Here is a 57,671-nt window from a genome sequence, read left to right as displayed (position 1 = left end):
ATGGTTCGCCTTTACGCTGCGGAATCACTACCGGTACGATCTCTTCGTTAAACAACCCGTTAGCCATGGCCGCCGCCGTTTTCTGCTGACTGCGCAGGGCAAACAGATCCTGATCTTCACGGGAGATATTGAACTCTTCGGCGACGTTCTCCGCAGTTTCGGGCATGCTATCCACACCATATTCCGCCTTCATCTTCTTATTGATAAAGCGCCAGCCGATGGTGGTGTCATACAGACCATTAGGCGTGCGGCTGAAAGCAGTCTCCGCTTTACCCATCACAAAGGGTGCGCGGGACATCGATTCACAGCCACCGGCAATCATCAGCTCAGTCTCTCCCGCTTTAATTGCACGCGCCGCCATACCGATAGCGTCCATACCTGAGCCACACAAGCGGTTGATGGTAGTGCCAGGCACATCCGTCGGCATCCCGGCAAGCAGTGCCGACATACGCGCAACGTTACGGTTATCCTCACCGGCCTGGTTGGCGTTGCCGTAGATAATGTCATCTACCTGGGTCCAGTCCACCTGTGGGTTACGATCCATCAGCGCCTTTATAGGCACCGCACCCAGATCGTCGGCCCGAACAGCGGAAAGTCCACCACCGTAACGTCCAAAAGGCGTACGGATAGCGTCGCAGATATAGGCATCGGTCATGTTTTATCCTCATTTATTTTTTTCTGGATATACCCGTCTGTACAGCAAGCAGATGAAAAATCCCCGCTGTGTCACAACAGTTATTACCGTCTCGATTTAATATTACATAATTATAATCAATTGACAACTTTTATGTATCACTTTCAGATCATAAATCCGTTAACCATCCTCATTACTATTATATAAACGAGTTTAATAGAGCTTATTAATGAAACTTAATTTCCTCAACTTAAGCCAAGAATGTATCAATGATACTCAGAGTATAGACTGCGGCGGCGATAGACAGCTGTTTTCTATTCAGGGGTTTCGCTATTGATGCCAACCGTTAAAAAGATCTGAAAACGGCGCCAGCCGTACTACACTGTGAATTAGGCGATATCGGGGATCAGTCGATGAACATAATCACCAGCCAGCAGTTGTTAGAGAATCATCCACTAAGTGCTTTTACCGATGCATCGGTATTTGGCGCGTTGCCTGAGCCTGCAATTCTCTGGCTACTAAAAAATGGGGTCATCCGGGAGTTTAAGCCGGGCGAGGAACTGTTCAGCCCGGGCCTGCCCGGCAACAGTTTTCATGTCATTCTGGCGGGTTCAGTCGATTACTATAAATATCATGAAGGTCACTATGCTTATATCCGCAAGCACAAAGCCGGTGAACAGATCGGCTTTGTCAGCATGATTGCACTGCATGACCGGGTGGGAAGAGCCTCAGCGTGTGAAGCAAGCACTACACTGGAGATCAGCTCAGCGGTGTACCACGACTTTCACCTTAGCCACCCGCTTGAGTTCGGTATTCTGATGATGAACCTTGCCCGGGAGATGGCCCGAACACTGCGAAATACGAACAATATTCTGGTAAAAAAAGTCACTGAACGGTGAAACCGCCACTCTAAATAGCAGGATGGTGACCACTCAGATAAGCCCAGAGGCGATCACCCGATGAGAAACGCCACCACTCCTAACGGCAGTTAACAAAGCCTGCCCTACCGAGAACCTCTCCCAGCAAACAACGATTTCTGATCGTTACCTCACTGATTTCTGCGGCATGAGTCAGACAAAGATCCGAAGCAGATCCACTGCTGCCTCGGTTTATATGGAGGAGTTCAAGGCGGCAATAGGCCTCTACAGATGCAGAGGCATGCCCCACAAACAGCGGTGTAAACACTATAGGTTCAGGACTCTCTGCGGGCACTGCAACTCATCTTGCGCATCGATATCAACAAGAGGCTCTCGGCACTCCCGAACAGGGACAACCAGCATAGGAAAGGTGGATGGGTTAGTTGGTGCAGCAGACGCTCCGTTACCACAGCAGCGCTGCCAGAGCCTTCAGAAAACCACCAGCTAAAGGATATCGGTTAAAACGGAGAAATGTGCAACCAGGCAGGCTGCACATATAGATAAGGCGTTAGATATTGATCAGCTGGCAGCAATCGGCGTGATATTGACTGCATGTATTCCTACCTCTTTTGGTGAGGCCTCAAACCGGACGGACTGACCGGTTTTCAGGCTCTTATAGCCTTCAGAAATAATGGCCGAATAGTGCACAAACAGATCCTCTTCAAAGTCGGGAGAGACGATAAAGCCAAACCCCTTCGCATTGTTAAACCACTTTACTGTTCCCGTATACATTCAGCGCTCCTTATTCTTAATCAGTAACTGCTAGTCGTCAGAATCTTGCAACGTCCATATTGATCTAACTACTCTGAGGCTATTTTCAGAAATCTGAGCAAACGGGTATATAAGAAAAAATCCTATAATTGACAAACAATGCGGATAAAAGCGTCCCAGATCAAAAAAAAAAGCAGGCGGATGCCTGCTTTAGTTGAGTATGCGACCGGTTAAGCCCGATCCATATCTCCGAAGATATCACGCTTTAAACGCTGCCGTTCAAGACGGTCTTCAATATCTCTGCGACGACTATGTGACTTACGACCCAGTTCTTCAGGCAGATCGTCATCTGCCTCGTCCCCATAATAGTCAGAGTCAAAATCTACTGCTCGGATCGGGCGCGCACGACGCTTGCTGCCTTTATAACTATCGAACTCTTCATCCCAGTCATCCTGGTCATCTGAATAGTTATTGACACGATTCCTGTTACTCATAATGCTTCTCTTTAATACCTCAAGGGCTTTTATGATGTTACGCACAATGATGCGTTTCACCTGACCGAACGCCTGAAACTAAGCATGCAGCAACACGGCGTCTGACCATAAAAATATTTGATCAGTTCTTTAACATACTGTTTAAAGTACAATTGGATTATTATCACAGTTTCAAAACCTGTAAAATGATCCTTTTTTATTATTTCGATTAAAAAAACTAATCGAACTGACTAACCGAACGTACAAACTGAGCTTTTGTTTCACACTATGGAAATCGGACTACTACGCACTTTTATCGAAGTCACCCGTACCCGTCATTTTGGTAAGGCGGCTCAGAATCTCTACCTGACACAGTCGGCGGTGAGCTTTCGGATCAGGCATCTGGAGGAGCTGGTTGGCGTTCCGCTGTTTACCCGACAGCGCAATAATATTCTGCTGACAACCGCGGGTGAACGGCTGATACCCCATGCGGAAAACATCATTAAAAACTGGCAAATGGCACTGCAGGATGTAGCGATCTCCGTAGAACAGGATCTACAGCTGGTATTAGGAGGAATAACCAATCTATGGGGAACCTTTCTGCAATCCACGCTGCCAAAGCTGGCTGAAAGCTTTCCCAATATGGCGATCCGAACCGAGATCAATAATCATCTGGAGCTCACCCGCTCGCTCCTCACCGGCACTCTGGATCTTGCCATCCTACTCGACCCTCCGAGTTTAAAAGAGCTGAGCCAGCAAGAGATTGGCCAGATTGAACTGGTGCTGGTCAGCAGTCATCCGAAGCTGACATCGGATCAGGTTCAGGATCATGAGTTCATCTTTGTTGACTGGGGAATGGCTTTCAATCTGCGAATCAATAAACTCTTCAAAAGACCACTGACACCGATTCTGCATACCGAACAGAGCCAGATCGCCCTGGAATTTGTACTCAGCCATGGGGGCTCGGCGTTCCTGCCGCTGGTGTTAGCCGGCCCCTATCTGGAGTCAGGAAAACTGCACCGGGTTAGCAATATAAAACCGGTAAAACGCACAGTTTATGCCGTCTATGTGAAAGAGTCTGAACGTTACCCTCAGTTACAACCGATTATCCAGAAGTTGTGTGACTATGAACTTAAACCTGAGATGACACTCTGACACGGCGTTTCTGTAGTCAGAAAAGTGTTTTCCCACTGCGGTTACCGGCGATATCACCGACAACCGGAGAGCGATTCAACTATCCACCAAAATAGACAGCGCCTCTTTAATTTCCGGCTGCATCACCTGTGCATTATCCTGCAACTCGGTAACGGCAACGGCAAACTGGGTACGGATAACATCGTTCTGATCGACAAGCCAGGCAAGTGCTGCCTGACTACATTGCTGGGGCGTCCAACTGTGTTTCAGTGGAACACCAGACCCTTGAAGAAAAGCAAAAAAATCATTCTGATCCTTCAAAATAGAAATCATATGCGCCTGCTCCTGCAACACTTTCGGTTGCTTTATTATTATGCTGCCCCTCAGAGGTATCGCTATGAGAGACAAAAACCAGCATATAGCTGGCCCTTAGTTATACCTTAGTTGTATACCATCACTCCTCATTGATCAACATTTTAAATACAAAAATCTGATGATCGCTGCTGATGCCCCATATGACGCACCAACAGTGATCATAATAGGGTTATCTGACTACGGAAAACGTTACCTGCTGCCATACACCCTGCTCATCGACCAGACGCAACCGGTGCTCACCTTCAGCTAATGTCACCGCCAGTTCATGAAACGTCCGGGTAGTGCCCAGATAGTGCTTATCCAGGTGCCAGTACAGTCTGGCGGCATCTTTCTTTGCACTGGCCCGCAATACCACTTCGCCCCGCTGTCCATTCAGATATTTCGGCAAACTGATCAGCTGTCCCGCTCCGGGATAGGTGATCTCAAAATCTCCTTTTAACACCCGACGATCCGGTAAACAGACCGGATCAAAGTCAGGTACCGGCGTATAATCCGGGTGTGAAATGCGATAGTAGACAGCCTGTGAAGGCGGCAACTGAAAAAAGGTCTTGCTGATAACCTCACCCGCAGCATCGCAATCCCGACTGGTACGCAACCCTGAGACCCGATCCACCGCGACCTGAAAATGATGAGGGCTGACCTTTTCAAAGCGTGCCGCAAGCGGAATCAACAGTGTCTGCCTGGGACAATCGAACTTAGGCAGGAAGCCATTATCCCGACACACCTGTATCGACCTAAGCGCAGCATCGGGCGTCTCCGGCCAGCCCCCCGCAGCGATAATATTGAGTGTATCAAACAGTAGCGGCGCCGCAGCACTCGTGCCGGTCAGCAGTGGCCGCCCCTCGCCGTTGGCATTGCCAGTCCAGACCCCGACAGTCACATCCCGGGTAGTGCCGATAGCCCAGCCATCCCGTAAGCCATAACTGGTACCGGTTTTCCAGGCAACTTTGGCAGACCCGGCAAACAATCGATGCATCTTGTGTAAACCCGGACGCGTTACATCAGACAGAGCCTCCAGCGTCAGCCAGGCGGCTCCCTGACTGAGAGGCAACTGTCCTCCGTCCGCCGGCACAGCCTGACCATACTTTAAAGACTGTTGGACAATCGATTGGGCACTCTGCGCCTGGCGGCTCAGATTAGCATAGGCCGCCGTCAAATCGACCAGACTTACCTCTGCGCCCCCCAGAATCAGAGAGAGGCCATACTCTTCTGGCGTGCGGAACAGATGGCTGAAACCCATCTGTTTTAACTGCTCATAGAATGCCTGATAGCTGTACTGATCCAGCATCCGCACTGAGGGAATATTTAGCGAAGCGGTCAGCGCTTTACGTGCAGAAACGGCCCCCCGGTAAGATTCATCGTAGTTAGTCGGCTGATAGCTGCCATAGGCGGTTGGAATATCAGGAATCAGCATCAATGGGGTAATATCACCGCTGTCCAGCATTGAGGCATACAGAAAGGGTTTCAAGGTGCTGCCGGAAGAGCGCGGCTGACTGGCGATATCCACATAGGGCGCAAACTCTGGCCGCTGACTGAAGGGGGTATTACCAAAATAGGCCTTCACCTGCAGGGTGGCATTATCCACCACGATTAGCGCCAGATTATTAATCCCAAGCGCACCGAGTCGCTGACTATGCTGTTGCAGTATAAACTCAATTTTCTCGGTCAGACGACGGTCAATCTCTGTGTGAAACACCGCCTGATCGGGATATTCCTGGCTCAGCCGGTCAAGCAGATGTCCGGCCAGGGCTGGCCACGGTTTTGGTCTATCGGGGATCGGTTCCAACAGTGACAGCCGGTAGTCCTGCTCATTCAGAACACCGTTCTGCCATAATTTATGCAGCAGAAAATCCCGTTTATGACGCAGCTGTTCCCGGCTACGGGAGAGATGCATCACCGAAGGGCTGTTGGGCAGCACCGCTAACAGCGCAGACTCTGCCCAGCTAAGCTCGTTTAAACGGCGACCAAAATAACGCCAGGCCGCTGCTTCAATGCCCACCGTATTCCCACCCATCGGCGCATTCGCCGCATACAGAGCAAGAATCTCCCGCTTTGACAGCTGCATCTCCAGACGCAGTGCCAGGTGCAGCTCCTGTAATTTCTGCCACCAGGTACGGGCACGATTGCCATCCACTATCCGCGCCAGTTGCATCGTAATCGTGCTGCCACCACTGACAATTCGCCCGGCGGTCAGGTTAAGGTAAAACGCCCGTACAATCGCCAGAGGATCAACCCCCGGGTGAGACATAAAGCGCTTATCTTCATACTGAATCAACGAGGTCGTGTAGGCCTCTGGCAGCGCCGATACCGCCTGAAACCGCCACTGTTGATCCGTCGCGATCCGGGCACTGAGCAACTGGCCGTTCTGATCCAGCAATAAACGAGACAGCGGCTTGCTGAACAGCGGATCGGGTAACGGCCACCATAGAGACAGGCCGAAAACCGTTACCAGTACCGCAACCGCTAAGATCCAGCGTCTATTTATCAGCCGCGATAACCGCAACACTCTGACCTTTCACCTGGGCTTTCAGATTATCGTTGTACATTGCATAAGCGGACGCCGCCGGTAGATAGAAATGACCGACAAACGAAGCATTCATCGGTATTGACAGCGTCTTCGCTTCGCCAGCTTTAAGCCCCATATAGGCGCTCACCCGATCATCCCGGATATCCACATAATCCAGCTGACAAGCCGCCTCAGAGCAGACCTCGCGCTCATTGTCGATCTGCCAGCCACTGGCAGCCCAAAAATTCAGCGCTATATTACTGATCTCATGCTGAGTGATATTACTCAGCCGAATCTGAGCGGTGATATTAGCGCCCTGAGGTAAACGATCAACAGCAACCGTTTTGCCTTCGCTGTTTGCATAACTCACCTCAAGGGCCAGTCCCTGGGCATATTCAAGCTCAGAACCCGGCTCGGCGACACCACTCTGCGTCAACGTTAACCACACCGGCTGAACCCCGGCATTACTGACGTTAACCGCTGTTGCAGTATCGTCACTTAACAGATCCACCTCACTCACCTGCGGAGTCACCTCCAGAGTCTGCTGACTGCCCTGCTGCATAACAACCACCTCTGAGTTGCCATTATCGGAACCACCGATGGACTGCTGAGCCTGTTGATAACGGGCTAACGCCACCAGCGCAAAGGCGGTGGACTGGGTACTGTGCCAGCGGTCCTCCGCCAGCTGCCCGGCAATACTTTCTGCCAGTTCAGTAGCGCTCACCGGATCGGCCAGTTTGGCATAGAGCATCAGGAACAGAGCGTTATCCCGCAGCACTGAGCCAAAGCTGGAGGAGTTGGTATCGTACTGATCAACCGCTGTCAGACCACCAGATATCAGCGACCGGGCAACATCATCCTGACCGGCATAAAGGTAGGCCAGTGACAGCAATGCCACACTGGCGCTGTCATCCACCTGCAACGCTTTCAGCCGGTACATCGCCGACCAGTTCGGTTTGCCATACAGGCTCAGGGTAAACAGCCGGTAAGCCTGGGCTTTCACCTTTTCTGAATCGCTGCTATCAACCGCAAAGTTGGACTGCAGATACTGATAGGAGAGCCACTGCTGCATCAGACTCTCCGGCACTTCATAACCGGCCTGCCGCGCCAATAACAGAAAGTGACCGGCGTAGTTTGTGCCCCAGGCATTACTCTGCGCCTGACCCGGCCAGTAAGCAAAACCACCATCCAGCGTTTGGAATGACTGCAGCCGGTTGATTCCCGCAGAAATATTATGTTGGATCTGCGCCTGTTTTTTCGTGTCCAGCTGACTCAGCTGATCCAGATAGAGCTGCGGGAAAACTGACGAGGTAGTCTGTTCAATACAGCCGTGCGGATAGCGCACCAGATAATCCATACGTGATTTCAGGCTGACCGGTTTAAACAGACTCAGCGCCAGCGATGCCTGGTTGCTGCCAGTAATTCCGAAAGGCTCCAGCTGGAGGTTCTCGGAGGACTCTCCCGCCACAAGATAGGAGGTTGTCCGCGTCGTCCGTTCATTCGGGGCATTGATATCCAGATAAACCGTCTGGCTGTTCTGGGCATCAGCGGACGCCAGCTCGATGGTAAATTCCACTTTGCCAGTTATATTCCCGGTCTGAATCGCAAAACTGGCCATGGCGGAAGAGTATGGCGGCAAAGTCAGTTGCTGCGTTGTTTGCGCAACCTGCACCCGGGTGTCATCCACCTGTAAACTAATCTGCACAGGGGCAGGTTCAGCGGTGTTGTTAAACAGCTCTACCGGCACCTGGGCCTGCTCGTTAGTACGCATCACCCGTGGCAGGGTTGGAAATACCGAGATATCATCCCGTACCACCACTTCCTGCTCCGCCTTTCCGTACGCACTGCCATCTTCGGCCACCAGCATCACCCGCACCGCCCCGAGATACATCGGCAGGGTTACAGGGTGACTCCGCTTCTCACCGGCAGCCAATTTAAAGCTGCCAATAAACTGCACCAACGGGGGAAAGCGACGGTTCTTCTTGCCTTTTTCATCATCGGACTGAGCATCACTGCCGCCCACCGGCAACAGGCCGTGCAGCTCACCACTGTAAGCACCGACGACATCTTTATAGAGATCCCAGGTTTTCACCTGCAACGCCTGGCGCTGATAAAAGTACTTAAACGGGTCTGGCGCGCTGTAGTTGGTCAGCCCCAGCAACCCTTCATCCACCAGTGCCAGCGTATAGGCCATTGGACGGCCCTCGGATTCAGAGACCTGAATATCGAAGCTGGCGCGGGAGTTAACCTGCTCTACCGTCGAAATCTGCGGATGGAGATGTTTCTGCGGATCTTCAACCTGCAGCGGGATAATCCCCATCAAGCGCATCGGCCGGTCATTTTCACGGCTGGCGTGGGGCTGCAGATAGGTTACGCTAAGATAGATATTCGGGGCCATCTCAGGGGTGATCGCGATCTCAATCTGCTGTTTCAGCCTTTTTTTCTGTGCATCCTGCTCAACCCAGAACTGTTGCAACACCCGGGTAGCGGACTCAACGGTCACCAGCGCCCGGCCCTCTTTCAGTTCCGGCAGCGTCACTGTTGCGGTTTCCCCAACCTGATAGGTCCCCTTATCGCTGAACAGTGTCAGACGGTCTACATTATCGCCCTGGGACTCCTGCTGGCGTCCCGCCCAGCCGGGCCAGTCGATATAAACCACTTTACCGCTGCAATGAGTCTCTTCTCCGGCGATACAGGCACGCACCAGATAGCGCCCCCATTCGGGATAATTGACCCGCAACGGCCATTCCGCCATACCATTCTCATCGGTGACCGCCTCACCACTGGCAATCACTCTGCTGTGCTGAGCGTCGGTGTAACGCGCCAGAGATTCAGTGCTCTTCTCATACCACCACTTCCACTCAAGCTTATAAACGCTGATCTCCAGATTGGTATTGCTCACCGGCTGACCAGCTTTATCCAGCACCACCAGACGGGTTTTATGATCCTCATCGGTCAGCAGCATCCCCCGGGCAGCATCCCCTTTCGGTAGCTGCAGCCCAAGATAACGATCATAATAATCAAACGGCCGGGAGAAACTGTTGCTGCTGAACTGTCCGCTCTCTTCGAACACCCGGTTGGTAAAGAGCGCTTTGAGCATCCCCGGCGGAGGGGTTTTACTGTCAATCAGCAGACCAAACGCGGTATCGCCCTGCTTATCCAGGGTCCCTTCAAACAGGTTTATTTTACTGGCCCGGTAGTCCCGGGCCGGATCATCAAAGGTGTATTCCGGGAACTTACCGGCAAACTGAGTTTTCACCGGCACCAACATCACCGATACATCCGCTTTCAAGCCACTGGCAGGCGCACCATGCAGCCATTGAGAGTGCAATCCAACCGCTTGTTCAACCCCATTTTGCAAACGGGCATCCTCAGCCAGATCCAGTTCGACTTTCAGACGGTTAGGCACCACGGTTTCAATCCGCAAGGGGTGGTGAAAATCCTGTCCGCCAACCCGAACCACTGCTTCCCAGTTACCAGTCGGCGCATTCATCGGCGTTGTCAGCGTAAAGGTGTACAGATTACCCACCGGGTGATTGCTGTAGATCGACTCAATCAGTTGTCCGGAAGGGTTAAACAGCTCAACAACCACCGGATGTTCATCCGGCAGCTCATTGAGCTTATCCTGCAGAATAAAGGTCAGATAGATATTATCACCGGGGCGCCAGATATCCCGTTCGCCATAGATAAAACCGTCGATATTGCTTTGCAGATGGGTGCCGCCGATATCAAACTGACTGGTGGTCAACGCACTGACCTCATTCAATTTGAGGTAACCCACCTGCCCCCCGGCAGCGGCCTGAAGATAAAACGCTTTACCGCTGAGTTTGACATCGACAAAACCACGTTTATCCGTCTTACCCTGGCCCACCGACTGCCCCTGAAAGTTGAATATTTCAACCTCGGTGTTAGCGACAGGCTCAGACGTTTTCAGGTTGGTGATAATGACATGCGCAATATCCGCATCGGGTGCCTGTTTCACAACGATACCAATATTGGAGCGCAACAGATTTTTTGCCGCGCGGACATCGGCGGTGTATTCATAATAACTGTCGCTACAGGCGCTCAGATTGTTAGAACCACCGGAGGACTGGTTGTAATAGTTCCATGAGCTGTCGCCATCAATATGCTGCAGCTGATCGGCATTAGCAGGTAGTTTTCGCTCCGGCAGGGCCACCGCATTCTCTGCATCACTGCAGGGTAACAGCGAGTCACCCCGATCCAGCGACAGGGTAAGGCGGATCAGACTACCGGTTTTCTTGTTCATCAACTCGGTGATATCCAGACGGTAGTCCTGCCAGCTGCGCAGACCGCCCTCATCCAGAGGGATCGACTTTTGCCAGATAAAGCGCCCTACCTTCTCCAGGGACTGATCACCTTCCAGGCGATTTTCCTGCAGAAACTGCCCCACATTGTCGGCAAAGACTTCAAATGCAGTGACGGTTACCGATTTGGCGCTAACCGCCTGAAACGGCAGTTCGATCCGAGCACCATCGGGCAGAATCATCCCCTGGCCAGTAAAACGAACCGCTGGTTTCATCGGCGCAATACTAAAGGTTTTATGCTGGCTGGCAGTCAGCCCGACACCACAATGGTCCTGCAGCTCTTTATGAATGGTCAGCTGCAAGCTCTCTGCATTAGAGTTGTTCAGTCCCAGACGCAGCTTATTCCCTTCCACCTGATAGCGGGTAAAACGGTACTGACTGGAGATCAGATGTTTCAACGCCTGATCTTTATTAAGATTGCGGTTAAACACCAGCTCAAGCACACCACCGCCGTTCTCGATAATACCACCGGAAAGCAACTCCAGCGGGCTGTTATCATCGCCCGCAGAGCCGGGGACTGTGAACACCTGTTGCCCCGCTGATCCAACGCCAGCATGACTGTTCCAGCTGACCGTCAGTGCCTGACCACAGCTGTCAGGGCGGGCTATATTGCTGATTACCAATTCGGGTAAGGCCCTGTCTCCGGTGCCTTCTGCGACATCAGGCATTAACACCGAAACCACAGCTGCTCTGTCGGATACGCGGATTCGCTGGGCAATCTCCGTGCTTTTTAGCCCGGCAGCACCACTTACACGGGCATGGATGGAAACAGTGTTGGCGGTGTCATCGCGAACCACCGGCCGCCCCTGTTTAAGATCGGTCCAGTTAAGACTCAGAGGGGTTTCTAAAATTTCAGCGTCTGCCGCGGAGGAAGCAGGCGTATCAATGACAGTGGGAGCGGCGATGCCGGTAGTGTCAGGCTGCGCATCTGCAACATCGTTTAAACTATCCGAAGCAACAACTGCCGGTTCCAGCGAAAGACTCTCGGCGGCCGCCTCAGCAGAGCTACTCTCAGCAATGCCATTCTCAGCAGCTGCGTTCTCAACAATACCCTTCTCGACAGAGTCATTCTCAGCAGCACTACTCTCAGCATCGCCATTCTCAGCAGAGCCCTCCCCGACAGAGTCATTCGCTGTTGCAGCGGTCTCAGTCGATGCGGTGGTAGCAGGCGCGGAATCATCACTACACCCGGACAGGTTTAGCAATAATAGCAGGATAACAAAAGTCCGAAGCAGTAAAGCAGAAAACGGAAAGGCCCTTAACATATATAAATCCCTTTATAGAATGGACGCCGAAAGATTGAATTGTGCTGTAGAGAAAGAATTATACCAATGCTTTATGTCACTATTAAATAACATAAGCGTCTGCCTCCGAGACCAGCGTATTCTGTAATCTACAGAATACGCATCTCCGCCGACATTACCCATGCGATCCTTAATCGCCCCTGAAGCGACTACAGCAGTGGCTCGTTGCTCATACCCTTCACCCACCCCATGCAACAACTTTCTTACAAAGCGGTTAACTAAAACACTTACTATCAAAACAATAAAGAGGGCTGTTGCGAGCTACGAGTAAGTCACGATCTGTGTGACGTTCGAGCCACGAACAACGGCGGGTAACGCTTACTTCTTACGACTCTTCGCCGCCGGTTTCGCCGCTCCGGCCTGATTGCGAATAATCTTCGTCTGCCCGGCTTTATTGGTGCGTGGGCGATGAATCTTTTTACCCAGCTGTTTACGCAGATTATCTCGGCTACCCACTTCATAACCCGGCATATAGATCCGCTGGATACGGCTGCCAATCAGACGCTCGATATCGTCCAGGGAGCGTTCCTCCTCCCGGCTGACAAATGAGATCGCCTTACCTTTAGCACCCGCACGACCCGTACGGCCGATACGGTGAACGTAATCCTCCGCCAGATAGGGCAGATTGAAGTTTACTACCAGTTCGAGCCCCTGAATATCTAACCCCCGGGCCGCCACTTCAGTCGCCACCAGCACCTGAATTTTACCCGCTTTGAAATCAGCAATCGCACGACGGCGAGACCCCTGCGATTTATCCCCATGACAGATCGCCGCCGAGATGCCATCGATCTTCAGGTCAACCATCAGCGAATCCGCCTGGGCTTTGGTACTGGTAAAAACCAGCACCTGAAACCACTGGTGTTTATCGATCAGTTCTGCAAACAGGTCAGCCTTGCGCTTCTCCTCTACTGGATAAACCACATGCTCGACGGTGTCCGCGGTAGCATTCAGCTTAGCCACCCGAACCGTTTCGTAGGGCGTCATCAACTGTTTGGCAACTTCATTTACCCGAGGGGAGATAGTGGCCGAAAACATCAGCGTCTGGCGTCTTTTAGACGCCTGCTGCAGCAATGTGCTGACATCAGCAATAAAGCCCATATCCAGCATCCGGTCCGCTTCATCCAGCACCACAAATTCAGCTTTTGCCAGGCTGACATTACACTGCACCACATGCTCCAACAGCCGCCCCGGAGTAGAGATCAGAATATCAACACCCGCTTTCAGCTTTTTCTGCTGACCATCCATATTCGCACCGCCGTATAGCGCGAGAACCTTAAGAGGTAAAAACTGAGCATAGCGCTTGATGGTTTCAGCCAGCTGCTCTGCCAGTTCGCGGGTCGGTGTCAGAATCAGTGCCCGAGGGCAACCGGACTCGGTCGGATGCGGCCGGTCATGCATCTGTTGCAGAATAGGCAGTGCGAATGCAGCGGTCTTACCGGTGCCGGTCTGTGCATTCGCCAACAGGTTTTTACCCCGGCGGGCGGGCACAATCGCCTGCTCCTGCACCGGAGTCATCTGGCTATAACCACAGGCATCCAGAGCCTGCTGAATCTCAGGTGCCAGATCTAATGCTGAAAACTTCATGATAAATCCTCTGAGCCTGGCTCTTGTTAAGCCAATTTAATGGGCGCATATGATAAAGGAATTTGAACAATTAAGTGAAACTCATTACAGATCATGTGCAGAATAACGCCGTCAGATGTTCACCGTCTCCATAATTGCCTGCAAACCGGGCTTGTTGGCAAAGATCTCTGCCTCGGTTAAGCCCACCATCTCATAGGGCAGCACCAGCCACTGATCGGTGATATGAGTATAGAAATCCGGGACTCTTTGAGTCCGGTTGTTGGCCGGTTTAAACCAGGGCACCGCAACTTTCACATCCAGCGGCATATTACGTTTAGCCCGCTGGGACAGCTGGGTGATAACCGCATCGATGCTTTTTCCCGAGCCATAAACATCATCCACAATCAGCAGTTTGTCATCACGATTCAGGTTTTCCAGCAGATAGCGCAGGCCATGGGCTTTAATATTTCCCTCGCCTTCAATCATCGACTGATAACCGGGCAACCCCCGATAGGATGTACGGATGGAGATATGGTCAGTTTTCACCCCCAGGTACTGCAGGCACTCCTGTACATAGATGCCAACGGTGCTGCCGCCCCGCCAGATGCCCACAATAAAATCGGGGCGATAACCGCTTTCAAAGATCTGTGCACCTAAGCGGAACGAGTCACAGATCAGCGCCTCTTCAGTAATAAAATGTTTTTCCATAATGCTCACCTTCCCACAGGGGAATTGTCACTATCATTGGCGGATCAGCCCGCGTCAGGAATCAGATGACCGATAATATTAAACAGCTCCGGACGGTGCCGTTTTATCTCGTCGACGGTCAATCCTTCAAGCGAGTGCGGATACTTCAGCCAGGCCTCTGTTTCATGCAGATAATATTCAGGGTCGACCCCGGTTTTATTCCGTGTCGGCTTGAAGTAAGGCACCGCGATACGAATATCTTCCGGTGTATTCAGGCGGCATTTCAGCTTCAACTCTTCAATAACCGCCTGGATTGTCAGCCCGGTATCGTAGACATCATCGACAATCAGCAGACTGTCGCTGGCCTGGATGTTCTTGATCAGATAATCCATGCCATGAATCCGCACCGATTTAGAGCGACCATCGATGCCATCACTATAAGATGAGGTGCGGATCGCAATATGGTCGCTCTGGATGCCGTAATAAGCGAGAAACTCCTGCACCGCGACGCCAATGGGGGTGCCTCCCCGCCAGATAGCGATAATATAGGTGGGCCGGAAACCATCATTAATAATTTTTGCCCCTAGGCGGAAAGAGTCTTCCAGCAGCGTCTGGGCATCGAGATATGTTTTTTCCATCGTTTCATACTCTGTCGATAACGCCTGCCATCATAACAATCGGGCGACGATTTCTGTATCAGAATTTGAACAGAGCGGTATATTTCAGCGCCTGCATTAGACCATCATCGCTGTGATTTACGGCACCTTTTCGAGTGAGCGCTTGATTACAGGCGTTGAAGGAAGACAGGACAGCACCCAGACACTCAACACAAAAGGGGCGGTCAGGGGCATAACGTCAAATAGTTGCAGTAAACGGGTGAGCAATACTGCCAACAGCACGCCGCAGACAACGGTCAGCGGTCGAAAATTACCGCGACTGAGCAATGCGAGGACCAGCAACACAACGTTATAGCTGTAAATTCCCAACGCTATCTGCGGTATAGGAAAAGCCAGCAACATCGACACCACCAGGCTCAGAATGACAGCAAACACCACGACCAGTGCAGCAACCCTGGAGACGATCAACAGACCGGCCAGCAACAGTGCTCCGCTGACACCGCTGTTAAGAAACATCACCTGGCCGATACCCGATAAAACTGATCGAAACAGATTTATCTCCATAGCTGACGCGCCAGTGATCGCAGAAACATCAGCTATGCCTGAGCCAGCCAGATGCTGTGAGCCGAAAAGCAGCCAGAACAGCCACACCGACAGGATAAACGGCAAGGTATAGAGGGGATAGTTCAGCCCTTTTAAGCAGTGACCAATGATCGTTGCCAGCAACGTCGCCATCATCGTCAGCATCAACACCAGCGGCCCGCTCAACGGCCATAAATAACTCATAGCCAAACCCACCAGCGCACCATTAAAACCATACAGCCCTTGCTCCAGCTGGGCATACTGACCACTCGACCGGCGCAACAACATCAGGCTAAAGAGTTGATTAACAACGCATCCAAGGATTGCCGCGACCGCCATCACCGGTGAGTAAACAACCACTGCAATGAGCAATAACACGCCGGTGAGGCGATTATTCTGCAGCATAATCTGGCTGAAACTGCTTAATACGCCACGCAGGAAAGGGCCACGCCACAGCAGGCCCGGCCACGAACAAGCATCATTGGACACCATAAGGAGACTCTCAAAGATAAACGCTCAGACGAACGCGAACAACAAAAAATAGGGGGGCGCCAGACCATCGCTAAGGATCTGCCGCATGCCGAAGGGGAGAGGCAACAGCAGATCCTTAGGCTGGATAATGACTAAGCGCCAGGAAGCGCCTCAATACTGAGCAATGTCAGTATTCAGAGCTTTCAGAAATGCCATTTCAGCAGCAGTGCCGGGTTACGCTCGTCGACACCATCAATACCAAACTTATTGGTCCAGTAGGCGTACTCCACACCCACGTATACGGGTGCTTTGGTACCGATCAGCTTGCCAGCATTCCATTTCAGTTGTGAAGTGAAGTTCATCTCAGAAGCTTTATCCGACTCTGAGGTGGTCCAGTCGATAAACCCATCGTAAAGGAACTCTGCGTCACTTAGCGCAAACGGCAGCCCCCAGGTGAGTGTCAGCTGGGTATCATTGGATGACTTATCGTTATTAGCGCGGTACAGGTTGGCATTAACGTACTGAAATCCCGGCACATCCAGACTGACACCCACTCCGGCAAGAAAGTTATCAAACCCCTCCCCGCTCTCCCAGGTGCCCGCCAGCAACACATCCTTCACCGGGCCAAACGACAGATCACTACCCGTCAGACTGGAAAGACTTAACCGGGGTGACAACTCCATATAGTTTTCACTGTCTCCGTTAGCCGATTGCAACCGATCGAGGAAGAAGAAGTTATCTCCCCAGCTATGACCACTGGCATGCTCAACCGTCACCACCTGGCGGTCAGGATCGCCCACCTCGTAGTCACTGCCATTCAGATAAGTGAGGCTAAACGAGCTCCACAACATCTCGGCAGAAGCCGACATAGAAAGTGTTGAGAGCATCGTTCCGGCAACTACGCTGACAAACGTTGGTGCTATTTTCATCTTAGGTTTCCTTATTGTTATATTTTCAGTTTTTCTGACGCACTTTTTTAAACGTGATTTTTTAAACGTGGCTTTTTAAACATGCGTATCCCTGCCGACCATTTCTGGTCAGCATGACAGGGAGGTTACGCAGGGTAGTAAAGGGTTATGCCCGCTACAGATGATGCAGCGGACAGCATCAGACCGGGTAGCTGATCAGCTGGCGGCCAGTTTTCTTGCCAGCGCTTTCTGGCGCTGGATTAATTGAGCGATATCGTAATCGACAATGGCCGCATCAATCACCCGCCACTGGCCAGCCACCATCACCCGGTCGGCCTGATGGGCTCCGCAGAGCACCAGCGCCGCCAGCGGGTCTCCGGCTCCGGCAAAGCGCAGCTCATCCAGTTTGAACAGGGCGATATCGGCCTGCTGCCCCACTTTAAGTGATCCCAGATCATCCCGGCCAAGGCAGCGGGCAGAACCCTCGGTTGCCCAGGACAGCACCTTCTGGTGAGTAATCTCAGCAGCATCATATTTGAGGCGGCCCAGCAAAAATGCCTGACGTACCTCCTGAATCATATTGGAACCATCATTGGAGGCAGAGCCATCCACCCCCAGACCGACCGGACTGCCCGCACGTTCAAGATCCAGTGTCGGACACAGGCCCGATGCCAGCAGCATATTGGACGATGGGCAGTGGCAGATACCGGTGCCCGCAGCGCCCAGACGACGTATCTCATCATCATTAAAGTGAATACCGTGAGCCAGCCACACCCGATCAGTCAGCCAGCCGACTTTTTCCAGATAGTCCAGCGGCCGCAGACCAAACATTTTGATACAGAACGCGGTTTCATCATGGGTTTCCGCCAGATGGGTATGCAGACGCACATCATATTTCTGTGCCAGCTCAGCACTGGCCCGCATCAGGCTTTCACTGACCGAAAACGGTGAACAGGGTGCCAGGGCAACCCGGCTCATCGCGCCCGCCTCTGGCTGATGGTATCTGCTGATCAGACGCTCGCTGTCATCCAGAATAGTCTCTTCATCCTGCACGGTTGACTGCGGCGGCAAACCACCATCCTCCTCCCCCAGACTCATCGAACCACGGGTCAGATGCACCCTGACACCCAGTTTTTCAGCCTGCGCCATCTGAATATCGATAGCGTTCTCCAGCCCCCGGGGAAACAGGTAGTGATGATCACTGGCGGTAGTACATCCGGACAGCAACAACTCTGCCAGCGCCACCTGAGTCGACACTTCAATCATCTCCTCTCCCAGCTTAGCCCATACGGGATAGAGGCTTTTCAGCCAGCTGAACAGGGATTTATTCAGCGCCTGGGGAAACGCCCGGGTGAGGGTCTGATAAAAGTGGTGATGACTGTTAATCAGTCCCGGCAACAGCACATGTTCACGGGCGTCAAACACCTCATCCACAGGCTGAACCGGTGATGCGCCACTGGCCAGCACTTCAACAATCAGCTGCCCCTCGATGACCACCCCACCAGCAGATTCACTGTCCAGTGTTGCCAGAGGGTTCTTAATCCAGATTCGCCGGGAACTCTTCAATGTCTTCACTCCGTAAGCCAACTCATTCATTAACACGACGGGCAGTCACTACCCATTTACATTTGCACAAAGAGAGGGGTTTTGCCCCTGTGGCGTATTAGTGTCTACCACATTCTCGCTGGCACTTTCCTCAACACTCTCTGCATCTATCTCTTTAGCCTCTTCGCCATCCATATTCTGCGGTAGGATGAGGTTAAGGATAATGGCCGCCAGAGCACCTATGGTCAGCGGCGAACCGATAATATTTTTCAGGGCGACGGGCATAGCAGACAACACCTCAGGTACTGATGCCACCCCCAGCCCCAGACCGATAGAGATCGCGGTAATCAGCATGTTACGACGATTCAGCCCCGCCTGAGCAATAATCTTAACCCCCGCCATCGCCACGGTACCAAACATAATAAGAGTGGCACCACCGAGTACCGGTTTTGGCATCTGCTGCAATACTCCGCCGATCACCGGAAACAATCCCAGTAACACCAGAATACCGGCAATAAACAGCGCCACATGGCGACTGGCAACACCGGTCAGCTGAATCACCCCGTTATTCTGGCTGAAAGTAGTCATCGGCAGACTGTTCAGGGATGAGGCGATCGCCGAATTACAGCCATCCGCCAACACACCGGCTTTAATACGCTTAACGTATACGGGCCCGGACACCGGCTGGTTTGACACCATACTGTTTGCTGTAAGGTCTCCGGTGGTTTCCAGCGCGGTAATCAGATAGATAATAGCGATGGGGAGAAACGCCGCAAAATCGAAGCTGAAGCCATATTTAAACGGTACCGGGATCGCGATCAGCGCCACCTCATTCAAACCGCTGAAATCTACTTTACCCATCGACCAGGCAACAAGAAAGCCAAATGTCAGACCGATTATCACAGCGCTCAAACGCAACATCTGCACCTGAAAACGGTTAAAAATAACGATAGTAATCAGCACAACGCCTGCCAGTACCAGATTTGCCGGCGCCCCCAGATCCTTGGCACCGAAACCTCCAGCGATATCGGTCATCGACACCTTGATCAGTGACAGGCCGATCAGGGTAATAATAGTGCCGGTCACCACCGGGGTAATAATCCGTTTCAGCTTATCGATAAACCGGCTGAGAAATATCTCTACAAACGCGCCGAAAAAACAGACCCCGAAAATGGTTGCAAGGATATCCTCCGGACTGCCCCCTTTACCTTTGACGATAAAACCCGCTGCCAGGATTGAACTGAGGAAGGCGAAGCTGGTGCCCTGCACACAGAGCAGGCCCGACCCCACCGGCCCGATGCGACGTGCCTGAATAAAGGTGCCAATGCCGGAGACGATCAACGCCATGCTGACCAGATAGGGCACCTCACTCCCCAGCCCCAGAACACCTCCGACTATCAGCGTCGGGGTGATAATGCCAATAAAGCTTGCCAGTACATGTTGCAACGCCGCAAAGGTTGATACGGCAACCCCCGGCTTATCTTCCAAGCCGAAGATCAGATGAATTTTAGAACTCTGATTTGCCATTGTGACATACCTATTTATTGTTATTGGTCTCCGCAGCAAATGTTAGCCACAGAAGTTTCACAAGCGATCAGCCAGACTGATTGGCTAACGAGTTATAAAAGTAATCCAGACCAGATACATTGTCTACAAAAAACACACCGCTTTGTATCCACATTATGAAACACAGGCTCAGCTACGACAGCTATTTTAATGGCGACTTGTACCAAAACAACGCAATATACTCCACTATTTCAGCTCTGCCACTGAGGAGCTGTCAGCACTCATCGCCAGACCGTTTAAGAACCTGGAAAGCGAAAAACGGAGTAGCAAAGAATAGAGAGATACAAAGAAAGAGACGCAACAAATAATGTATACAATAAATACAAAATAAAGTTATACAAAATAAAAACAATCTTGTATCCAGACAATCAATCCAATCAGAGAGAATAAAACAGAATAATCTCTGGCAAATAGATCGTTTTGCAGATAAATATAGTAACTAAACTGATCGTTTTTCCGGCAATCCACCCAGGCATAAGTTGACTTAAGAGTCAGGTTTTAATTTAATGATTAAAAATCGAACTAAACTCCAGTACAAAATTACATAAAAAGGAGGTTCACCTTGATCAGCTTCTTACTCAATAAAGAGCTGCGGGTTGAGCACCAGCTTAATCCGAATATGACGGTTCTTAACTACCTGCGCTCCGAACTCGGCAAGACGGGCACCAAAGAGGGATGTGCATCAGGTGACTGCGGTGCCTGTACTGTGGTACTGGGTGAACTGGATGGCGACCGAATCCGTTACCGCAGCATCAACTCCTGCCTGACCTTTGTTGCCGCCCTGAACGGCAAGCAACTGATCACCGTTGAAGACCTCAAACAGGGAGACGCCCTGCACCCGGCACAACAGGCGATGGTCGATTGCCATGGCAGCCAGTGTGGTTTCTGTACGCCGGGTATCGTGATGTCGATGTTCGCACTGGGTAAGAATATTACCCACCCGGATAAGGAGCAGATCAATGAAGCGCTGGCGGGCAACCTCTGCCGTTGCACCGGCTACCGGCCGATTGTTGAAGCCGCTGAAAAGATGTATGACGATCTCACCCCCGACAGCTTCACAGCAGAGCAGGATGCAACGATAGCCAGATTGCGGGAGATACAACCCCGGCAGCAAGCCGAACTGAGTGATGGCACCAGGCGATCCTTTAACCCAACCACGGTTGCAGAGCTAGCCAGTCTGTTAGAACAATACCCCGCCGCCCGCCTGCTGGCCGGTGGCACCGATCTGGCGCTGGAAGTCACGCAGTTTCACCGGGCCATAGAGACACTGATCTATATCGGTGATATCGCCGAACTTAAACAGATCCGCGTGACCGATGAACAGATCGAACTGGGCGCCAGCGCCTCCCTGAGTAGTTGCTACCACACCCTGAATAACGACTACCCCGACTTTGGTGCCCTGCTGCACCGCTTTGCCTCACTGCAGATCCGCAACCAGGGAACTCTGGGGGGCAATATCGGCAACGCCTCCCCAATCGGCGATTCCCCCCCCGTGCTGATCGCACTGGATGCACAACTGGTGTTGCGCAAAGGCAATCAGAGTCGCACCATCGATTTGCAGGACTACTTTATCGACTACAAAGTCACCGACCAGCAGCCCGGCGAGTTTATCGAGAAGGTAATTGTGCCCCGGGCGGCAAACAACGGTGAGTTTCGCAGTTATAAAATCTCCAAACGGATCGACGACGATATCTCCGCCGTACTCGGCTGCTTTAACCTGAAGATCAGCAACGGCATTATCGAATCCGCCCGCATCGCCTTTGGTGGTATGGCGGCGATTCCCAAACGCGCCAGCCTCTGCGAACAGGCTTTAACAGGCGCTCCCTGGACGATGGCAACCATTGAGCAGGCCAAAACAGCACTGCAACAGGATTTCAGTCCGATCTCAGATTTCCGCGCCTCGAAGGAGTATCGCATGCAGGTCGCTGGCAACATGCTGACCCGCTACTTTGTTGAGATCGAATCCCCAGAAGTTGAAACACGGGTAACTGCATATGTCTGATCATAAGAAAAAAGCCAGCTATGAAGAGATGCTGGCACTGACGCAACAGGATTTGAAAACCGGTGTTGGCCGCAGCGTTAAGCACGAGAGCGCCGCTAAACAGGTCAGCGGTGAAGCGATCTACATCGATGACCGGCTGGAGTTTCCTAACCAACTGCACGTCTATGCGCGGATGGCTGACAAAGCCCATGCCCGGATCACCCGTATCGACACCCGCCCCTGTTACGACTTTCCCGGCGTTGCCATTGCGATCACCGCTGAGGATATCCCTGGCATTAAGGATATCGGTGCATTGAAACCCGGTGATCCGCTGCTGGTTGAAGATCTGGTTGAATATTTCGGTCAGCCGGTACTGGCAGTCGCAGCTAATAATCATGAAACCGCGCGGATGGCGGCGATGGCAGCCATCGTTGAGTATGAAGAGCTGGAACCGGTGCTCTCGGTCGAACAGGCCTTGAACAACAACCACTTTGTCAGTGAGCCGCACACCCACAAACGGGGTGACTCGGTGGCGGCACTGGCCTCGGCAAAACACCGTATCTCCGGCAGCGTGCATATCGGTGGTCAGGAACATTTCTATCTGGAAACCCAGATAGCCTCGGTTGTCCCTACCGAAGATGGCGGCATGATTGTTTACTCATCAACCCAGAACCCCACCGAAGTACAGAAACTGGTAGCCGAAGTACTGGATATCCCGTTTAACAAAGTGCAGATCGATATGCGCCGTATGGGCGGCGGTTTTGGTGGTAAAGAGACGCAGGCGGCGGGGCCTGCCTGCATCGCAGCGGTGGTGGCCAGACTGACCGGGCGTCCGGCCAAAATGCGCCTGCCACGGATGGAAGATATGATGATGACCGGTAAACGGCATCCGTTCTTCAATCAGTATGAAGTAGGTTATGACGACAACGGCAGAATAACTGGCTGTGAGATGAAGCTGGCGGGCAACTGCGGCAACTCCCCTGACCTGTCAGACTCCATTGTTGACCGGGCGATGTTCCACAGTGATAACGGATACTACCTGGGTGATGCCACTATCACCGGCTATCGTTGTAAAACCAACACCGCCTCGAACACCGCCTATCGTGGTTTTGGCGGCCCACAAGGGCTGATCATGCCAGAGATTATTCTCGATGAGATCGCCCGTAATCTGGGCAAAGATCCACTGGAGGTGCGTAAACACAACCTCTATGGCGAAGCGGGACGCGACACCACCCACTACTTCCAGAAAGTGGAAGACAACGTGCTGCCGGAGATGCTCGAAGAGCTTGAGCAGAGCAGTGATTATCAGCAACGCCGCCGCGAGATCAAAGCCTACAACGCCAGCAGTCCTATCCTGAAAAAAGGTCTGGCGCTGACCCCGGTCAAATTTGGTATCTCCTTCACCGCCACCTTCCTTAACCAGGCGGGAGCGCTGATCCATATCTACACCGACGGCAGCATCCACCTTAATCACGGTGGCACCGAGATGGGCCAGGGGCTGAATACCAAGGTGGCGCAGATCGTCGCGGAAGAGTTCCAGGTGGATTTTGATACCATCCAGATCACCTCAACCAACACGGAAAAAGTGCCCAACACCTCACCGACAGCCGCCTCCTCCGGCGCGGACCTGAACGGTAAGGCGGCCCAGAACGCGGCCCGCACCATCAAGCAGCGGCTGATTGAGTTTGCGGTAAGCCATTTCAAAGTGACCGCAGAGGATGTTGAGTTCCGTAACAACCATGTGCTGATCCGTGATCAGCTGATGCCCTTTGCTGACTTTATTCAGCTGGCCTATTTTAATCAGATCTCACTCTCCAGCACCGGTTTCTACCGCACACCGAAGATCTTCTATGATCGGGAAAAAGCCAAAGGCCGCCCTTTCTACTACTTTGCCTATGGCGCTGCCTGCAGTGAAGTGGTGATCGATACTCTGACCGGCGAATATAAGATCCTGCGGGTTGATATCCTGCACGATGTTGGTGCCTCACTGAACCCGGCTATCGATATTGGTCAGGTAGAGGGCGCCTTTGTGCAGGGTGCTGGCTGGGTGACAACTGAGGAACTGGTGTGGAACGATCAGGGACGACTGATGACCTCCGGCCCCGCCGGTTACAAGATCCCCGCCGTCACCGATATGCCGATCGACTTCCGCGTTCGCCTGGTGGAAAACCGTAAAAACAGAGAGGACACCGTATTCCACTCCAAAGCGGTGGGTGAACCGCCCTTTATGCTGGGCATCTCGGTGTTCTGTGCCATCAAAGACGCCATCGCCAGCATTGGCGATTATCGCAGCAGCCCGGCGCTGGATGCGCCAGCAACACCGGAGCGGGTGCTCTGGGCGGTTCGCGAACAGCAGATCGCCGGGGCAAAATGAGCCTTTCGCTAACGTACACTGCAGGAGACGTGTTATGAACACTGCATGGATCAGAGCGCTAAGCCGGATTGAAGCCGATGCCACCCCGGCGGTTATCATTACCGTAGTGGAGGAGCGTGGCTCGACACCACGTAACGCTGGTGCCAAGATGGTGGTCAGTCAGGAGCAACAGTTTGACACCATCGGCGGTGGCCATCTGGAATATAAGGCGATCAAAATTGCCCGGCAATTGCTTGCAGAGCAGCAGACTCAGCCCCGACTGGAACGCTTCTCTCTCGGCGCCAGTCTGGGGCAGTGTTGCGGCGGCGCCACCACCCTGCTGTTTGAACCGATGCACACTGCCAGCGTCAGAATCACCCTGTTCGGCGCCGGTCATGTTGGCCGGGCGCTGATCCCGATACTCGCCAGCCTGCCCTGCAAAATTCGCTGGATCGATAGCCGTGAAGATGAGTTCCCGGAATACATCCCGGAAGGGGTAGAAAAGGTGGTCAACGAGTTCCCGGTGGATGAGGTGGATAAACAGCCTGCTGGCAGTTACTTTATCGTCATGACCCACAACCACCAGCTGGATCAGGAACTCAGCGAAGCGATACTGAAGCGCAATGATTTCAGCTACTTCGGCCTGATCGGCTCACTCACCAAGCGCAATAAATTTATCCACCGGCTGCAGGCAAAAGGCTTCAGCAGCGAGCAGATCGAACGGATGACCTGCCCCATGGGCATTGCAGCGGTAAAAGGCAAACTGCCTGCCGAGATCGCCGTATCGGTCGCAGGGGAAGTAATCTCGCACTATAACGCTGACTTTAATGCCGAGCGAAAGACCACATCGACCAGCGCCACAGCAACCTCCGTGGTTGATCGTCTGGCGATCTGATCCGTGTTACCAACAGATTAATAAAGTACAACTGAGAACCCGCATGACAAAGAACACTGCAACCGCTTACCGTGCTGCCATTCTGGACAGCCTGGGCGACCCCGCCGAAATCGGTATAGCCAACAGCATCCGCTATTTTGAAGATGGTCTGATGCTGGTTGAAAACGGTCAGATCAGCGCACTGGGCGAAGCATCAGAGCTGCTGACACAGCTGCCACAGGGTTGTGAAGTGAAACACTACCCGGATTCACTCATCGTCCCGGGGTTTATCGACACCCATATCCACTACCCGCAAACCGGTATGATCGCCTCCTATGGCGAGCAGCTGCTGGACTGGCTGGAAAACTACACCTTCCCGGCTGAACAACAGTTTTCTGATCGTCAGCATGCCGACGAGGTGGCGGACATATTCCTCACCGAACTGCTGCGCAACGGCACCACCACCGCGCTGGTGTTCGGCACCGTTCATCCCGCATCGGTAGATGCCTTCTTCAGCCAGGCAGAACAGCGTAACCTGCGTATGATCGCCGGTAAGGTGATGATGGATCGCAACGCCCCCGAAGCGCTCACCGACACGCCGCGCAGCAGCTATGAAGAGAGCAAAGTGCTGATTGAACGCTGGCACGGTAAAGGCCGCCTGCACTATGCCGTCACACCACGCTTTGCCCCGACCAGTTCGCCGGAGCAACTGGATCTGGCCGGGCAGTTACTCAAGGAGTATGACGGTCTCTACATGCACACTCATCTGTCAGAGAACAAAAACGAGATCGCCTGGGTTAAGGAACTTTTTCCACAACAGAATGGCTATCTGGATGTCTATGATTACCATCAGCTACTGGGAGAGCGTTCGGTGTTTGCCCACGGCGTGCATCTGTGTGATGAAGAGTGCGCCCGCCTGAGTACAACCGGTTCTGCGATAGCCTTCTGCCCCACCTCTAACCTGTTCCTCGGCAGCGGCCTGTTTAACCTGCCCCAGGCAGAGCAGCACAAGGTTAAAGTGGGACTTGGCACCGATGTCGGCGCCGGCACCAGTTTCTCGATGCTGCAAACCCTCAATGAAGCTTACAAGGTGATGCAGTTACAAGGCGTCAAGCTCCACCCCTATAAGTCGTTCTACCTCGCCACGCTGGGAGGCGCACGGGCGCTGCATCTGGAGCATCAGATCGGCAACCTGGAACCGGGTAGCGAAGCTGACTTTGTGGTGCTGGACTACCACGCTACACCACTGCTGAGTTATCGCATGGCACAGACCACATCGATTGAAGAACGGCTGTTTGTGATGATGACTCTGGGGGATGACCGGATGGTGAAACACACCTTCGCCATGGGAGAGCAAGTGCATAGCCGCAACTAAACCCTGCAGCTTACCCACAAAAAAAGGCTAATCCGTCATAGATCAGCCTTTTTTACATCTGAATGTTTAGCCGAGCGGAGTTTAAATCCTGCTCTTAATAATGGTAGTTCAGCTTTTAACTCTGTGCTCTCTGTGCTCTCTGTGTTCTCTGTAGTTAAGTCATCTGTCATTTTTTACCACAGAGTGCACAGAGATTTAGAGATAAACCATTATCTCGAATTCCGGACATTCGAGAAGATAGCCTTCAGATCATCAGTAGCAATCTCATCATCCAGGCTCAGTTTCTCTTCGATATGATCCAGATGATGCATCATCAGACTCACCGCTTTAGGTTTATCTTTGTCTGCAATGGCATCGATCAGTTCAAAATGCTCATCATAGGAGCAGTGCGATTTAGCGCCACTTTCATACTGGGCAATAATCAGCGAGCAGAGCGATACCAGACTGCGCTGAAAGCTCAGCAGCGGCGGATTTTTAGCCATCTCGGCCAGCAAGAGATGGAACTCACCGGACAGACGAATACCCGCCCCCCGGTCACCACGATCAAAGCAGGCTTTTTCATCCCGCACCATCTGCCTCAGCTGCTCTACCTGCTTCTTCTGGGCATTCTCACACACCAGCTCAGTCACCGCCTTTTCAACCACCCTGCGGGCGAACACGATCTGTCGTGCCTCCTCAATGGTTGGACAGGCAACCACAGCGCCCCGGTTTGGTCGGAGCACAACAACCTGCTCATACCCCAGGCGAGACAATGCGCGACGGATAATAGTACGACTAACACCAAAGATTTCGCCCAGTGATTCCTCATTCAGCTTGGTTCCCGGGGAGAGACGTTGCTCGAGTATCGCGTCAAAAATATGTGCATAGACGATATCATCCTGGGTCTTTTTACCGTCCCGCCTGGTATCACCTTTTTTAATCTCAGATATCTGACTCATAAAGCCTCATTAACACCGGTTTACCGGCCAAAAGCCGATGGTAAAAAAACCATAACTTTTTGATTAACAACATGATTCAATAATACACAAAAGCTCGAATTTTGTACACATAACCAATCTCAGAAATACCCACAGCACCCTAGCAGGCAAGCCCTGAATTAACGCTCAACTTTCCAGAAAAACCGCCACGTCAAACCGCCCGAAAAACCGGGCCGATCAGCGCTATTAAAGTTGTGCACTGTGCCAAACTGATTGGCCCATTCCATATACCAAAACCAGCAAGAAACAAAAAACCTGACTTTTGAGTTGACTTTTTTGTATACAATTATAGTATAAATAACACACAATGCTTATTCAGGACGCGCTATATTTCCAGGGAATGAAACACAACAATCCGGTAGCCAGATAATCCAGCTGCAGCCTCAAGAAAAATAAAATGGGTAACACCCGAATCAGGAGTTAGAGTTGTGGAAAACATACAACTAGATAAAGCCACGATGGATTCGCCATCGTCCCCCGACAACCAAACCCTTCTAGACCGCTTTTTCAAACTCAGCAAACATAAAACCGATGTCCGGACAGAGATGATCGCAGGCCTGACCACCTTCGTGACTATGTCCTATATTATGTTTCTTAACCCGATCATCATGTCCAAAACAGGCATGCCATTTGATGGCCTGTTTCTCGCTACCTGTATTGGTGCAGCCATCGCCACCATCTTTATGGGACTGTATGCCAACTGGCCCATCGGCCTGGCACCGGGTATGGGCCTGAACGCCTTCTTTACCTTCACGGTGGTACTGGAGATGAACTACAGCTGGCAGATCGCCCTGGGGGCGGTGTTCCTTTCCGGCGTACTGTTTGTACTGATGAGTGTTACCCGTTTACGTGAATGGATGCTGGAAAGCATTCCGCTCAGCCTGCGCCTGGCGATGACAGCTGGTGTCGGACTGTTTCTCGGCTTTATCGGTCTGCGCTTTACCGGCCTGATCGTACCCAACCCTGACAATGTGGTTGCACTCGCCGACCTGACTCACTTCGGCTTTGGTCCCTTCGGCCCGGAAGCCCCCGCACTGGGACTACTGAGCTTCCTGCTGATTAGCTTTCTCAGCTATCGCCGGGTGTTTGGCTCGGTCATCATCGGCATCGCCATCACCACCGCCATCGCCTTCCTGATGTCCGCGGTTCTACCCCATGAGTTTTTCAGCGTCACCTCAGACAGAGCACCCGCATCTGGCTTTATGGCCTGGCCAGAGAACGGTCTGATCGCGATACCTAACTTCAGTGATCTGGCACCGGTCTTTATGCAGCTGGATATTTTAGGCGCCCTCGATGTCGCGTTGATTCCGGTGATTATCACCTTCCTGTTTGTCAATATTTTCGATACGGCAGGCACCCTGATGGGCGTTGCCCAGCGCGCTCACCTGCAGGATGAAAACGGCAAGATTGAGGGCCTGGATAAGTCGCTTAAGGCTGACTCGATCTCCTCGGTTATCGGGACTGCATTTGGCTGCCCTCCGGTTACCTCCTATGTTGAATCCGCTGCAGGTGTTGCCGCCGGTGGCCGTACCGGTCTGACCGCCGTAGTGATCGGTATTCTCTTCCTGCTGGGCCTGTTCCTGCTACCCCTGGCGCAGATGCTGCCCGGCTTTGCGGTGGATGGTGCACTGATCTATGTGGCGATGCTGATGATGGGCTCTCTGGCCGCGATCGACTGGGACGATCTGACCGAGTATGCCCCAGCGCTGATGACCACCATTATGATGCCGCTGACCTTCTCAATCGCCAACGGCATCGCCGTCGGCTTTGTTACCTACACCTTTATGAAAGTCTCAACGGGCAAAGCCGCAAGTATCTCCAACGGCGTATGGGCACTCACAGCAATCTTCGTTGCAAAATTTATCTTCCTGCCCTAATGTTGGTTAGCCTTTAATCAGCCTTCCCTTATGGGAGGGCATTTTTGTTTTAGACCTGACACTTGAAAAAGAGTATTTGAGAAAAAGATGTCCTTAGAAACCTGGCTACTATTCTGTTCTGCCGCCCTGCTGGTCATTCTGATCCCCGGCCCCCTGTCGCTGTTAATGATCGCCAACAGCCTGAATTTTGGTATCCGCCGCAGCTATCCCGCATTTCTAGGGGGAGTCAGTGCATCGCTGATTCTGCTGATCACCTCAGCCACCGGTCTGGGGGCACTGCTGCTGGCCTCAGAGCAGCTATTCAGCCTGTTGCGCTATCTCGGTGCCGCCTACCTGATCTGGCTGGGTTACCGCGCCTGGCGGGATGCCGACCAGAGCCACAACAGCACTCAGACCGCCGTCAACAGTAGCCGTAGTGTGATGTTCCGGCGGGCATTTACCCTGGGAATCAGCAACCCCAAAGATATTCTCTTCTTCGTCGCCTTCCTGCCGCAGTTTATGACCCAGGAAAGCCCTCTACTGACGCAACTGCTGATTATGTCTGTGAGCTGGTGTGTGCTTGATCTGATCAGCAAGCTGGGCTATGGGCTGGCCGCCAAAGGGTTGGCTCCGCTACTGAAGAAACAGCAAAATATCCGCCGCTTCAACCGCTTTTGTGGCGGGCTGTTTGTCGGCGCTGGCAGCCTGGTGTTCATCCGCTAGCAGGTTTCACTAAAAACATTTTTTACAACAGAGAGATATGCATTCCCACGCAGGAGCGTGGGAACGAGATAGCGCTCTCTGTGGTTATTGTCTCAATAAGGGCGTTTTAGAATAAACCACGTCGGAACAGGACAACTCCGAATATCACACTCCAATACAATGGCGGCTCATTTAATAAAAACATTTGGAGCTGACATGTCCGATTTCATCACAGTAATGCGCGAAACCTGCCCCACTCCAGTCGTTGACGCTACCAAGTGGACACGCATCGGCGGTGACCCGCACACTGTAAACCTCAACGCCTACCTTTCCGCTGATGGCAGCAAAATTATGGGTACCTGGATCTGCACCCCAGGAAAATTTGAGGTGAATTACGAGAAGTGGGAGTTCTGCCACTTCCTGGAAGGCTACTGCATTATCACCCCTGAAGGGGAAGAACCCAAGCACCTGAAAGGCGGTGACGTATTCGTTATCGAGCCAGGCATGAAAGGCACCTGGGAAGTCGTTGAAACCGTGCGCAAGTACTTCGTCTTCGCCTGAAGCTGATCACTCATTCCCACGCTCCTGTGTGGGAATGAGATACCCTCTTTCCTGAGCCCGCCTGATAAATCGTTCTCTGACCTCCTGTTTTACAGTCGAAGTACGTGACAACAGCCAGAGATAGGATGAATCAGGCCCGGAAACAAAAGAGTACTGATAGTTATCGCGGTCCAGATCAAACACCGCATAAGAACCGTAAAAAAGCCCAAAAAAAGACACCTTCAGATACCCTTCATCGCTGTTATTGACAAAGTACGCTTTACCCTCAGCTTCCTGCCACTCCCCCTTCTGCGCTGAATAACCGCGATTAAGGACTGTTTCGCCGCCATCATCGCGCAAAGTGTCTCAGATACGCTGCTTAAGCAGTTCATGAATAAAGCGCAATTTCTCTTTCACACGGGGCATCAACACAAAGGGATAAAGATCCGGCTGGCCCATGCTGCGATTCAGGCAGTTGGCGGCGAAGATTACCGCCAATGCTTTGGAGAGAAACAGATCAAAATCGACCTGACCATAAGGGTCGATATCGGCAGTCATCGCTAAGCCCTGGTTTTTATCTGCATAGTCGGGATTAACCGATACTCTCAATGCAGCCGCTGTTTCCATAATATCAGTGAGATGCAGATAGTGAGACCAGGTTTCGGCCCAGTCCTCCCAGGGATGGGATGAAGCATACTCAGTGACATAATGCAGATTCCAGTCCGCTACTGGGCCGTTGTCGTAATGACGTTGTAAGGCCTGGGAATAATCTTGCCGTTCATCACCAAACTCAGCCCGATAGCGCTCCAGCCAGCTGGGATTATCCCGAATCAGCAGATCCCAGTAATAGTGCCCCACCTCATGACGCAGATGTCCCAGCAGAGTGCGGTAATGCTCATGCATATCAACGCGGGCCTGCTCTCGCTGGACGGAATTAGCCTCATTCATGGTAATGGTAATCTTGCCACCGGAATGGCCCGTCATGGTATGCGCATCCCTGGGCACAACCTGCTTGGTATTGATAAAGTCAAACGAGATACCCGAGTCCTGAGGGGCCTGCTTACGATCAACCGGTAGCTGATGTTTCAATAAGCTATACACCAGCCGATGTTTGGCAAACTGCAGCGAACGCCAGCCATCCAGATTTTCAATGGTGCCGATGTTGGGAATATAACGATTCAGTTCGCAGGAGATACACAGCCCGCTGGCAGAATCACTGTCAACCAGCCAGTTGCACGCCTGTTGCTGTTTGTTTTTGCAGTATTTCCAGGTGTAGCCGTGGGGCTTATTAATCTCAATTAAGTTGCCATTATGCTCAGTGACGGTGATAAAGCGCAGCAACTTAGGCTCAAAGGCAACCTCATTTTTACAACGTTCACATCTTACATTCTCAAAAAGAATGACGTGCTCACAGTGTCCGCATTGAAAAATCTGCATGGTTTCGCCTTCTGAAATTGTTACAGCACTGACCGGATTGCCGCCCGCCTCAGGTTGGGCCCAGCTTGAGCCCTGGTTGAAAATATCGATGCATCGGCTCACTCGTGATCTTGACTGAGTCCATAAGACTGAGAACGGAGATCAGTGTCACCTTAGATTAGATCCGCTCAAAAAAGTATCAAATCATGTTTCCGCACCGCTCTGGTTATTAACAGCTCAGTGGGTCTGATGAGTTCTATGAACGTTCGCGCACTGCCGCTGTCTCAGTGATTGATCGTGAGTGACTATAGTTAGCTAAAGCATGACAGAAGAGTAAAGAGACAGAGTGAATCGCCACCGATCTGATAAACGTCTCTTTGCCGCCTCAGCCTAAAGTAAAGTAACGTAAAGTGAATTGAACAGCTCCCCACTTAAACGTTATAAAACGGTGGTTGTCTAATGATAAGGAGAAAATTATGAATAAGTATATCGCTTCATTTCTTGCTGCCAGCGCGCTGGCATTCACAGGCACAAGCGCTATGGCCCAGGACAGTAACCGCACCGAAAGCCAGACAGAAGAATACCGGGCCCAGTCAGAATCCACAACCGAATATTCAGCTATCTCAGACAGCAAACTCTGTTCATATACAGACTTAAAGGATAACCAGACCGAAGGGTAGTTCAGCTAAACCATCATTAACGGCGAAGCGGTTACTCTGCCGCTGGCGCGCTGATTATGGAACCGCCAGCACCGCACAGTTGCACAAATCATCACTTTCAAAAGCCGTTATATCGCCAGCGGCTAATCCTGGAACGGGAAACACACGCACGGTTAATGGTTTATTCAGACGATAAGCCATCGTCCCGGTATCTCTCATCAATGCGGCAATCTTATCCGTTGGAGTATTACCCGGGATAGGCACGGTATCCAGGCCAATACCGCACACAGCGCTATAGGTTAACAACGAACGGATATCAAACTTGTTCTCGATGCTGCCCTGCGCCAGGCCGGTATCTTCAGTCAGAGCCAGCATCAGACCGGAAAAACCGACCAGATTAACACCCTCAATCGATTTGAATACCCGGGTTAATAACGCTGACGCCTCAACAGTACCCGCTGCACCGAAATATTCCACCCCCATCTGTTCATAGACAGCCGTCATGCTCGCACAGTTTTTAGACGGTGCGGCAGAACTGTCAAAGCCAGCAAACGCAAACGGCACGTCGAATTCAGCACGACTGATAATGTTGTGAAGCATGGAGATATGGTGCTGAAGTGCGTTACGCATCACCAGATAATACCCCTGAAACAAGTCATTATGGCTTTCAGCAGCCGCTGTCTGGTTATAGGTCTGCAACACATCAACCAACAGATCTGGCGTTTCAAGACCGATAACAAACTGGTCACCTGAATCATTACGATGATAACTCGCGGGAAAATAGGGAATCAGCGGAGCGCAGTTAAAATTAACGGTGAAATTGAAATTGCCTTCGCCCCGCGGAGTAATAGTGCTGATTCTTTCAACCGCCTTGACGGCGTGCAGAATCAGTTCATTGTCCAGAAAACCCTGTTTATCGAGGCCAACGTTGACACACACATTACACAGATCGCCGAACGCCTGAATCAACCCGGGTAAAAGCGAGATCTCATCTGCCGTTTTAGCCTCACCAATGGCAAACCGGATACGCATCCCTGACAGATCAGATGTATTCAACAGTTCACTTAAAAATGCCAGATCAGCTCTGGCACTCTCAAGGCTGGCGGTATTCAGATATTCACCGAAAGGATTGGTCACAATGCGAATAGACTGAACGATATAACCATTATCGTTAAACTCTTTTGATAAACGCAGACAAAAGCGGGAGGCTTTACCGATCACCTCTTTCCAGCTCTCTTTATCACTCGTCAAAGACAGAAAAGTGGTGATCGTTCTGACTTTACAAAGATCTGTATTTTTATAGCTCAACTGTCTGTCTCAACTGTTTATCTCAACTATCTATCTCTGCTCTGTGCCTCAGCGGTATAGCTCTGTCAGAGACGTCTATTTAATCAGGTATAATCATCGAAAGATCGCACGTAAATTTTATCGATGCAACCGTATATCCACTAACGTGGCTTATCCAAAGGTGACGTTATAACCGCAACAAAGAGTATTAAGGAGTGACATCAGAACAAAAATGGCTGCCGCTTTCTGCTTTGCTGAAACGCTCACGTGGGCCTGTTTATCACGCCACTGAATGGCAAAAAACATAACCAGCCACTATATTCATTGGTTATAAACATTATTTCTTTGGGCAACATTCAGCTTCCAGCCTGGTCAAACACCCGCCAATCGCGGCACATGATCCTCTGAGGTCAATCATGGATAGAGTTGAAAAAGTTTATACGCTGACTAAACGCTTGATTGTTATGACAGCGGTTGCCGTTCTGGCGTTTAGTGCAGTGTTTGGTATCAGCTTCTATTTCAGTGAACGGTTTATGATGACCTGGGCTGGCTTTCTCTGCGGCATCATCGGTGGATTTGTCAGTATTCAACAGCGCATCAGGAAGGTATCGGATGAGGAGCTGACACTGCTGACAAAGTCCTGGTTTCAAATCTTATTAGTGCCTATCTTCGGTGGCGTGTTCGCCTTAGTGCTTTACTGTATCTTCTTATCCGGCATCCTCTCCGGACATCTTTTCCCGGAATTTTTCATCCCCAAGCCCGCAAAAGAAGGCCCTGATACCTCATTCATGATCGCCCTGTTTACACAAACCTATCCCAGTACAGGAGAAGACTTTGCCAAGTTCCTTTTCTGGTCTTTCGTTGCCGGTTTTTCTGAAAGGTTTGTGCCGCAGATTATCAGTAATGTCACCAACAGCGTTTCCGATAAGAGTGATAGCTGACCCGCTGATAACTGGCAGAAAATAATCCGCTTTGCGAATAAATAAAATCAGAGACAAACCCTATTTATTCATCTTCACACACACATACACCGAATTGGTCGATTCGCCGCCCTGAAAAGGGTTATAAAAAGAGACCACATGGGATTCCACTTGTGCAAAGGCAGTCTTCAGCAGCGCTTCAAACTGTGCTTCCGGGAGGTTTTGCGACCACATGGCAAACACACCACCGGGCTTAAGCTGTTGCGCCATCCGTGCCAGATTTTCAGTGGTATAAAAGCTGGCATTGGCGGAATTAAGATACTCAGTAGGCGAATGGTCGATATCCAGCAGGATGGCATCAAACTGTTTACCAGCACTGTCCGGGTCAAACCCCTGCCCAGGGTCTGTCGCCAGATCGAAGAAGCTACCCAGTACATAGCGATTACGAGTATCTTCATTCAGTATTTTCCCCAGCGGCACCTGCTCATTCCGGTGCCAGCCGATCACAGTCTCAATCGCATCAACCACCAGCAGCTCTGCAATACGCTCATCCTTCAGAGCAGCCACAGCGGTATAACCCAGCCCCAGTCCACCGACCACAACACTGAGGTTATCGCCCTGCACTGCCGCCAATCCCAATGTCGACAGCGCCTCTTCCGCCTCAACAAACATACTCGACATGAGAAACTCTTCGCCGAGCTTTACTTCGTAGATATCCCGGTCACCAAAAGCAGGCATCCGCCGTTTGCGTAATGAGATCTGCCCTAATGGCGAGCTCTGGCTATCAATCTCTTCAAATAATGGCGGCATGGCGGGTCGGTCCTGATATCTGATGTGGAATGGAGGCAGGCAAACATCATACTTGCCTGATGCGGTAATGGAAAATATTGGTTAGTTTCGCTGTGAGAGTTTTTAAAAAACAAAAGCGGTTTAACCACAGAGAACACTGAGGACACAGAGGAGAAAGCTGAACAGGTTGATTGTATTACTGCTTATCTTGTCCTCTTCGGGCTGCGAAGTTACACTTTCACCAGAGCTGGTCGCAGGGCAGGCTGCTCCTGGAAGGATTGATCAGTGAGTTATCCTTAAGGTCAGGTGGCATATAAAGCAGCGTGCCCGCCATTATCTCCGTTCAACTAATCTTCAGAGCCATACGCTATTCTCTCTGTGATCTCTGTGTCCTTAGTATCCCCTTGGGTACTGCAGTGAATAGAGCGGTTTTACCACAGAGGACACAGAGGAAAGATAAACGGGAACGGATTCATTCTGTTTTCAGCAGCCGGTACACCCAGGCGGACCGGCCATCCTGTAGCCTCACCTCTATTCTCTCGTAGCGTATACCCAGCCGTTCATAGCGATCCAACGCTCTGAACTCATCGGCATTCACGATGATCAGCTGCCCATTAACGCTTGCCCCGTTATCTGCCTGAATATCCAGATCATCCTTACGAAAACCCGGTAACTCAGCCAGCTCAACATCGCCACTACGCCCCATCACCAGCCAGCGAACCCAGGGTTTGGTGAGGGTTCCATAGACAAATACCGGATAGGTCGCGTGTTCCTCGATAACGGGCAGATTGTCAGGCGGGTTATAGCCAAAGGGGCTGGCAAAGGTCAGCCACAGATAGCCAACCGTCATAATCATGAATGCGGCCAGGGTCGCCAGAATATATCGAATCGGTTTTCCCATGGCGTTCCCCTGATTGCACCTACGTTTTAAAAATCGAGCGTTTTTACTACAGTAGCCAAGGGGCATGCTAAGGACACAGAGAGCACCGGGGGAAAAGCGGAGAAAGAGGCTCATGCTTATGACTGAAATCAGTCTATCCCTTCTCTCATTTTTCTCGAATCTGTTTTATCTTTTCTCCGTGTACTCGGTGCCCTCTGTGGTAAGTTTTTTAAGGGTTAACCACAGAGAACACGGAGAACACAGAGGAAAACACGGGTAAAGATTCATTTTTATAAGCACAATAAATCTGTCCCGTTTTTCCTTATGCTTAACGGCGTTTTTCCGGCAGCTCAATCAGGCCATCCTTGCGGAACATCGCCTTAATACCGCGCACCGCCTGACGGATACGGTCCTGATTCTCGATCAGGGCAAAGCGCACGAAACCATCACCGTAATCCCCAAACCCCACGCCCGGAGAAACACACACCTTGGCGTCAGAGAGCAGCTTCTTGGCGAACTCCAGCGATCCCATCGCCTGATAAGGTTCAGGGATTTTAGCCCAGATATACATGGATGCTTTAGGGATATCTACCATCCAGCCTGCCTCATGCAGCCCTTTTGCCAGCGCATTACGCCGTTGCCGATACTGCTCAGCGATATCCAGTACGCACTGCTGATCCCCTTCCAGGGCCGCAATTGCCGCAACCTGCAGCGGCGTAAAGGTGCCGTAATCGTGATAACTTTTGATTCTCGCCAGCGCATGCACCAGCTCTTTATTGCCCACCATAAAGCCGATACGCCAGCCCGCCATATTGTAGCTCTTGGACAGGGTGAAGAACTCCACCGCGACATCCTTGGCACCCGGCACCTGCATAATAGAAGGGGCTTTCCAGCCATCATAGACAATGTCGGCATACGCAAGATCATGCACCACGATGATATCGTGCTCTTTGGCTAGGGCGACCACCCTTTCAAAGAAATCCAGTTCGACACACTGTGCTGTCGGATTAGACGGAAAACCGAGAATCATCATCTTCGGTTTCGGAATCGATTCACGGATCGCCCGTTCCAGTTCCACGAAAAAGTCGACACCGGGAATCAGCGGTATCGAGCGCACCTGGGCACCGGCAATCACCGCGCCGTAGATATGAATCGGGTAACTCGGATTGGGCACCAGTACGGTATCACCATGATCCACCGTCGCCAACATCAGATGCGCCAGCCCCTCCTTTGAACCAATGGTAACAATCGCCTCCTCTTCAGGATCGATATCAACCTCATAGCGGTCCTGATACCAGCGGGAGATCGCCCGTCGAAGGCGTGGAATACCCCGAGACGTGGAGTAACCATGGGTATCATCGCGCTGCGCGACGGTGCAGAGCTTCTCAACAATATGCGGTGGTGTGGGGCCATCGGGGTTGCCCATACTGAAATCGATAATATCCTCGCCACGACGGCGCGCCGCCATCTTCAGCTCAGCGGTGATATTAAAAACGTACGGGGGCAAGCGATCTATACGGGAAAAATGACGTACGGGTGGTGTGCCAGAATTCTCGGCCATAGTAACCTCTATTAACGTAAGCGCCCGGAACCGTCCGAGCGACGCCGACCCTGTGTTCAGGGACGTAGGGGAAATATTAGCGGTATATAAGCGGGCTGGCTAGACGGGGGGATTAAATATTTAGTCGCGAGATCGCGGCTCCGCCGCTAGCTAGTCGCTAGAAAAAGCGGGGACATCGCTCGTGGATCGAACTATAAGAGCCGTGGCTCGTGGTTCGAACGCCGGTACCCGGCTTGCTAGTCGCTCGGAAAGCCTTCTTAACAGCAAGAGTGATGGAATAAATTTCTGTGCTATTAAGAAGGTTTGGTGAAATCGATTGCTCTGATCTCTTTAATTCATTTATCTTTCTATAACGCCTGATTAGGCGGGATCATTTTTAGAAGACTGCTATTAACACAAAAGAAAAAAAACAATAAGACAAGACTAATGTACAAAACGGACTTTGTTAATGCTTTATGATCAAACATTCCTTTGAACCATAATGAGTAAAAGAAACTGAGTAGGAAGGCTAATCCTTTTAAGCAGTAAACCATTGAAATAAGTAGGCCTAACAGCATCAAAAATTTTACAATCATTTTAGAGTCACTCTAACATACCATCTTATTACAACCTGAATCATATATGCCGCCATTGAATAATGATCTAACTGAGAAAACTGTAGCTCGTGGTCCGAATGCCTGTACCCGTTTTGCTCGTCGCTCGAAGAGCCTTCTTAACAGCAAGAGTGATAGGACAGATTTCTGTGATATTAAGAAGGTTTGGTGAAATCGAAAACCACTATGAGCCTTTTATTTTAAGGGATTTGAGCTCTTGAATATTTATTAAGAGTGCCACTTCGCAACAGCTTTATATGAGATGTCCTGTAGTTTAGAAAAATCTATCCCTTTTAACTCAACAGCATTAATCAGCTCATTCCTCAAAAAATCTAGAGTATTATTGAGAAATCCAGTAAAACTAGCAATATACTCAATAATGTCACCAGCTTTTCCGCCTGAGAATATTGAATCTGACACTAGGTCACCAACCTCGTGCACAAGCTCATTTCTCACTTTCACAAGATTCTGTAAGTGATCATTTATTTCACTATCGAAAAAGGCTTTATCTCGAACTAAACCAACTAACTTACCTAACGGTAATTTTTTATATTTTTCGATGAGAGAATCACACTCTTTAGGGCTGTCGGAGAGCCTAGCAGCCGAAATAAGCACCAGCGCCCTTTCGATAGAATGAACTTTTAAGGCCATCCTACCGTATGATATTTCAAGCATTGCTTGGTTTAATGAAGCATCCACACTCTTAATCCTTGCAGTACGAGCTAGCTAGAAAAAGCAAAAAGGTATTGATCAAGAAGGGCTTTGAGCCCTTTAATCTCTGACCGCTTCGCGGCCAGATAAGTACGTTATATTCTATTGACTCCGAGGTGGCTTATATGTGCTATAGCTATGCGTTTTCAAGATAGATTTCTTTTGCATTGATTGCCTTTCCATTCTCATTGTTGTCTGATGGCACTATATTAAGTCTCTGACCTATTGATAACTGACACCAGTCACGCCAACTTCCATTTTTAAAAGGTTGGTTAGCAATACTCTAGACGGCTAAAGACAGTGAGCGATACTTGCTCTTATTTACTTGCAACTTTAGCTCTATCGAATCCACAGATTCCCTTGTTTCGATAGCCGTAGAGCTAGCCACGGCTCTGTATATCATTTTTTGGGTTACTTTTTTCTTTTCATGTCTCATGGCTGGCTACCGCGATATCAGCAAACGAATATCTCACATGCTAAATCAGCACTGGTCGCTATTCAATCTCAAAAGACCATCGTTAGGTTCAGGATCTTTGCAAACACACTGCGGGGATTGAATGCTCCGAATCACAAGAACGTCAGGTTCTGTTTTTTGTATTGGGCCAGAATCATATTCTCAGAGCAAAATAAAACCGCCCCTGTTTTAAGACTAACTACATAGCGGCTGTTGGAGTTATCCGACAGCCTGAAGCTTGCAACAAAGGCCAATTGAAGTAGAGCTAACCCTCGTTTTCAAACAACACAGCGTTCAGGGGTTAGCAACGCTACTACCCTGCCAAAACCGCAGATTCAAACTAAAAATACCAGGCGTTGAAAGTCTCTCTTAAACGCTTTGTGATCTGAATTTTTCACGCACCAAGAAGCGGTAAATGTTTACGCTATTGATACGTTAAAGCCAACTCTAAGCAGTGCTTTATGATTCCTTCTGGCAGTGGCTCTGATAATGACAACACTATTGCTCTGTTTCCCTGAAACTCTAGCACTTCACCATACAGTTCCCGGAATGTATCGACTAACTTAGTTTTGCAATTGAAGAAGAGAAAGTAATGATTGGGAGACTTCAGTTTCCAGTCCATTCTGAGCGGGCTTCCTGTTTTGACACTGTAGCTTGGCTCACCCCATTTAAGAGACTCTTCGACGTCACCCAACTCCAACTCAGCAGCGACTTTAAAGACGAGATTTCTCACTTCCTCTAACCTGGCACGTGCACTTTCTGGATATTTATCGAAGCGATCTTTAACGACCCGGTCCATTGGACTCCTACTCACACAACGCTTTGCTTACCAATAAATTTCGCGCGAAGCGAGATAGCTTATCGGTGTGCAGCAATTTGTTATTGCACTTATGCTTCATTGCTAACTTTATGCCTTATCAAGTCACGTATCCAGCGGTGAGCGCTGTGACTATGATTGCGTTCATGCCAAACCATACCAACAGAGAATCCTGCAGATTGGATAGGAGACGCGACGACTTTCAGATCCTTACGCTCAGCAACTAAACGCTGTGGCACCAGCGCGACAAGGTTTGATTGAGCGACGATCTCGGGGATGAGCAGAAATGAAGCAACCGATAACACAACCTTGCGTGACTGCCCCTGCGTTTCCAAAATCTGGTCAATGGATGTATAGAAACTGCCTCCACTGAGCGAAACCACAACGTGTTCAAGCTGAACATAATCTTCAATCATCATCCCGTCAAAAATATGCGGATGATCCTGGCGCCCAACAAGGACATAGATTTCATCATATAAGTGCCGGGAACGTAAAACCTGAGGTGCTTCTTTGGGTGTCATGAACGCAAGATCCACTTCACCGTCAGCCATCTGCGCTTCTAATCGGGAGGGTTCCAGAGCCCGTAATCCGACTCTGATATTGGGAGCTTTACTTCTCAGCTCCTTAACAACTGACAATCCGATGGCCTCTTGAAGGTAGTCGGTACAAGCCAATATCAGGGTTAATTCTGCCTGGCCAGGTTCAAAGTGCTGGTGTGTTGTCAGCGTATCCCGCACCTGATTTAGCGCACCGTGCAAAGGAGACCGCAGCTCCAAAGCTCTTGCTGTAGGAATCATGCCGCGCTGAGCCGGGATAAGTAGCGGGTCATTAAACATCTCCCTTAGCCGGTTCAACTGGGCACTGACGGTAGGCTGACTTAAATGTAGGCGAGCGGCAGCCCTGGTGACATTTTGCTCTTCAAGCAATGCCTCCAACGTTGCCAGTAAATTGAGATCCAACCGCTTAGTATTTATATATTTATTACCTGTTCATAAAAACTATAATTTTTACAATAACTGATTCTATTGCATGCTGAATTCCGTTTCTACCGAAAGCGAGTGACTTACTCGTTGAACCCAACAGAGGAAAACAGCTATGCCAAAGACAGTGCTTGTTGTGTATGCACATCCAGAGCCCGCATCCCTCACTCGCCAGTTCGTGAGGGAGACGATACAAATATTCGGGAAGCAAGGCCACATAGTCCTTCAATCAGACCTCTACAATATGGAGTGGAAGGCTATTTTTGATGAAAGCGACTTTCCGTGCCGCATAAACACAGATCGACTCGACTTTATCCAGGAGTCTGGGAATACCTATGCAACCGACCAGCAATCCCCCGATATAGCGACTGAACAACGTAAGCTGCTTGCCGCTGATTTAGTCATATTTCATTTCCCACTGTGGTGGTATGGGATGCCGGCTATTCTAAAAGGCTGGATAGATCGGGTTTATGCACATGGATTTGCCTATGGATACAAAGGCGAAGGAAACCGTTATCGTTATGGCGACGGCATTTTTAAAGGCAAGCGAGCCCTGCTGTCGGTCATGGTCGGTGGCCCGGAGGAAGACTATGCCCCGCGAGGCATTAATGGTCCACTAGACGAATTATTATTTCCAATCACCCACGGCACACTCTTCTTCCCTGGATTTGATGTGCTAACTACCCATGCTGTTTACGGTACCGGAAAAATAGAAATATCGGCAGCTGAAGAAGAGTTTGCGGTTTGGCGCGCTCGCCTTGAGCATATTTTTGATGAGATGCCCATTCCATTTCGACGTCAGAACAGTGGTGATTATCAGGGCGGAATTCTTGCTGACCATATCTGTTCAGGTAAATCAGGTCTTTCTATCCACATAGACAATGATTCGTCTATGTGAGAACAACAGTGGCAAAGTACGCCTTTTTTCAGCCCCCTGAGTGGCAAAACGTGCCACTCTTTCTGAGTTATGCCTATCAACTGTATATAGCAGGGCGGATTATCCACAGCGAGTAACGGGAAGATTAAAGACAATAAATGACGCCTTTCTCTGTGACCTCTGTGTTCTCTGTGGTTAACCTTTGAGGTTTAAAAGTCGTTCTGGCGCAGCAAACACAGGGGATCAAAAAGTATCATCGGTCGTGGTATCAGGGTATGCAAAGTTCACTTTCAGTAGCGTGATTCTCTTTAAGCCACCGACCGAGGTCATCCGGTGTTTCAAAGCTCATAATTTTTAATGGATCGGGTTCTGGCATAAAACTGGTCTCTTATTTTAGGACTTATAACGCCCGCAGGGCTGAAAGTTGAACGCTTTGTTATAAACCACTGAGTCCAATCCCTAAGCACCAGACTGCAAGAGTAAACAACGCCAATCCGAAATGCGCATGGCGCTTGATACTTGGAACCCAACTGTCTTCAACGTATTTATTCAGGTCACCCTTAACTAGTGCAGCAGAGAAACCTTCGCGGACGCCAAGCACATTGGACTTTCGATGCTTCCACATGAGCAAACGAGCCCTTGCCATCAGGAAGCCCCCTAGCAGCAAAGAAATAATACCGATTATGCTCAGTACTGGATTCATACCTGTTTATGATGTTTTTTTTGTGTGCCTGCTCGCTTTGACACCACAAGTCTGAGGATGAGAGAGTTATATCTATTTGAAATAAAAGAGCAATACTGAAGCACGTCGTTTTTTATCCCTGATAACGCGCATGCGCGTTTTGGTACTTCCAACCAGCACATAATCTCACCTGTTGATATCCTTATTTGCCTGATTCTGCACCACTTTAAAGGGTTATGCCAGTGGCAAAACGTGCCACTCTTTCTGAGTTATCCCAATGAACTGTTTATATAAAAATACTGGGATTATCCACAGCGAGTAACGGGAAGATTAGAGACAATAAATGACGCCTTTCTCAGTGACCTCTGTGTTCTCTGTGGTTAACCTTTGGTCTCTGAAAGCCGTTCTGGCGTAGCAAACACAGGGTATTAAAAAGTATCATCGGTCGTGGTATCAGGGTATGCATTCCCACGCCGGAGCATGGGAACGAGCGCAAAAACGCTTTTTCTAACAACTAGCAAGGAGCGAAGCGACGTCTAGCGACTGCCGTTAAGACCCGCGATACGTCGAATAGCTGTAAGGCGAGATCAGCAGCGGTACATGGTAGTGCTCTTCCTCATCGGCAATACCAAAGCGCAGTACCACATCATCGAGGAAAGCGGGTTCCGGTAGTTCGACGCCCCGTTTACGGTAATAACTGCCAACACTAAAGACCAGTTCGTAGACGCCCTTTTTAAAAACAGCTCCTTCCAACACCGGCTGATCGCAGCGGCCATCATCATTGGTCAGGGTGGTATGCAGCAGTTCGCGGCCAGTGTCACTGATACGATAGAGCGCGACAGGTATGTCACTGCCAGGACAGCCGTGGGCTGAATCCAGCACATGTGTTGTCAGATAACCCATAAGTTATTCATCCTCTCTTTTATACTTACGCTTTGCATAGATAAACGTTTGCGACTTATCTTTTGGCAGACCCGACTAAACTGATCTGAAGATAGCTACACTATAGAACAGCCAAAACCACAGTTAAAGACAATTTTTTAATTTATTGTATACATTATTATCTAAGCAATATCACATCCTGAAATCAAACCCTGAAACCATTGATCTTAAAGGTGTAGCATCGGTTTCAGTGAAGATCCACCCAGGATAACCTGGAATTTACTGCCTATTTTCGCTTGTTACTTTCAAAAAATATTGTATACAATGATTGCATACCACTTTGGATTGATCCATTATTTAGTCCAATAGATGCTTACTGTTTCGTTAAGGAGTGCCCCTGTGAACAATGACTATCCCCGTGATCTGATCGGATATGGCAGCAACCCGCCCCATCCCCGCTGGCCTGGTGAGGCCCGTATCGCTATATCATTTGTTCTTAACTACGAAGAGGGGGGCGAGCGCTGTATTCTGCACGGTGACAGCGAGTCCGAGGCGTTTCTGTCAGAGATGCCGGGGGCACAGCCGCTGCCCGGTGTGCGCCATATGAGTATGGAGTCCTGTTATGAATATGGCAGCCGTACCGGTGTCTGGCGGGTACTGAAACTGTTTAGTAAATACGAGATCCCCCTGACGATCTTTGCTGTGGCGATGGCGATTGAGCGTCACCCGGAGGTAGCAAAAGCGATGGTCGAGGCCGGCCATGAGATCTGCAGCCACGGTTATCGCTGGATCGACTATCAGTATTTTGATGAGTCGGAAGAGCGTGATCATCTGCTGCGTGCCATCGAAATCATCACTCAGGTGACCGGTGAGCGTCCGCAGGGCTGGTACACCGGTCGCAACAGCCCCAACACCCGTAAGCTGGTGATGGAGGAAGGTGGCTTTATGTATGACTCCGATGCCTATGACGATGACCTGCCCTACTGGGTCAATAATCAGGGCAAGGGCCATCTGGTGATCCCCTATACACTGGACACCAACGATATGCGCTTTGCCACACAACAGGGCTTTAATAGTGGCGAACAGTTCTATCAGTATCTGAAAGACAGTTTCGACACCCTGTACGCAGAGGGCGCCGATGCACCAAAAATGCTCTCTATCGGTCTGCACTGCCGTCTTATCGGTCGTCCGGCCCGGATCGCAGCACTGGAACGGTTTATCCAATATGCCCAGAGCCATGAGCAGGTGTGGTTCAGTCGCCGCATCGACATTGCCAAACACTGGTACACCGAACACCCCTTTAACCCGGAGAGCGCATCATGAGTCACGCTCAGTTTCAAAGCTGCACCCCAAGCCAGATGAGCCGCGAAAGCTTTGTCAGTACCTTTGGCGACATCTATGAGCATTCGGCCTGGGTTGCTGAGCAGGCCTTTGATCAGGGAATCGATAGCCGTTGTGATGAGATAGAGGCTCTGCATGCACGCATGGCAAAGATCTTGCTCGAGTCTGATAAACAATCTCAGCTGGATCTGATCAATGCTCACCCGGACCTGGCCGGAAAAGCCGCTATTGCGGGTGAGCTGACCGAATCTTCAACGTCAGAACAGGCCGGTGCGGGCATCAGTGAGTGCACCGCAGAAGAGTTCGCCCGTTTTACCCAGCTGAATGATGCGTATAAAGCGAAATTTGGTTTTCCGTTCATTATGGCGGTCAAGGGCAGCAACCGGCACCAGATTCTGGCGGCCTTTGAAGAGCGTATCCATAACAGTCCCGAGCAGGAGTTCAGCCGGGCATTACAGGAAATCAACAAAATAGCGCAGTTCCGACTGGAAGCTATGTAACCAATTTACGCTAGATGAGTAAAATAATGACAACAACATTTGAGAAACAGATCAACCTGGCTGACGCCCGTCTGGGCAGCAAGGCCATTTTTGTAACCGACGACTGGTTTGCCGCCGTCGACCGGATGCTACAACCCGAAGCCCCCGTCTGGAAAGAGGGTGTTTTTGACGACAATGGCAAATGGATGGATGGCTGGGAATCCCGCCGCAAACGCTTTGAAGGCTATGACTACACCATTATCCGCCTCGGCGTGCCCGGTGTGATCAGCGGCGTCGATATCGATACCTCGTTCTTCACCGGCAACTACCCGCCTTCAGCCTCACTGGAAGCCTGCTTCTGCCCTGATGGCGACCCTGCGGATAATGCCGAGTGGACCGAACTCCTGAGTGCCGTCAGCCTGAATGGCAATAGCCACCACCTGCACGCCATCAGCAATGATCAGCCCTGGACCCATATCCGTTTCAATATCTTCCCGGATGGCGGGGTTGCCCGTTTACGGGTGTATGGCACCCCCTACCTGAACTGGTCTGAGATCGGCAGCGATCAGGAGATTGATCTGGCGTCCTCCCTCAATGGTGGTCGGGCGCTGGCCTGTAGTGACGAACACTTCGGCAGGATGAGCAACATCCTCAACCCCGGCCGTGGAGTTAACATGGGCGATGGCTGGGAAACCGCCCGCCGCCGGACACCGGGAAATGACTGGGTAATCGTGGCCCTGGGACATCCAGGCGAGATCAGCCGTATCGTGGTGGACACCCTGCACTTTAAGGGCAACTACCCGGACAGCTGCTCCATTCAGGCCGCCTACGTTAAAGGCGGCACCGATGAGCAGATCGAAACCCAGAGCCTGTTCTGGAAAGAGTTACTGCCGTCACAGAAACTGGAGATGCATCAGGAACATGAGTTCAGTGAGCAGATCAAGGCGCTGGGGCCGATCACCCATATCCGGCTGAATATCTTCCCGGACGGCGGTATCAGCCGACTGCGGCTGTTTGGCCGCATTACGGACTGAGAGCTTCAGACTAAGAGCTACGGACTAAGAGCTAAGAACCAAGGTGCTTTAAATGACTGAACAAACCAGGCTGACGCTGACACCGGAACCGCTGACCGCCACCGCATTCGCCCCCTATGGCACGGTGATTGCAACCCGGGATCGTGATTTTTTCATGATCAACAACGGCTCAACCCAGCGCTTTCACCGTTTAGCAGAGGTGATGCTGGGCAAACCGGACGACCGGGGGATTATCAGTATCTTCCGCGCTCAGGGGCTGGCAATGCCGTTGCGGGTGAAACTGCTGGAGCGGCATCCGTTTGGTAGTCAGGCGTTTATTCCCCTGAAGCAGAACCCGTTTCTGATTATTGTTGCAGAACCCGGCGAAGTGCCAGAGCCTGCCAATATCAGGGCGTTTATCACCGATGGCAGCCAGGGGATCAATTACCACCCCGGCGTCTGGCATCACCCGGTATTAAGCTGCGTGCCGGAAGATGACTTCCTGGTGGTTGACCGTGAGGGTGAGGGCAATAACTGTGATGAATATTTCTTTGCTGAAGACACTGAGATAGTCCTTGAAAACAGCCCTTGAGATCACTCCTTGAGAGAAGCCCTTAAGAACAGTGCTTGAGTCAGATCACAGAGCAGCCAATAGCGACCAATGCACAACAAGAACATTAACACTTTGGCCTTTAGCGAAAGCTATGAGTGTCACTATATGAGGAGTAAACCATGGATCCCCATATCACTGAATGGTTAAACCTGGCGGTACGCTGGGTACATATGATTACCGGTATCGCCTGGATCGGCGCGTCCTTCTATTTCGTCTGGCTGGAGAACCACCTGGACCGGAGGAACCCCCGTGAAGGTCTGTCCGGCGATCTGTGGGCGATCCACGGTGGCGGCATCTACCATCTGGAAAAATACAAACTGGCGCCGCCAAAAATGCCGGAGCAGTTGCACTGGTTTAAATGGGAAGCCTACGCCACCTTCCTGTCAGGCTTTACCCTGCTGGCCGTGGTGTATTACCTCAATGCACAACTCTATCTGGTAGCGCCCGGTTCAGACCTCAGCTCGGCTGCCGCTATCGGCATCAGTGTCGGTAGTCTGGTGGCGGGCTGGTTTATCTATACCACCCTGTGTGATTCCCCCCTGGGTAAGCAACCCGCCCTGCTGGGCCTGGTGCTGTTTGTTCTGCTGGTTGCCGCCGCCTGGGGCTTCACCCATGTATTCAGTGGCCGCGCGGCGTTCATCCATATCGGCGCTATTATCGGCACCATCATGGTGGGCAACGTATTCTTTATCATTATGCCGGCACAGAGCGATCTGGTGGGGGCAATTAATGCAGGGCGCGAGCCTGATCCTGCGCTGCCAGCTAAAGGCTTACTGCGCTCCCGGCATAACAACTACTTCACCCTGCCGGTGCTGTTTATTATGATCAGCAACCACTTCCCCAGCACTTATAGCTTCGAGTATAACTGGGCGATTCTGGCTGGCTTAGCGATACTGAGTGTGCTGGTGCGCCACTACTTTAACACCCGTCACGAAAGCCAGAAATTTGTCTGGACCCTTCCCGCGGCGGCGCTGGGGATGATCGCACTGGCGTTTGTCACCGCACCGAAAACCGCTGAAACATCCACCACCCAGGTCAGCTTTACCCAGGTGAAGCAGATCATCGATGAGCGCTGTTCCGTGTGCCACTCGGCCACACCGACCTTTGCCGGTTTTACCGCCGCACCTCTCGGGGTCATCATGGATAATCCGCAGCAGATCCAGATGCTGGCTCCCCGCATTCAGGCACAGGCGATTACCACCCAGGCGATGCCGCTGGGTAATATCACCCAGATGACGCAGCAGGAACGGGATCTGCTGGGCACCTGGATCGCTCAGGGCGCGTTGACCCGATAATACGCTTAACTGTTGTTAGACCAATACTCGCGGGGCCAGACACCCCGACCAAGACAGAGAGGCCCCGTGAATCACCACGGGGCTTTCTGTTTTTTACGTCCACAGAGTGGCGACTTTCATGACCTGACTCACTTGAGCCCGGTTTATTCCAGATGCTAACATTGCCCCGCAATTTGCCTTACGGTTAAAATAATAACAAAAGGAAGCAGGTCAACGATGGCTAAAATAGGGGAGCGTAACCGGGAGCTGATTATTCAGGCTGCCAGTGAAATTTTTGCCGCCCGGGGTTACGCCGCGACAAAAACCATGGATATAGCCAACCATGCGGGCCTCCCCAAAGCCAATGTTTACTACTACTTCAAGAGTAAAAAAAACCTCTACCGCAGCGTTGTTGAAAGCGTAATTGATCCCCTGCTGCAGGCAGCCACACCGTTTTACGAGAACGATGATCCGGCCACCGTGCTGGAACAATATATCCGTGCCAAAATCCGGGTGTCGCAACAGTATCCCCACGCCTCGAAGGTGTTTGCCAGTGAGATTATGCATGGTGCCCCCCATCTGCCTGAGGATATTGCTGAACAGATGATGGAACAGACCCGGGTCAGCAGTAACAGAATAGCCTCCTGGGTCAAACGCCAGCTGATCGACCCGGTAGACCCCCATCACCTGCTATTCACCATCTGGGCGGCCACCCAGACCTATGCCGATTTTGACTGGCAGATATCCCGGGTGACCGGCAAAGATAAGATGAGTCAGGCCGACTACGACACCGCCGCAGAGCAACTCACCCGGCTGATACTGAAAGGTTGCGGGGTCAAAAACCTACAGCCTGAATAGCAAAAAGCCCCCGATTGACTGGAGGTCTGGTCGGAGGCTTTATCGGTCTTAGTAAACGACTATACGCTAGATAGCCCCGGCATCCGCGATCAGCCCGGCGGCCTGAATCCCGGTGATAGCACACAGCTCATCCACATCAGAGAGATCACCACTGACCCCCACAGCACCAACCACCTCATTTTCGCTGTTGCGCACCAGCACACCACCGGCCACCGGTACCAGATGCCCCTGGGCCAGCGTCGTTAAGGATGCAATAAAGGCGGGACGTTCCAGTGCATCCCGACCCAGTTCACGAGAGGATTTACCCATTGCCACCGCCCCCCAGGCCTTACCTATCGCAATATCCGGCCGCAGCATACTGGAACCGTCCTGACGTTGCAGCGAGATCAGCCTGCCCGCACTGTCCAGAATCGCCACCGTTAATGGCGAGGTATTCAGCTCGCGGCTTTTATTAAATGCTGCCTGGGTTATGGTGATCGAATTTTCCAGATTAAGTCTGACCATCAGTGTTACCTCTGAATTGTTAATTTTATTAATTGAGAAATCTGATCGTTCGGCGCTGAGGGCAACCCTCACTCAGCGGTAGAGAAAACGAATATATAGTTAAAACTTACAGTCAGACTAAAGTATTGTATACATATTGTAAGATATATTGTTGCCATATTATGAAACGACATTACCTCCCCACAAGTTGACCTAACAGTCAGGAATAACCACAATAGCAATAGCACTGTGGCATGGCAGCCGATGATCTCTGATCGCGGATCTGCTGCGTTCAGGGTGCTGTCTCTTCACCGGCAACCTATCATTGTCGGTAAGATTCTTGTTGACTCCCCTCGGTGAGGGTTTAAGACTGTCAGGACGCTGACGGTCTTTTTTTTCATACCTTTCAGAGGTAAGCAGTATCTGGATAACAAACCGCTAGCCTGAAAATTGTGTACAATACCCCACTCTCTCCCGACAAACCGATATAAAGCCACGATGACTACTGTTTTTTTCGATCTTGATGGTACATTGCTCGACTCTCAACGAGGGATTGGTGAATCGATCCAGAATGCGCTCGCCAGCCTGGGTTATCCACAGGCCGCCCCTGAGCAGTTACAACGCTGCTTTGGCCCACCCATTCGCGATAGCTTTGCCCGACTGATGAACAGCACTGAGAAAGCGCTGATTGAGGATGCAGTGATCCGCTTCCGCCAACATTATCTGCAACAGGGGATTCGCAACTATCAGGTTTATCCCGGTATCAGGGAGGTGCTGGAGCAGCTTTCAGACGCCGGGCTACGGCTACGGGTACTCACGGTTAAACCCCAGACACAGGCTATGTGGCTACTGCAGGATGCCAGTCTGGCCAGCCTGTTTGATGGTATTCATGGGAGTGAACTGAACGGCGATAAGAGTGATAAGACTGAGCATCTGGGCGAGCTGATCAAAGATCATTCCCGCCCCTACAACGGCCACTGGATGATCGGCGACCGGAGCAATGATATTCAGGCGGCCAGAGCACATGGACTGAACTCGGTGGCGGTCAGCTGGGGTTATGGCGAAGCTGACGAGCTGAGCGGTGCCAACAGTGATTACCTGATTGACGAACCGGCGGCGCTGATTGGGCTTCTGCTTAATAGTTAACCGCTTAACGGGCAACAGGATCGAGGTAATCGCTGCTGATGGCCCTGAATCGCTGCTGCTCAGCAAAACGTCCGATCAGTTGCCTGGCACTCTGATCACACCTGGCGGCTTCCCCCTGATGCAGTTGCAGCAGTGACTGATAGATCGCCTTAACGGAGTCTTCATAGGTGCGATGACCCCTGAAGTGGATCCTTACCCCCAGCTGCATCATCTCTTCTGCAGAAACCGTCGTCTCTGCATAATCGATCAGCATCAATGGCAGATCAGTCACCCGGTTAAGCTGTACCAGCAGCGCCCTGGAGATCTGGCCAAAAATGCAGATACCATCAACACCCGTGCGACTATAGGCATCCACCCGTTGCAGCAGATCCCGATGGGGTTGCTGTGCATGAGTGCGGGCAAAGATCGCCATATCAGCATCGTTACGGGCTTGCAGCGCGGCTTGCAATTTACTGCATCCCTCTTCCACCGTACTGAGATTCAGCTCCGGCTGTTTGTACGGTCTGGGAATCACCGTATCTTCGATAGTGATCACCGCCGCACCGGCATGCTCCAGCTCAGACACCGTACGCATCACATTGAGGGCGTTACCATAACCATTATCACCATCAACAATCACTGGCAGGTCTGACGCCTGACACACCCTGAGTGCCTGCTCTGCCAGCTCACTCAGGGTCAGCAGATAGATATCCGGCACACCCAGCGACATCAGCGAGGCCACCGAGCCACCCAGTATGCCAACCTGAAAACCAATATCATCCGCCATTCTTGAAGACAGGGGGTCAAACACAGACGCGCATGTGACACACTGCTGGTTGTCCAGCAGCTGACGCAGTCGTAATCGCGCAACAGAAGCCATCATGGATACCTGTAATACAAAGAGGATTAACCGATAAAACACCCCGTCCGTCGGAAGGGGTGCTCAGCGGGAGAGACAAGATCTGCTCAGGGCAGTCAGCTCAGTTATAAAAAGCTTGTTTATAAAGTGCTCAGTTACAAAGAGACCTGCCCTGCCAACCCTTTGGCTTGTGCAAGCTCGACTGCTGCAGAAGCGACGGCCAGATCCTGCAGACCGACCCCGGTGCCATCAAACAGGGTGATCTCAAGATCATCCCGACGACCCGGATGGGTGCCATTAATCACCTCACCTATCGGCGTGATATCGGCTTCATTCAGCAGCCCGGACGCGACTGCATGCTGCGCTTCACCGATACTGATCGATTGCGCCACCTCATCGGTAAAGACGGAGGCTGATGCCAGCAGTTCAGGATCAACCTCCTGCTTACCTTTGGTATCGGTGCCCATGCAGGCGATATGGGTTCCCGGTTTAATCCACTGCTTCATGAGCAACGGTTCAAACGCTGAGGTGATAGTGATAATAACATCCGCCTCGGCGCCCAGCTGTTCCCGCTCGACGGCGGCAAACGGCATACCCAGCTCTTCACACACGGCAGCCAGTCGGGACAGGTATTCCGGATGGGGGTTCCAGGCAACCACTTTTTCAAAGTTGCGCTGTTCAAGAGCGGCCCGCAACTGGAAGGTTGACTGATGTCCGGCACCCACCATCCCCAGCACCCGGGCATCTTTACGCGCCAGATGAGCGATAGACACCGCCGACGCGGCAGCGGTGCGTACCGCCGTCAGATAGTTGCCCCCCACCAGCGACCGCAGTTGGCCGGTATCAGGATCAAACAGAATCACGGTGGACTGATGGTTGGTCAGGTTTTTATGAACGTTGCCCGGCCAGTAGCCGCCGGATTTAACCCCCAGTACCATCCCGGCACGATCGAAACCGGACTTGAACCCATAGAGGGCATCCGCGTGGCCGATCGCTTCCCGCACCACGGGAAAGTTATAGGCAGCACCGCTGGCCATCGCAGCAAACACGCTTTCAACGGCAGTGAAGGCTTCAGGACGACCCACCACCTGTTCACATACCGCTTCAGATACCAGGGATATTCCTGCGCCTGCATCAACCGGAGAAAGCTCTTCAAAACTACGTTCTTCAATAGAACCACCCATAGATATTCTCCTTATTCGGATAACCGGTAGCGCCCGGACGGGCTGCTACCGTAAAGATGAGATTAATAAGACCCCTTTATTAATAAGCCTTACCACGGGCGGAGACTGGCCACAGCGTCTCAACCTTGCCGTTACGTACACCCACATAGTAATCGTGAACGTTACAGGTCGGATCGCAGTGTCCCGGCACCAGGCGGATCTTCTGATTAACTTTCAGTGCGCCATTGGGATCGGAGATCACCCCATGCTCATCGGAGCACTTGATATATTCCACATCATCGCGACCAAACACGTAGGGCAGTCCACTATCAACCGACTGCGCTTTCAGACCGGCATCACAGATCGCTTTATCCGCTTTCGCATGACTCATGATGGAGGTCAGGATAAACAGTGAGTTTTCAAACTCAGAGATCCGCTCACCGTTTTCATCATGGATGGTCTGATAATCCGCATCCATAAAGGCGTAAGAGCCACACTGCAACTCGTTATACACACCGGAAGCACCCTCAAAGTAGTAAGAACCGGTACCACCACCGCCAACGATGTCGCACTCCAGGCCAACCGCTTTGAGCATCTCAACCGAACGGGCCACCATCTCAATGGCGATATCCACTTTCTCTTTGCGCTCGTTGTAGTTCTGCAGATGTTGCATCGCGCCCTGATACGCCTGAATGCCCGCGAACTTCAGACCCGGAGCCGCATCAATCGCCTGAGCGATATCCACCACCGGTTGTCCCGCAGCCACACCACAACGTCCGGCACCGCAGTCGATCTCAACCAGACACTCAATCTGGGTGCCATGCTTCTGCGCGGCAGCAGAGAGTTCCGCGACATTTTCAATGTCATCAACACAACAGATCGTCCGGGCACCCAGTTTCGGCAACCGCGCCATACGATCGATCTTGGCCGGATCACGCACCTGATTCGACACCAGTACATCTTTAATACCGCCACGGGCGAACACTTCCGCCTCGGACACTTTCTGGCAGCAAACGCCACAACTGTCGCCCAGCTTTTCCTGCAACAACGCGATATCAACGGATTTATGCATCTTGCCGTGCACCCGGTGGCGAACGCCCATCTGCTTAGCGTAATCCCCCATGGTGCGGATATTCTTCTCCAGTGCGTCCAGATCAACAATCAGACAGGGTGTCTGGATATCTGCTTCATCCATTCCCGGGATGGCCGGAACGTCGTACCCTACTTCCAGATTGTGCAATTCATTCTGTGCATTCATTGGTGTTCTCCTGTCAAAATTCTTAGTTGTTCAGCCATGGCAGTTTGTCGAGGTCGACATTTCCGCCGGTAATAATGACCCCTACCCGTTTGCCTCTGAAGAGTTCCGGATTCTTCAGAATGGTCGCCAGGGGCACTGCGCTGCTGGGTTCAATCACAATCTTCATTCGTTTCCACACCAGCTTCATCGCCTCGACAATCTCCTCCTCGGTGGCAGTGAGAATGTCGGTGACATGGTTGCTGACAAAGTGCCAGGTCAGGTCTTTCAGCGGGACTTTCAGGCCATCGGCGACGGTATCCGGAGCATCATCCGCAATAATATGACCGGCCCGGAAAGAGCGAGCGGCATCATCCGCATTCAACGGTTCTGCGGCGTAGATCTTCACCTGGGGCGCGATGGTGGAGAGTGTCAGGCAGGTGCCTGAGATCATTCCACCGCCACCGATCGGAGCGATCACCGCATCAAGGTTATCCACCTGACTGAGCAACTCTTTGGAGCAGGTCGCCTGTCCGGCAATAACCCGTGGATCGTTATAGGGGTGAACAAAGTCAGCCCCGGATTCAGCCACCACTTCGGCAAACACCGCTTCGCGGGAACTGGTTGAGGGTTCGCACTCAACGATGGTGCCGCCATAGCCGCGCACCGCATCCTTCTTCGCCTGAGGCGCGGTGCGAGGCATGACCACCGTCACCGGAATGCCCCGCTGGCCCGCCGCATAGGAGAGCGACAGCGCATGGTTGCCGGAGGAGTGAGTTGCCACCCCCACCGCCGCCTCGGCTTCGGTCAGGCCAAACACCGCATTGGATGCCCCGCGTACTTTAAAGGCCCCGGCCTTCTGCAGGTTTTCACACTTAAAAAACAACTCTGCACCGGTCAGCTCATTGAGGAAACGCGACGTCATCACCGGCGTTTCATGGATATAGGGTTTAATCCGTTCATGGGCGATCAGCACATCATCATAGGTGGGGATCGTCATCTTCTGTTCATTTGTAGCGCTCATGGGATACCTCAAAAATTAACATCAGGCACAGTTCTTACTGGCAGTCTTACGAAAATATTCCTGTGCGGCGGCAACCCCGGAGCCCAGCGTGATCGGGTAGTTCAGATCCGCCATCGCCATCTCAATCGTCGCCAGACCCGACAGCACCATCACGTCAGTCAGTGAGCCCAGATGGCCGATGCGGAACGCTTTACCGTTCATCTCCCCCAGACCGATACCGAAGGAAACACCGTAGGCATTAAAGGCATGTTCGGTCAGTTGGTTGCTGTCAAAACCCTCCGGTACATAGATCGCGCTAACCGTATCGGAGTACAGCTCCGGCGACTGTGCACACAGTTTCAGCCCCCAGGCATCAACCGCTTTACGCACCCCTTCAGCCAGACGGTGATGACGGGCATAGACATTCTCCAGCCCCTCTTCAAACAGCATCGCCAGACTCTCTTTCATGCCATAGATCAGCTGCAACGGAGGCGTATAAGGGAAACCACCGTTGGCATTCGCGGCCATCATGTCGCGAAAATCGAAGAAGGTGCGGGTCAGAGTCGCCGTCTCCATCGCGGCCAGAGCCTTCTGGCTAACCCCCAGAATGGCCATACCGGTATTCAGCATGAAGCCCTTCTGCGATCCGGAAACCGCAATATCAACGCCCCAGGCATCCATCTCAAACGGCATCGATGCCAGTGAGCTGACGCAATCAACAAACAGCAGTGCCGGATGGCCCGACGCATCCATCGCCTGACGAACGGCGGCGATATCACTCTTAACACCGGTCGCCGTTTCATTGTGGGTTACCAGTACCGCTTTAATCTCATGGCCATTGTCGGCACTCAACACCTCGGCAAACTTGTCTGCCGGTGCACCGCTGCCCCAGGCACACTCAATAACCTGAACATCGAGATTGTGGCGCTGGCAGAGATCGATCCAGCGGTGGGAAAACATCCCGTAGCGGGCGATCAGTACTTTGTCACCCGCTGACAGGGTGTTACAGATAGAGGCTTCCCAACCGCCGGTACCACTGGACGGGAAGGTAATCACTTCACCAGTCTCAGTACCAAAAACACGTTTGCAGTCGCGCAGTACCGGAGCGAATGTTTCAACAAAATCCGGCGCGCGGTGATCGCGGGTCTGGAGATGCATCGCATTGCGTAACCGATCAGGAATATTGGTCGGGCCGGGTATAAAAACAGGATTCTGATCTGTCATGGTGAATACTCTTTATAAGTGTTGGAAAAAAGCACTCTGCTCAGGATCGTCTGAAGCAGTAAGACTTAAGTGTTATTCACCATAAGAAGAACGATTAACTTCCGCAATATGCAAATATTCCATATTATGAAATTTTAATTATTTGCCCGTTTATTTTTACTAACTAACTGAAATTAAAAGAATAAAATAGTGAAAATGGTTGAAAACTAAGCATTTCATATTATGAAATACAGTTTTTTATTGTTGCTATGTGGTAATTTCATTAAAAATTGCACAATATAAAAAGCATCAAGCCGTTACATCAGCCCTTAACAGGAGATCTCTATGTCAGATACAAAACCAGAAGCCCGGATTCAGGTTATCGACCGGGCCACACTGCTGCTGGATGTTATCTCCCGTTACTCAAAGCCGGTGAAACTGAAAGTCCTGAGTGCCGATGCCGGGCTACACCCCTCCACCGCCCACCGGATTCTTCACTCGCTGATCGATAACCGTTTTGTCGAGCGCAGCAGCGCCGG

General features: G+C 51.4%; 51 protein-coding genes (1 of these 51 running past the window's edge). 20 read left to right on the top strand and 31 right to left on the bottom strand.

Annotated elements, in window-relative coordinates:
• Nucleotides 1-655: the 5' portion of a 3-oxoadipyl-CoA thiolase gene (gene pcaF / locus ACQY8X_RS06465; protein ID WP_428034329.1), read on the bottom strand. It extends 554 nt beyond the left edge of the window; 655 of the gene's 1,209 nt are visible here — the first part of the coding sequence; the start codon lies at nt 653-655; the stop codon falls past the left edge of the window.
• A gap of 392 nt (nt 656-1,047) precedes the next feature.
• Between pcaF and ACQY8X_RS06460 the strand changes: the two genes are divergently transcribed.
• Nucleotides 1,048-1,533 carry a Crp/Fnr family transcriptional regulator gene (locus ACQY8X_RS06460; RefSeq protein WP_428034328.1) on the top strand — a complete coding sequence of 162 codons (486 nt, stop codon included), beginning with the start codon at nt 1,048-1,050 and terminating at the stop codon, nt 1,531-1,533.
• 537 nt (nt 1,534-2,070) lie between these two features.
• On the opposite strand, the gene ACQY8X_RS06455 is transcribed toward ACQY8X_RS06460, so the two are convergent.
• Both ACQY8X_RS06455 and ACQY8X_RS06450 read right to left on the bottom strand, forming a co-directional pair.
• Entirely contained in the window at nt 2,071-2,283 is a 213-nt protein-coding gene (locus ACQY8X_RS06455) for a cold-shock protein (RefSeq protein WP_428034327.1), read from the bottom strand.
• A gap of 209 nt (nt 2,284-2,492) precedes the next feature.
• The gene (locus ACQY8X_RS06450) at nt 2,493-2,756 is read right to left on the bottom strand and encodes a hypothetical protein (protein WP_428034326.1); all 264 of its coding nucleotides are present in this window, start codon (nt 2,754-2,756) and stop codon (nt 2,493-2,495) included.
• Between the two features lie 267 nt (nt 2,757-3,023).
• Here ACQY8X_RS06450 and ACQY8X_RS06445 point away from each other — a divergent pair, with 267 nt between their 5' ends.
• Nucleotides 3,024-3,890, top strand: coding sequence for a LysR substrate-binding domain-containing protein (locus ACQY8X_RS06445; RefSeq protein WP_428034325.1), 867 nt, complete (start codon nt 3,024-3,026; stop codon nt 3,888-3,890).
• 75 nt (nt 3,891-3,965) lie between these two features.
• On the opposite strand, the gene ACQY8X_RS06440 is transcribed toward ACQY8X_RS06445, so the two are convergent.
• The 10 genes from ACQY8X_RS06440 to ACQY8X_RS06395 form a co-directional block, all read right to left on the bottom strand.
• Nucleotides 3,966-4,202, bottom strand: coding sequence for a hypothetical protein (locus ACQY8X_RS06440; RefSeq protein ID WP_428034324.1), 237 nt, complete (start codon nt 4,200-4,202; stop codon nt 3,966-3,968).
• Between the two features lie 211 nt (nt 4,203-4,413).
• Nucleotides 4,414-6,750 carry a penicillin-binding protein 1C gene (gene pbpC / locus ACQY8X_RS06435; RefSeq protein ID WP_428034323.1) on the bottom strand — a complete coding sequence of 779 codons (2,337 nt, stop codon included), beginning with the start codon at nt 6,748-6,750 and terminating at the stop codon, nt 4,414-4,416.
• A complete protein-coding gene (locus tag ACQY8X_RS06430) occupies nt 6,722-12,340 on the bottom strand; it encodes an alpha-2-macroglobulin family protein (RefSeq protein ID WP_428034322.1) in 5,619 nt (1,872 codons plus the stop codon). The genes pbpC and ACQY8X_RS06430 overlap by 29 nt, the downstream gene beginning before the upstream one ends.
• A gap of 357 nt (nt 12,341-12,697) precedes the next feature.
• Nucleotides 12,698-13,963, bottom strand: a complete 1,266-nt coding sequence (locus ACQY8X_RS06425; RefSeq protein WP_428034321.1) for a DEAD/DEAH box helicase — start codon at nt 13,961-13,963, stop codon at nt 12,698-12,700.
• A gap of 111 nt (nt 13,964-14,074) precedes the next feature.
• Nucleotides 14,075-14,650 (bottom strand): phosphoribosyltransferase, encoded by a 576-nt coding sequence (locus ACQY8X_RS06420; RefSeq protein ID WP_428034320.1) that lies wholly within the window; start codon nt 14,648-14,650, stop codon nt 14,075-14,077.
• A 44-nt stretch (nt 14,651-14,694) separates the two neighbouring features.
• The gene (locus ACQY8X_RS06415) at nt 14,695-15,267 is read right to left on the bottom strand and encodes a phosphoribosyltransferase (RefSeq protein ID WP_428034319.1); all 573 of its coding nucleotides are present in this window, start codon (nt 15,265-15,267) and stop codon (nt 14,695-14,697) included.
• 117 nt (nt 15,268-15,384) lie between these two features.
• Complete coding sequence (locus tag ACQY8X_RS06410) at nt 15,385-16,320, bottom strand: urea transporter (RefSeq protein WP_428034318.1); 936 nt, start codon at nt 16,318-16,320, stop codon at nt 15,385-15,387.
• 182 nt (nt 16,321-16,502) lie between these two features.
• Nucleotides 16,503-17,228: a DUF5020 family protein gene (locus ACQY8X_RS06405; protein WP_428034317.1), complete on the bottom strand. Its 726-nt coding sequence runs from the start codon at nt 17,226-17,228 to the stop codon at nt 16,503-16,505.
• A 195-nt stretch (nt 17,229-17,423) separates the two neighbouring features.
• The gene (locus tag ACQY8X_RS06400; RefSeq protein ID WP_428034316.1) at nt 17,424-18,803 is read right to left on the bottom strand and encodes an 8-oxoguanine deaminase; all 1,380 of its coding nucleotides are present in this window, start codon (nt 18,801-18,803) and stop codon (nt 17,424-17,426) included.
• Between the two features lie 18 nt (nt 18,804-18,821).
• Nucleotides 18,822-20,279 (bottom strand): nucleobase:cation symporter-2 family protein, encoded by a 1,458-nt coding sequence (locus ACQY8X_RS06395; protein WP_428034315.1) that lies wholly within the window; start codon nt 20,277-20,279, stop codon nt 18,822-18,824.
• A 601-nt stretch (nt 20,280-20,880) separates the two neighbouring features.
• Between ACQY8X_RS06395 and xdhA the strand changes: the two genes are divergently transcribed.
• Genes xdhA through guaD form a run of 4 tightly spaced genes read left to right on the top strand, consistent with a single transcriptional unit; the run spans nt 20,881 to nt 26,901 of the window.
• Nucleotides 20,881-22,320, top strand: a complete 1,440-nt coding sequence (gene xdhA, locus ACQY8X_RS06390; RefSeq protein ID WP_428034314.1) for a xanthine dehydrogenase small subunit — start codon at nt 20,881-20,883, stop codon at nt 22,318-22,320.
• Nucleotides 22,313-24,673 (top strand): xanthine dehydrogenase molybdopterin binding subunit, encoded by a 2,361-nt coding sequence (gene xdhB / locus ACQY8X_RS06385; protein ID WP_428034313.1) that lies wholly within the window; start codon nt 22,313-22,315, stop codon nt 24,671-24,673. The genes xdhA and xdhB overlap by 8 nt, the downstream gene beginning before the upstream one ends.
• A 34-nt stretch (nt 24,674-24,707) precedes the next feature.
• On the top strand, nt 24,708-25,547 hold the full coding sequence (gene xdhC, locus ACQY8X_RS06380) for a xanthine dehydrogenase accessory protein XdhC (protein WP_428034312.1): 840 nt from the start codon (nt 24,708-24,710) through the stop codon (nt 25,545-25,547).
• Between the two features lie 43 nt (nt 25,548-25,590).
• On the top strand, nt 25,591-26,901 hold the full coding sequence (gene guaD, locus ACQY8X_RS06375; RefSeq protein WP_428034311.1) for a guanine deaminase: 1,311 nt from the start codon (nt 25,591-25,593) through the stop codon (nt 26,899-26,901).
• 209 nt (nt 26,902-27,110) lie between these two features.
• On the opposite strand, the gene ACQY8X_RS06370 is transcribed toward guaD, so the two are convergent.
• Nucleotides 27,111-27,839, bottom strand: coding sequence for a GntR family transcriptional regulator (locus ACQY8X_RS06370; RefSeq protein ID WP_428034310.1), 729 nt, complete (start codon nt 27,837-27,839; stop codon nt 27,111-27,113).
• 497 nt (nt 27,840-28,336) lie between these two features.
• On the opposite strand from ACQY8X_RS06370, the gene ACQY8X_RS06365 reads away from it, so the two are divergent.
• From ACQY8X_RS06365 to ACQY8X_RS06355, 3 genes are all read left to right on the top strand, one after another.
• Entirely contained in the window at nt 28,337-29,755 is a 1,419-nt protein-coding gene (locus ACQY8X_RS06365; protein WP_428034339.1) for an NCS2 family permease, read from the top strand.
• Between the two features lie 87 nt (nt 29,756-29,842).
• Nucleotides 29,843-30,457, top strand: a complete 615-nt coding sequence (locus tag ACQY8X_RS06360; protein WP_428034309.1) for a LysE family translocator — start codon at nt 29,843-29,845, stop codon at nt 30,455-30,457.
• Nucleotides 30,458-30,652: 195 nt separating this feature from the next.
• Nucleotides 30,653-30,997, top strand: coding sequence for a cupin domain-containing protein (locus tag ACQY8X_RS06355; protein WP_428034308.1), 345 nt, complete (start codon nt 30,653-30,655; stop codon nt 30,995-30,997).
• A 6-nt stretch (nt 30,998-31,003) separates the two neighbouring features.
• Here the strand turns inward: ACQY8X_RS06355 and ACQY8X_RS06350 are convergent, their stop codons facing one another.
• Both ACQY8X_RS06350 and ACQY8X_RS06345 read right to left on the bottom strand, forming a co-directional pair.
• Nucleotides 31,004-31,336, bottom strand: coding sequence for a lipocalin family protein (locus ACQY8X_RS06350; RefSeq protein ID WP_428034307.1), 333 nt, complete (start codon nt 31,334-31,336; stop codon nt 31,004-31,006).
• A gap of 6 nt (nt 31,337-31,342) precedes the next feature.
• The gene (locus ACQY8X_RS06345) at nt 31,343-32,413 is read right to left on the bottom strand and encodes a zinc-binding metallopeptidase family protein (protein ID WP_428034306.1); all 1,071 of its coding nucleotides are present in this window, start codon (nt 32,411-32,413) and stop codon (nt 31,343-31,345) included.
• A 455-nt stretch (nt 32,414-32,868) separates the two neighbouring features.
• Here ACQY8X_RS06345 and ACQY8X_RS06340 point away from each other — a divergent pair, with 455 nt between their 5' ends.
• Entirely contained in the window at nt 32,869-33,072 is a 204-nt protein-coding gene (locus ACQY8X_RS06340; RefSeq protein ID WP_428034305.1) for a hypothetical protein, read from the top strand.
• Nucleotides 33,073-33,126: 54 nt separating this feature from the next.
• Here ACQY8X_RS06340 and ACQY8X_RS06335 read toward each other — a convergent pair whose 3' ends face one another.
• Nucleotides 33,127-34,359 carry a DUF711 family protein gene (locus ACQY8X_RS06335; RefSeq protein ID WP_428034304.1) on the bottom strand — a complete coding sequence of 411 codons (1,233 nt, stop codon included), beginning with the start codon at nt 34,357-34,359 and terminating at the stop codon, nt 33,127-33,129.
• A gap of 395 nt (nt 34,360-34,754) precedes the next feature.
• On the opposite strand from ACQY8X_RS06335, the gene ACQY8X_RS06330 reads away from it, so the two are divergent.
• Complete coding sequence (locus tag ACQY8X_RS06330) at nt 34,755-35,279, top strand: hypothetical protein (protein ID WP_428034303.1); 525 nt, start codon at nt 34,755-34,757, stop codon at nt 35,277-35,279.
• 60 nt (nt 35,280-35,339) lie between these two features.
• Here ACQY8X_RS06330 and ACQY8X_RS06325 read toward each other — a convergent pair whose 3' ends face one another.
• The 6 genes from ACQY8X_RS06325 to ACQY8X_RS06300 all read right to left on the bottom strand — a co-directional run bounded on the left by ACQY8X_RS06325 (nt 35,340) and on the right by ACQY8X_RS06300 (nt 42,022).
• Nucleotides 35,340-36,068 carry a spermidine synthase gene (locus ACQY8X_RS06325; RefSeq protein WP_428034302.1) on the bottom strand — a complete coding sequence of 243 codons (729 nt, stop codon included), beginning with the start codon at nt 36,066-36,068 and terminating at the stop codon, nt 35,340-35,342.
• Nucleotides 36,069-36,519: 451 nt separating this feature from the next.
• Nucleotides 36,520-36,948, bottom strand: coding sequence for a gamma-glutamylcyclotransferase family protein (locus tag ACQY8X_RS06320; RefSeq protein WP_428034301.1), 429 nt, complete (start codon nt 36,946-36,948; stop codon nt 36,520-36,522).
• 307 nt (nt 36,949-37,255) lie between these two features.
• Complete coding sequence (alaC, locus tag ACQY8X_RS06315; protein ID WP_428034300.1) at nt 37,256-38,488, bottom strand: alanine transaminase; 1,233 nt, start codon at nt 38,486-38,488, stop codon at nt 37,256-37,258.
• A gap of 821 nt (nt 38,489-39,309) precedes the next feature.
• Nucleotides 39,310-39,780 (bottom strand): hypothetical protein, encoded by a 471-nt coding sequence (locus tag ACQY8X_RS06310; protein ID WP_428034299.1) that lies wholly within the window; start codon nt 39,778-39,780, stop codon nt 39,310-39,312.
• Nucleotides 39,781-40,670: 890 nt separating this feature from the next.
• Complete coding sequence (locus ACQY8X_RS06305; RefSeq protein WP_428034298.1) at nt 40,671-41,045, bottom strand: DUF1801 domain-containing protein; 375 nt, start codon at nt 41,043-41,045, stop codon at nt 40,671-40,673.
• An 89-nt stretch (nt 41,046-41,134) separates the two neighbouring features.
• Entirely contained in the window at nt 41,135-42,022 is an 888-nt protein-coding gene (locus tag ACQY8X_RS06300; protein ID WP_428034297.1) for a LysR family transcriptional regulator, read from the bottom strand.
• Nucleotides 42,023-42,158: 136 nt separating this feature from the next.
• Here ACQY8X_RS06300 and ACQY8X_RS06295 point away from each other — a divergent pair, with 136 nt between their 5' ends.
• Nucleotides 42,159-42,941 carry an NAD(P)H-dependent oxidoreductase gene (locus tag ACQY8X_RS06295; RefSeq protein ID WP_428034296.1) on the top strand — a complete coding sequence of 261 codons (783 nt, stop codon included), beginning with the start codon at nt 42,159-42,161 and terminating at the stop codon, nt 42,939-42,941.
• A 415-nt stretch (nt 42,942-43,356) separates the two neighbouring features.
• Here the strand turns inward: ACQY8X_RS06295 and ACQY8X_RS06290 are convergent, their stop codons facing one another.
• Both ACQY8X_RS06290 and uraH read right to left on the bottom strand, forming a co-directional pair.
• A complete protein-coding gene (locus ACQY8X_RS06290) occupies nt 43,357-43,623 on the bottom strand; it encodes a hypothetical protein (protein WP_428034295.1) in 267 nt (88 codons plus the stop codon).
• 528 nt (nt 43,624-44,151) lie between these two features.
• Nucleotides 44,152-44,505: a hydroxyisourate hydrolase gene (gene uraH, locus ACQY8X_RS06285; protein ID WP_428034294.1), complete on the bottom strand. Its 354-nt coding sequence runs from the start codon at nt 44,503-44,505 to the stop codon at nt 44,152-44,154.
• 348 nt (nt 44,506-44,853) lie between these two features.
• On the opposite strand from uraH, the gene puuE reads away from it, so the two are divergent.
• The 6 genes from puuE (at nt 44,854) to ACQY8X_RS06255 (ending at nt 50,062) form a co-directional block, all read left to right on the top strand.
• Entirely contained in the window at nt 44,854-45,807 is a 954-nt protein-coding gene (gene puuE, locus ACQY8X_RS06280) for an allantoinase PuuE (RefSeq protein WP_428034293.1), read from the top strand.
• Nucleotides 45,804-46,325: a 2-oxo-4-hydroxy-4-carboxy-5-ureidoimidazoline decarboxylase gene (gene uraD, locus ACQY8X_RS06275; protein WP_428034292.1), complete on the top strand. Its 522-nt coding sequence runs from the start codon at nt 45,804-45,806 to the stop codon at nt 46,323-46,325. The genes puuE and uraD overlap by 4 nt, the downstream gene beginning before the upstream one ends.
• Before the next feature lie 26 nt (nt 46,326-46,351).
• Nucleotides 46,352-47,338, top strand: coding sequence for an allantoicase (alc, locus tag ACQY8X_RS06270; protein ID WP_428034291.1), 987 nt, complete (start codon nt 46,352-46,354; stop codon nt 47,336-47,338).
• A gap of 52 nt (nt 47,339-47,390) precedes the next feature.
• Nucleotides 47,391-47,909, top strand: a complete 519-nt coding sequence (locus ACQY8X_RS06265) for an ureidoglycolate lyase (RefSeq protein ID WP_428034290.1) — start codon at nt 47,391-47,393, stop codon at nt 47,907-47,909.
• Between the two features lie 140 nt (nt 47,910-48,049).
• A complete protein-coding gene (locus tag ACQY8X_RS06260; RefSeq protein ID WP_428034289.1) occupies nt 48,050-49,225 on the top strand; it encodes a urate hydroxylase PuuD in 1,176 nt (391 codons plus the stop codon).
• Between the two features lie 216 nt (nt 49,226-49,441).
• Nucleotides 49,442-50,062, top strand: a complete 621-nt coding sequence (locus tag ACQY8X_RS06255; RefSeq protein WP_428034288.1) for a TetR/AcrR family transcriptional regulator — start codon at nt 49,442-49,444, stop codon at nt 50,060-50,062.
• A gap of 66 nt (nt 50,063-50,128) precedes the next feature.
• On the opposite strand, the gene ACQY8X_RS06250 is transcribed toward ACQY8X_RS06255, so the two are convergent.
• On the bottom strand, nt 50,129-50,566 hold the full coding sequence (locus ACQY8X_RS06250) for a GlcG/HbpS family heme-binding protein (protein ID WP_428034287.1): 438 nt from the start codon (nt 50,564-50,566) through the stop codon (nt 50,129-50,131).
• A 477-nt stretch (nt 50,567-51,043) separates the two neighbouring features.
• Between ACQY8X_RS06250 and ACQY8X_RS06245 the strand changes: the two genes are divergently transcribed.
• Nucleotides 51,044-51,691 (top strand): HAD hydrolase-like protein, encoded by a 648-nt coding sequence (locus ACQY8X_RS06245; protein ID WP_428034286.1) that lies wholly within the window; start codon nt 51,044-51,046, stop codon nt 51,689-51,691.
• Nucleotides 51,692-51,695: 4 nt separating this feature from the next.
• Here ACQY8X_RS06245 and ACQY8X_RS06240 read toward each other — a convergent pair whose 3' ends face one another.
• From ACQY8X_RS06240 to bhcA, 5 genes are all read right to left on the bottom strand, one after another.
• Nucleotides 51,696-52,553, bottom strand: coding sequence for an isocitrate lyase/PEP mutase family protein (locus ACQY8X_RS06240; RefSeq protein WP_428034285.1), 858 nt, complete (start codon nt 52,551-52,553; stop codon nt 51,696-51,698).
• Nucleotides 52,554-52,684: 131 nt separating this feature from the next.
• Nucleotides 52,685-53,713 carry an iminosuccinate reductase BhcD gene (gene bhcD / locus ACQY8X_RS06235; RefSeq protein ID WP_428034284.1) on the bottom strand — a complete coding sequence of 343 codons (1,029 nt, stop codon included), beginning with the start codon at nt 53,711-53,713 and terminating at the stop codon, nt 52,685-52,687.
• Between the two features lie 79 nt (nt 53,714-53,792).
• Entirely contained in the window at nt 53,793-54,950 is a 1,158-nt protein-coding gene (bhcC, locus tag ACQY8X_RS06230) for a 3-hydroxy-D-aspartate aldolase BhcC (protein ID WP_428034283.1), read from the bottom strand.
• A gap of 22 nt (nt 54,951-54,972) precedes the next feature.
• Entirely contained in the window at nt 54,973-55,950 is a 978-nt protein-coding gene (bhcB, locus tag ACQY8X_RS06225) for a beta-hydroxyaspartate dehydratase BhcB (protein ID WP_428034282.1), read from the bottom strand.
• Between the two features lie 21 nt (nt 55,951-55,971).
• The gene (gene bhcA, locus ACQY8X_RS06220) at nt 55,972-57,153 is read right to left on the bottom strand and encodes an L-aspartate--glyoxylate aminotransferase BhcA (RefSeq protein WP_091352431.1); all 1,182 of its coding nucleotides are present in this window, start codon (nt 57,151-57,153) and stop codon (nt 55,972-55,974) included.
• A 324-nt stretch (nt 57,154-57,477) separates the two neighbouring features.
• On the opposite strand from bhcA, the gene ACQY8X_RS06215 reads away from it, so the two are divergent.
• The coding region (locus tag ACQY8X_RS06215) for a helix-turn-helix domain-containing protein (RefSeq protein WP_428034281.1) at nt 57,478-57,671 on the top strand (194 nt) is incomplete at its 3' end.

Origin of the sequence: Amphritea sp. (assembly GCF_050300915.1) — a bacterium.
GTDB lineage: Bacteria > Pseudomonadota > Gammaproteobacteria > Pseudomonadales > Balneatricaceae > Amphritea.
Note: the sequence above shows the minus strand (reverse complement) of the source record. Positions and strands in the feature narration are given on the sequence as shown.

Excerpts from the sequence above, each read along its gene's own strand:
- ACQY8X_RS06460 (WP_428034328.1), top strand. The coding sequence starts at position 1,048 with ATGAACATAATCACCAGCCAGCAGTTGTTAGAGAATCATCCACTAAGT.
- ACQY8X_RS06455 (WP_428034327.1), bottom strand. The coding sequence starts at position 2,283 with ATGTATACGGGAACAGTAAAGTGGTTTAACAATGCGAAGGGGTTTGGC.
- ACQY8X_RS06450 (WP_428034326.1), bottom strand. The coding sequence starts at position 2,756 with ATGAGTAACAGGAATCGTGTCAATAACTATTCAGATGACCAGGATGAC.
- ACQY8X_RS06445 (WP_428034325.1), top strand. The coding sequence starts at position 3,024 with ATGGAAATCGGACTACTACGCACTTTTATCGAAGTCACCCGTACCCGT.
- ACQY8X_RS06440 (WP_428034324.1), bottom strand. The coding sequence starts at position 4,202 with ATGATTTCTATTTTGAAGGATCAGAATGATTTTTTTGCTTTTCTTCAA.
- ACQY8X_RS06430 (WP_428034322.1), bottom strand. The coding sequence starts at position 12,340 with ATGTTAAGGGCCTTTCCGTTTTCTGCTTTACTGCTTCGGACTTTTGTT.
- ACQY8X_RS06425 (WP_428034321.1), bottom strand. The coding sequence starts at position 13,963 with ATGAAGTTTTCAGCATTAGATCTGGCACCTGAGATTCAGCAGGCTCTG.
- ACQY8X_RS06420 (WP_428034320.1), bottom strand. The coding sequence starts at position 14,650 with ATGGAAAAACATTTTATTACTGAAGAGGCGCTGATCTGTGACTCGTTC.
- ACQY8X_RS06415 (WP_428034319.1), bottom strand. The coding sequence starts at position 15,267 with ATGGAAAAAACATATCTCGATGCCCAGACGCTGCTGGAAGACTCTTTC.
- ACQY8X_RS06410 (WP_428034318.1), bottom strand. The coding sequence starts at position 16,320 with ATGGTGTCCAATGATGCTTGTTCGTGGCCGGGCCTGCTGTGGCGTGGC.
- ACQY8X_RS06405 (WP_428034317.1), bottom strand. The coding sequence starts at position 17,228 with ATGAAAATAGCACCAACGTTTGTCAGCGTAGTTGCCGGAACGATGCTC.
- ACQY8X_RS06400 (WP_428034316.1), bottom strand. The coding sequence starts at position 18,803 with ATGAATGAGTTGGCTTACGGAGTGAAGACATTGAAGAGTTCCCGGCGA.
- ACQY8X_RS06395 (WP_428034315.1), bottom strand. The coding sequence starts at position 20,279 with ATGGCAAATCAGAGTTCTAAAATTCATCTGATCTTCGGCTTGGAAGAT.
- xdhB (WP_428034313.1), top strand. The coding sequence starts at position 22,313 with ATGTCTGATCATAAGAAAAAAGCCAGCTATGAAGAGATGCTGGCACTG.
- xdhC (WP_428034312.1), top strand. The coding sequence starts at position 24,708 with ATGAACACTGCATGGATCAGAGCGCTAAGCCGGATTGAAGCCGATGCC.
- guaD (WP_428034311.1), top strand. The coding sequence starts at position 25,591 with ATGACAAAGAACACTGCAACCGCTTACCGTGCTGCCATTCTGGACAGC.
- ACQY8X_RS06370 (WP_428034310.1), bottom strand. The coding sequence starts at position 27,839 with ATGAGTCAGATATCTGAGATTAAAAAAGGTGATACCAGGCGGGACGGT.
- ACQY8X_RS06365 (WP_428034339.1), top strand. The coding sequence starts at position 28,337 with ATGGATTCGCCATCGTCCCCCGACAACCAAACCCTTCTAGACCGCTTT.
- ACQY8X_RS06360 (WP_428034309.1), top strand. The coding sequence starts at position 29,843 with ATGTCCTTAGAAACCTGGCTACTATTCTGTTCTGCCGCCCTGCTGGTC.
- ACQY8X_RS06355 (WP_428034308.1), top strand. The coding sequence starts at position 30,653 with ATGTCCGATTTCATCACAGTAATGCGCGAAACCTGCCCCACTCCAGTC.
- ACQY8X_RS06345 (WP_428034306.1), bottom strand. The coding sequence starts at position 32,413 with ATGCAGATTTTTCAATGCGGACACTGTGAGCACGTCATTCTTTTTGAG.
- ACQY8X_RS06340 (WP_428034305.1), top strand. The coding sequence starts at position 32,869 with ATGAATAAGTATATCGCTTCATTTCTTGCTGCCAGCGCGCTGGCATTC.
- ACQY8X_RS06330 (WP_428034303.1), top strand. The coding sequence starts at position 34,755 with ATGGATAGAGTTGAAAAAGTTTATACGCTGACTAAACGCTTGATTGTT.
- ACQY8X_RS06325 (WP_428034302.1), bottom strand. The coding sequence starts at position 36,068 with ATGCCGCCATTATTTGAAGAGATTGATAGCCAGAGCTCGCCATTAGGG.
- ACQY8X_RS06320 (WP_428034301.1), bottom strand. The coding sequence starts at position 36,948 with ATGGGAAAACCGATTCGATATATTCTGGCGACCCTGGCCGCATTCATG.
- alaC (WP_428034300.1), bottom strand. The coding sequence starts at position 38,488 with ATGGCCGAGAATTCTGGCACACCACCCGTACGTCATTTTTCCCGTATA.
- ACQY8X_RS06305 (WP_428034298.1), bottom strand. The coding sequence starts at position 41,045 with ATGGACCGGGTCGTTAAAGATCGCTTCGATAAATATCCAGAAAGTGCA.
- ACQY8X_RS06295 (WP_428034296.1), top strand. The coding sequence starts at position 42,159 with ATGCCAAAGACAGTGCTTGTTGTGTATGCACATCCAGAGCCCGCATCC.
- ACQY8X_RS06290 (WP_428034295.1), bottom strand. The coding sequence starts at position 43,623 with ATGAATCCAGTACTGAGCATAATCGGTATTATTTCTTTGCTGCTAGGG.
- uraH (WP_428034294.1), bottom strand. The coding sequence starts at position 44,505 with ATGGGTTATCTGACAACACATGTGCTGGATTCAGCCCACGGCTGTCCT.
- puuE (WP_428034293.1), top strand. The coding sequence starts at position 44,854 with ATGCTTACTGTTTCGTTAAGGAGTGCCCCTGTGAACAATGACTATCCC.
- uraD (WP_428034292.1), top strand. The coding sequence starts at position 45,804 with ATGAGTCACGCTCAGTTTCAAAGCTGCACCCCAAGCCAGATGAGCCGC.
- alc (WP_428034291.1), top strand. The coding sequence starts at position 46,352 with ATGACAACAACATTTGAGAAACAGATCAACCTGGCTGACGCCCGTCTG.
- ACQY8X_RS06265 (WP_428034290.1), top strand. The coding sequence starts at position 47,391 with ATGACTGAACAAACCAGGCTGACGCTGACACCGGAACCGCTGACCGCC.
- ACQY8X_RS06260 (WP_428034289.1), top strand. The coding sequence starts at position 48,050 with ATGGATCCCCATATCACTGAATGGTTAAACCTGGCGGTACGCTGGGTA.
- ACQY8X_RS06255 (WP_428034288.1), top strand. The coding sequence starts at position 49,442 with ATGGCTAAAATAGGGGAGCGTAACCGGGAGCTGATTATTCAGGCTGCC.
- ACQY8X_RS06250 (WP_428034287.1), bottom strand. The coding sequence starts at position 50,566 with ATGGTCAGACTTAATCTGGAAAATTCGATCACCATAACCCAGGCAGCA.
- ACQY8X_RS06245 (WP_428034286.1), top strand. The coding sequence starts at position 51,044 with ATGACTACTGTTTTTTTCGATCTTGATGGTACATTGCTCGACTCTCAA.
- ACQY8X_RS06240 (WP_428034285.1), bottom strand. The coding sequence starts at position 52,553 with ATGATGGCTTCTGTTGCGCGATTACGACTGCGTCAGCTGCTGGACAAC.
- bhcD (WP_428034284.1), bottom strand. The coding sequence starts at position 53,713 with ATGGGTGGTTCTATTGAAGAACGTAGTTTTGAAGAGCTTTCTCCGGTT.
- bhcC (WP_428034283.1), bottom strand. The coding sequence starts at position 54,950 with ATGAATGCACAGAATGAATTGCACAATCTGGAAGTAGGGTACGACGTT.
- bhcB (WP_428034282.1), bottom strand. The coding sequence starts at position 55,950 with ATGAGCGCTACAAATGAACAGAAGATGACGATCCCCACCTATGATGAT.
- bhcA (WP_091352431.1), bottom strand. The coding sequence starts at position 57,153 with ATGACAGATCAGAATCCTGTTTTTATACCCGGCCCGACCAATATTCCT.